Origin of the sequence: Ruminococcus champanellensis 18P13 = JCM 17042, assembly GCF_000210095.1 — a bacterium.
Classification (GTDB): Bacteria; Bacillota; Clostridia; order Oscillospirales; family Ruminococcaceae; genus Ruminococcus_F; species Ruminococcus_F champanellensis.
The window spans coordinates 834,104-879,660 of the sequence record NC_021039.1 but is presented as its reverse complement, the minus strand read 5'-3'; the positions used below and the strand labels follow the sequence as shown (position 1 = coordinate 879,660).

The window sequence follows — 45,557 nt, the reverse complement described above, 5'->3', positions numbered from 1 at the left end:
CCTCTCACTACACACGATACTTTACATAGTATAACACCGCATTTATCAGGTATGCAGGCATAACTCCCGGTTTAGCCAAGTGAGGAGTGTTCCTTTGGAAGAACTGATAAAACTGGATGCTTATCCGATCAGAGGGCTGGTAGGGCGGCTGCTGCAGGATAAGACCACGAGGAAAAATATATTGTTCGCATCGGACAGCTATGCAGGCTACGGTGCGGGATATAGAGATGATTCGCAGATGACCGAGGGTGTGCTGCTGGGCTTTGATTCCTGCGACATCCAGCCGAGAGTATACAAGGCGGCAGCGGAGCAGACGGAGCGCACCCGCAAGCGTGCCGAAGTCTTCACGCCTGCGTGGATCGTCAATCAGATGAATAACCACTGCGATGCGGAGTGGTTCGGGCGAGCCGATGTGTTCAATCATCAGGACGGACAGGAGTGGACGGTCAGCACCGAGCCGGTCACATTCCCGGAGGGAAAAGACTGGAAGCAGTATGTGGATTCCCGTTGGCTGGAGATCACCTGCGGAGAAGCCCCCTACATCGTGTCCCGCTATGATACCTCTACGGGTGAGATCATTCCAATAGAGCGGCGTATTGGAATGCTTGACCGCAAGCTGCGTATCGTGAACGAGAACGCCGCCGATGAAGCCGAGTGGTTCAAGTGGGCGTTTCGGGCATTTCAGAGCGTTTACGGCTATGAGTATCAGGGGGACAACCTGATGATCGCACGCATGAACCTGCTGTATACACTGGCGGACTACACCGAAGCAAAATGGCACAGGCAGGCAACACTAAAGGAGCTTGAAAAGTTCCTGAATGTGATCTGCTGGAACTTCTGGCAGATGGACGGCTTGAACGATACACCACCCTATGGTATCCCGAACGATGAAGTCGTGCAGTTGTCGCTGTTTGAGGACGACGAGAATACCGACGATGAGATAATATACTGTAAAATATATGACTGGCGAAAAGATATCTCAAAGCTGTTCAAAGGTCTGAAGAAAAGAGGTAAAGGCATGAAATTTGATTTTGTAATTGGCAATCCGCCGTATCAGGAAGATAGACAGGGAGAAAGTACAACCGCTCTACCGGTGTATCATTGTTTTATGGAAGCTGCATATGAAGTCGCCAATGCTGTTGAGTTGATCCATCCAGCACGATTTCTTTTCAATGCGGGTAGAACACCTAAGCAGTGGAATAAAAAAAATGTTAAGCGATAGCCACTTTAAGATTTTGATGTATGAAGGAGATGCAAGTACAATTTTCCCAAATACCGACATCAAGGGCGGTGTAGTTATATCTTATAGAAATACAATGGATGAGTTTGGTGCGATTCAGACATTTACAATTTACCCTCAATTAAACACTATACTTAAACGGATACTTCAATTTGTAGAGAATAATTCTCTGGCTGAATTGGCTTTTGTTGCTACAAAATTTAACTCAGAAAATCTCTTTAGAGATTTTTCACACTATGAAGGACACGAAAGAAGAATGTCAAGCAACGTATTAAGTTTTGATTGTTTTCATTCAGAAAAACAAAATAGAGGAGACATACAGATCTATGGAATATATGAAAAAAAGAGAAGCTTTAGATATATTTCTTATGAATATGTTGATCTTAGTGATACTAATATTCAAAAATATAAAATTATAATGCCAAAAGCAGATGGAAATGGAGCCTTTGGAAGCATCATCACAATGCCTGAAATCTTACCGCCTGCATCTGGCTTTACTCATACATTTCTTGGTTTGGGTGGATTTGAAACAAAGGATGAAGCTAAAGCAGCACTAAAGTATATTAAAACTAAATTTGCAAGAGCTTTATTAGGAGTATTAAAAGTAACACAAGACCTTAATGCGGATAAATGGAAATACGTCCCTCTCCAAGACTTCACCCCCACCAGCGACATCGACTGGAGCAAACCCATCGCTGAAATAGACAGGCAGCTCTACAAAAAATACGGCTTGACACCCGATGAGATCAAATTCATCGAAACCCATGTAAAGGAGATGAAATAAGTGGCTAATATCAACATTCAGACCACCAGAACGGCTATGCCGCGCTGTTATTGCTATACCACTCCCACGATCTCCGACCATGACGGCTGGGTGAAGATCGGCTACACCGAGTAGGACGATGTGGAAGACCGCATCCGTCAGCAGTTACAGACGGCGCATATCCCGCACCACACCGAATGGAGCGATGTTGCTGTTTTTGCCGATGGCAGGACGTATTTCCGTGACAGTGATTTCCACGCCTATCTCAAAAAGCAGGGCGTTGAGCGTATGACGCCGATGAACGGCGAAAAGAAACAGCCTGAGTGGTTCCGCATCAGCGGCGATGAATCTTTCACGCTGTACTCGAAATTCCGCCGTACCAAGGGCGTTTTGGATACGGTCGGAACGATCGCCTATGAACTCCGTGCCGAGCAGGAGCAGGCGGTCTTGCAGACATTTGACTACTTTATGAGCCACGAAAAGAGCGAATTTCTCTGGAATGCAAAGCCCCGTTTCGGCAAAACACTTGCGACCTACGACCTCTGCAAGCACTTGCAGGCGACCAAGGGCGACTATGCCTGCAATATCCTGATCGTGACGAACCGCCCCGCTATCGCAAATTCGTGGTATGAGGATTTTGTCAAATTCATCGGCACGGAATCGGGATTCCGCTTTGTGAGCGAGGTATCTGCCCTGAAAGGCAAGCCGTTTGTGACGTCCCGTGAGGAATACACCGACAGCCTGACGAAAGAACTTGCAGACTGCATCGAATTTGTCAGCCTTCAAGACCTGAAAGGCTCTCTGTATTTCGGCGGTCAGCATGACAAGCTGAAAGAGCTTGTCAATATGCAGTGGGAATTGCTGGTCATTGACGAAGCACATGAGGGCGTTGATACTTCCAAGACCGATGTGGCGTTTCATCAGATCAAGCGTAATCACACCCTGCACCTGTCGGGTACTCCGTTCAAGGCGCTGGCAAATGACAAATTCCCGTCCGATGCGATCTACAACTGGACATACGCCGACGAGCAGAAGGCAAAGTCAGGCTGGAATGATCCGGAGCGCAATAATCCCTATGAGAACTTGCCGCAGCTCAATCTGTTTACCTATCAGATGTCCGAGATCATCCGTGAGGAATTGAAGCAGGGTGTCGAGATCGAGGGCGAAACGGAGGAGTACGCCTTTGACCTGAATCTGTTTTTCTCAGTCAAGGCAAACGGAGATTTTGTGTATGAGGAGTCTGTTGACCGTTTTCTTGAAGCATTGACTTCACAAGAGAAATTCCCGTTCTCAACGCCCGAACTCCGCGCAGAGCTGAAACATACCTTCTGGCTCCTGAATCGTGTTGATAGTGCAAAGGCTCTGGCAAAAAAGCTCAAAGAGCATCCTGTTTTCGGTGAGTATGAGATCGTACTTGCAGCCGGTGACGGCAAGCTTTCTGAGGAAGAGGAAACGAAAAAGGCATACGACAAGGTGCGTGATGCCATCGACCGCAACGATAAAACGATCACGCTGTCTGTCGGACAGTTGACCACGGGTATTACCATTCCGGAATGGACGGCTGTGCTGATGCTCTCCAATATCAAGTCTCCGGCACTGTATATGCAGGCGGCTTTCCGCAGTCAGAACCCGTGGCGCTATCAGGAAAATGGCACGCTTCATGTGAAGAAAAACGCCTATGTGTTTGACTTTGATCCGGCAAGAACGCTGATCATCTTCGAGGAATTTGCGAATGACCTGTCCAGCGGCACTTCCGGCGGCAAGGGTGACAGCGACCAGCGCAAGCAGAATGTACGTGAGCTGATCAATTTCTTCCCGGTCATCGGCGAGGACGAAAACGGTGAGATGATCGAGCTTGATGCAGAGAAAGTGCTGTCCATTCCGAGAAAGATACGTTCTCTAGAAGTCGTCCGCCGTGGCTTTATGTCGAATTTCCTGTTTCAGAATATCGCCAATATCTTCAATGCGCCACCGGAGGTCATTGATATTATCCGCTCTCTGCCGAATGCGCCGGAGGGAGATCTGGTCGATGTATCGCCTGAAACGAGAGAAGACCTGTCTGTCAATGATGAGGGCGAAGTGGAGCTTTCGGACGAATTTGTTATCGGCACGGCACAGGACGTATTTGGAGATAAGATCTACAGCGATATTTCCGAAACGCTGGAACGCAAGACCGAGGAGATACTTGCTGCCCCCGAATCGTCGGAAAATCAGCAAATATCCCATTTGCAGGACGTGTTCCGCAAGGAACTTGTTGCGCCTGTGATGCAGGTCACAAATGATACCTATGGCGCTGACCTGAAAAAGCGTGATGCACAGAAGCTCCAAAAGCAACTTGAACAGAAAGCGGACAGGCTTGTGACGCAGGAATACGGCGATTATTCCATTCAGAAGAAAACACTGGAAGCACAGCGGCAAGACGCACTTTCACATCTGAGTGAAACAGGGCAGACTGCTGCCGAAGTCAATGAACAGTTCGATACACTGGTGCAGGAGGCGACCGATGCTTTCAAGGAGCGTGTCAGCAATGTGCTGGAGGAAACCGTACCAACTTTGTGTGAGGAGGTCGTAAAGACTGTCGAGACCAAGAAGCGTGAGCGTACCAAGGAGACCATCGAGGAGGCAGTCCGTGACCATCTGCGTGGCTTTGCAAGGACGATCCCGTCATTCCTAATGGCATACGGTGATGAAGAGACGACGCTTTCAACCTTTGATATGATAATCCCCGATGAAGTATTCTATAAAGTGACCAGCATCACGCTTGACCAATTTCGATTCCTGCGCGACGGCGGTTCTTATACAGATGCAGAGACGGGTGAGGAGAAGCATTATCCCGGAAAGCTGTTTGATCCAGTTGTATTTGATGACTCAATCAAGGAGTTTCTGTCACTGCGGACAAGGCTGGGCAATTACTTTGACGAGTCGCATACAGAGGATATTTTCGACTACATCCCGCCGCAGAAGACCAATCAAATATTCACACCGAAACGTATCGTGAAGCAGATGGTAGATATGCTGGAGCAGGAGAATCCTGGCTGTTTTGAAGATCCAAACAAGACATTCGCTGATCTGTATATGAAATCAGGTCTGTATATCGCAGAGATCGTTAAGCGGCTGTTCAACAGCAACGGGATGAAACAGGCGTTCCCTGATGAGACACAGCGGTTGCAGCATATCTTTGAAAATCAGGTATATGGGCTTGCTCCGACTGAGATCATTTACCAGATCGCCCTATACTTCATTCTCGGTTTTGAGGGTGGAGAGCTGATCGAGAAGCATCATCTGCGTCAGTGCGATGCACTGCCGTTGGCAAAGGATGGGACATTGGAAACGAAGCTGGATAGCATTTTCGGATGAGTTTTAATATAGTGAAAAAGACAGATACCTCACAATGAAGTATCTGTCTTTTGTTGTTATAAAACGCTGTTTGACTTCATCCTATAAATCCAGTCAGAAACATAATAAACTCATCTGCTTGAGATAGTATTTGCTCATATACATCGATTAATGACTTTTGGTCTATATTAAATAGCTTACTAACCTTATCATATTTTTTCCCTTTTCTATGTCCTGTTCCGGTAGAACGCAACTCTTGTAGATTTCTAAGGAAAGTAATATGCTTTTCATAGTCGGTTGCACCGTTTTCTGACAGCCAAGTTTGAAGTTTACTTATTCCACGAATTGTTTTTCCGTCATTATCTTCTGGAGTGGCAATAACAAGCATTTCTTCATTAAGCGAATCAATAACGCACTTAACAAGTGATAGAACAAGAGTGTCAAATTCTTCTTGACTATTTGATGAAGGAATCCTTATATTATCGAGATTGTACTTGTCCTTAGAAGTCAGCTCCTTGAAAATACACCATCTGTATTTTCCGTTCCATTTTTCCTGTAAAGCTTTATAATCTCTTTTGAATTTTAAATCAATAACATTGGGTTCGGCAGGAATGTTACACATATCCCTCATAATTGCAGTTTTACTTGGCTTTTCATCACATAGAACATTATAGCTTTTCCAATGAAGTTGTTCATCTTCAGGTAAGTCACGTCCCAAATCTCCTAAATATGCAGCAACATACGCTTTATGATCATTATCAATCTCCATACTCCACAGATACCCACAAGATAATCTTCCATCAGTAATTTTATAAAGATCAGGACGCTTTAAATACTTATCAAGTACCCCTCGCTTGAAAAAAACAGGCGTTAAGTAATGAGGAGCATCTGGATTAGCTCCAAAATAATTAGCTAACTTATCAGGATTTGAAGTATATGTCAGATCATCACCATTTTCATCGCAACCAATAATATATTCAAGATATTCTCGTTTTTTCTCATATGGGAAATAACCACATTCAGAAACAGGTTGGGGCAGTATTACTTTCTTACCGAGCAACCTACTAAAAGCGTAGCGACTAAAAGATTTCTTTTCATCTCCAAATAAATCATATATCAAAGATTCATCTGTATATTCTTCATTAAGACTCGACAGAGTGTTTTCAGCTAACCCACCTGATGTTTCATATCGTATGTCAAAAAATAAGAGTATTCCCATCTGTTTAGCTGCCGCATAGCGTTTTAGGTATTTTATGTTGACAAAGACATTCACATTGTCTTTAATGCGAACCGCTTCATCACTGTTACCACTATCTAAAACGGCGTAGAATTTATTGTCATTAGTATCATAATACATATTATTCAACAGGCGAAATTCTTCGCTTACCTCAACGTAGTTTTTCCTAACGCCATAAAACTCTCTATAAAATAACAATGGTTCAATATAATCGCAAAGAGATGAATACCTATAGTAATGTGTACTATCTCCAGAACAAATGAATCCTGGAAAGCAATCTGTATTCGATGAATCCCATTCAGGAGAAGACATTACTTCTTTTAAATGATCAACTAAAAACAAACAACACCAAAAACTTGCCTTTGCGTTATGGAGAGAGCATTCTCCAGCTACTTGTATCCACTGTTCTTTTCCATAGGAATTCTTTAAATATTCAATATTATCTCTTTGAAAGTAATCATGCATACAATCATCTCCTGATTTAAGAGTTACATGATTATTATATCATATTTTGGTTCATGATTCAAGATGGTTAATGCCAAAAACGACAGATACCTCTCACAATGGAAGTATCTGTCGTTCTTTGGTATAGCCTGCTGTATAGGTCTTTACATAATAGTTGTTGAAAAACTTCTATATGAGTACCGACCTAATACAGCCGGGCTTCTTTGATTTCTGATACAATTACTTGGTGCCGAAGATCCGGTCACCGGCGTCTCCCATACCGGGAACGATGTAAGCGTCTGCGTTCAGTCCCTGATCCTCTGCGCCGCAGTAAATGTCAACCTCCGGATATGCTGCCTGCATAGCGGCAATGCCCTCCGGAGAGGCGATGATACACATAAACTTGACGTTTGCAACGCCTGCCTGCTTGAGGATGCGGATCGCCTGGACAGCGGAATGTCCCGTTGCCAGCATGGGATCCACCACGATCACATCACGCTCTGCAATATCCTCCGGCAGCTTTACATAATACTCCACCGGCTCGTGGCTCTTGGTATCCCGGAACAGACCGATATGCCCCACCTTTGCGGCAGGCACCAGGGTCATCAGACCGTCCATCATGCCCAGTCCTGCACGGAGGATGGGCACAAACGCCAGTTTTCTGCCGGAAATAATCTTGGACTTTGCAACGCCCATAGGGGTTGCGATCTCAATCTCCTTTGTGGGCAGATCCCGTGTGGCCTCGTAACACATCAGCATTGCGGTCTCTGCAACCAGCTCCCGGAACTCCTTGGGGCCGGTCATTTTGTCCCGCATCAGCGTGATCTTATGCTGTACCAGCGGGTGGTCAATTCTCTGTACTGCCATGGTTCATTCTCCCTTCGTGTGTGCTGCTTCCAGCTGTGTGATCATATCCAGACGTCTCTGATGCCTGCCGCCCTCAAATCCGGTTTCCAGAAAAATATCTGCCAGCTCCAGTGCAAGTCCACTGCCGATGACTCTCGCCCCAAGGCACAGCACATTGGCATCGTTGTGCAGACGGGTGTAGCGGGTACTGAACCCATCGGCGCATACGGAAGCCCGGATGCCGGGGATTTTGTTGGCGGCAATGGACATGCCAATGCCCGTGCCGCAGATCAGAATGCCGCATTCACAGCTACCGCTGATGATTTTCTCACAGACTGCCTGTGCAATCCGGGGATAATCACAGGGGGTTCCGTCACACCCCAGATCCTCATAAGCGATGCCCTTTGCGTATAAATGCGCCAGCAGCTCCTGCTTCAGAGGATAACCGGCGTGGTCACAGCCAATTGCAATCATAGTATTATCCGGATTTCCGGCTAGCGGAAACCCACTCCTTTCACTTCTCCCGTTCCCCGGGAATATGCATTCTATTATAGCACAATCCGGCAAAAAAAGCAACCCGATTTTGCGCCATTGTCCTATTTCACAGAAAAGAGCCGCTTTGCGTTTTCCCCGGTCTGCCGGAGCATCTCCTCCAGGGTGCAGCCCTTTTCCTCCGCCATACGTCCGGCGGTCATGGGGATCATGGAGCTGTCGCAGCGCTTGCCCCGGTAAGGCACCGGCGCCATGTAGGGGCAGTCTGTTTCCACCAGCAGCCGATCCATGGGCACAGCCCGGACAGCCTCCAGCGCCCGTCTGGCATTTTTAAAGGTCACCACCCCGGTAAAGCCCACATACAGCCCCATAGCTACAAGCTCCCTGGCGGTTTCCGCCGACCCGGAAAAGCAATGCATGACCCCCTTGGGGCGATATTGCCGCAGGATCTCCATACAGTCACCGGTGGCATCCCGGCAGTGCATAATCACCGGCAGATCATGCTTTGCGGCAAGCTCCAGCTGACTGCAAAACAGCATCTTCTGCTGCGCCGGGTCATAGCCCGGATAGTGGTAATCCAGACCAATCTCTCCGATGGCATGCACCTTCTGGCAGGCAAGCAGCTGCTCCAGGGTTTCCAGATAATCCGCCGGCACCCTGCCGGCTTCCTCCGGATGGATGCCCACAGAGGTGTAAATATAGTCGTACTGTGCTGCAAGCTGAATCCCCGCCCGGGCACTGACAAGATCCGATGCCGCCAACATTACCCGTGCCACCCCCTGCTCCGGCAATGCCGCCAGTACCTGCTCCCGGTCCGGATCAAATGCCGGGTCGGTATAATGGGCGTGGCTGTCGAAGATCAATGGCTCGTTCATCTTACTTCACCATCTCCTGCATGTTCTTCAGGGTATTCTCCGGGATCGTCAGCAGATCCCCCGTCTGCTGCAGGGACAGGTAGTAATATCCGGTGGAGCCGGGAGCATACTCCAGCATATACTTCATGGCATGCTTCCGGTTCTTATAGTCCTGGGCAGTCACATCGGAGTCCTTTACCAGGTTGATGATGGTGGAGAAGCTCCGATCCAGCGTCTCACTGATCCGGGAGCCGTCGGTCTGGTTCAGCATTTCCGCAATGGTGGAATCCACCACCACCATACGCTGTGCCTCACCGCCCGTAAAGTCCGGATAGGTCAGATACAGCTGAATCTGGCTGCCTCCCAGATACTGCATTTTATCGCTTTCCTGCAATCCGACAATCTTTTCATCTACAATGCATTCTACACCCCCGAGAATGGAGCATAGCTTTTGAAAGGAGGTGCTGTCAAAGACCATGTACCGATCCAGAGCCATGTTCAGCGCTGCCGCCGCAGCGTCCCGGGCAGCTGTCACGCCGGACATGTGATATACATTGTCCAGCTTGGTGGATGCGCCGTTATTGTTGACTGCCAGGTTCGCCGGCAGTGCGATGCAGGTGTTCCGCTTTGCCACCGGGTTGAACCGGAAGATCATGTAGCACACAGGCTTGTCGGATTCCTCCGTATCCAATACGCAGAACAAATTGAACTGATCCTCCTCGGAGATCAGGGTGATCTCCGGCTCCAGCTGTTTGAGGGAATCCCCTCCGCCGCCAAAGCCGCCGAACAGGAAGAAAATAATGCCGCCAATGATAACGAAGCTGACCAGCAGGGTGATCAGAAAGGGAATGGCGATGCTGCCTGTGTTTTTCTTCATAGTGTATCTGTGAAAGCGGATCCCACCGCTTTCGCTCCTTTCTTTTGATTCCATGTCGCTTTCCACAGCGGATCCTGTATATTTTTGCAGGAATCCACGTATTTTCAGGGGCGTTATAAGGAATATGCAGAAAAGTCATGTGGATTATGCAGAATGTTGAAAACGCTGTGGAAAGTGTTAAATAATCTTAAATCTTGAAATTTGCCTGCAAAGGTGCTATAATAGGTTCGTCGGGTTCGGCTTTTGCCTTGTCACGCAGCTTGCCGATGTCGATGACGCAAAGCTCCAGTCCGCATTTGCGGGCATAACCGATGGTCTGACCGGTACCGCTGTTGTAGTCATCCACCACCGCAATGAGCCGCTGGGCATGATCCACCATATACCGGTTCCGGATCTGATAACACCTGCGGGTATAGTGACTGCCGGTGCAGTACATTTCATCCGCCCTTGCCAGCACACTGTCAAACAAGTACCGATCCTCTCCGCGAAAGTTTTTTCCGTGGTTTTCGGTGGGCTTGACGCAGATCAGCTGCAGGCCGGAAAAATCCCGTTTCAATTCCAGCACATATCCCGCTGCCCAAAGATCCACCCCTCTTGCAAGACCGGTGATAAACCGGGTGTAGCCCTCCTCTGCCGACCGGCGGATCTGGTAGTACAAAAGGCTTTTGACCATCATCAGCAGCTGGGCATCCTCGCTGTTGGGGCCGGGCAGCTTTTCGGGGCGGTGACCGGAAAAGCAGACTGTTTTTTCTCGCATACACATCCCCCGTTCTTTGGTTCTTCCATAGTATAGCATAAAACCGTTGATATTTCAAGCCGAAAGGAAATGTTATTTTGAAACCATATCTAAAACGTGCGTGGGCTGAAATCTCTCTGTCCGCCCTGGAAGCAAACATTCGTGCCATTTCCGCCTCCCTGCAGGGAAACACCCAGATCATGGCTGTTGTCAAGGCGGATGCATACGGACACGGCGAAGCGGAGATCCTGCAAAAACTGACCCAGATCGGCATCCGCTACTTTGCCGTCTCCAACCTGGATGAGGCGCTGCATGTGCGCCAGTACTGCCCGGACAGTGATGTATTGATCCTGGGATACACACCGCCGGAGTATGCAGACACCCTTGCCCAGAACAACATCATTCAGGGCATTGTTTCCGCCGAGTATGCCTGCACTCTGAACGCCCGTACCCGCACCCCCATCCGCTGCCATGTAAAGCTGGATACAGGCATGGGGCGCATCGGGATCACCGGCGACACCCCCGGTGACTGTGCAGACAGCATCCAGGACATGTCCTTCCTGCGAAATCTGAAGATCGAGGGCATCTACACCCACTTTGCAGTGGCGGATATGCCGGATGATCCGGAGCAGAATGCATACACCGAAGCCCAGAAGCAGTTTATCCGATCCGTTGGAACGGAGCTGATGAAGCGGGGCGTACATTTGAAGCACCTGCATTATCTCAACAGTGCCGGTGTGCTGTATCACAATGATGCAAACAGCACCCTTGCCCGGGTGGGCATCATCATGTACGGACTGGCACCCAACTATCCCCTGCCGGTGCCGCTGGATCTCAAGCCGGTGCTTTCCCTCAAGGCTGTGATCTCCCACATTAAACGGGTTCAGCCCGGCACCTCCATCAGCTACGGCCGCACCTTCCAGGCGGATCACTGCATGAAGATTGCTACTGTAACCGTGGGCTATGCGGACGGCTATTCCCGGCTGCTGTCCTCCAAGGCGGATGTGCTGGTGAAGGGCAGGCGCTGCCCCATCGTGGGACGGATCTGCATGGATCAACTGATGCTGGACGTTTCTGCCATTGACGACCTGCGCTGCGGCGAGATCGTGACCCTGATCGGTCAGGACGGTGACGAGCAGATCACCGCTGACGAGCTGGCATCCCTGTACGGCACCATCGGCTATGAGGTGGTCTGCGGCATTTCCAAACGGGTCCCCCGTATTTATGTGGACTAAAGACAAGTATATCTGCGCCTGTCGGAGCATCCGGCAGGCGTTTTTTCTTGAGGCGATACCGCACAAAGCAAGCCTGGCGCCTTGACAAATCCGGTCGATGGATGTATAATAACAAGTGTTGCGCATCTAACGATATATACAAGGAGATGAAGGCATGCCGCCAAGCGTCAAATTTACAAAAGAAGAGATCGTGAATGCTGCATTACAGGTCGTCCGGGAAAAGGGCACCGCTGCCCTGACCACCCGTCAGATCGCCGCCGTTCTGGGGGTATCCACCCGTCCCATCTTCACCTATTTTCAGAACATGCAGCAGGTACAGGAGGCAGTCCGGCAGGCAGCGCAGGCTCTGTATCACAGCTACATCAAAAAAGGATTGGAGCAGGTGCATCCCTTTATCGGGCTGGGCGAGCAGTATATCCGCTTTGCCACCCAGGAGCCGGAGCTATACCGACTGCTGTTTTTACCGCTTGCCCCAGGCAGCGAGAGCAAAGCCATGGAAGAAATGGAGCGCACCCAGAACCTGGTGTTGGAGTTCCTGCAACAGATCTATCAGCTGGACGAAGCCGCCGCAAAGCAATTTTTCCGGGATGTGTGGCTGGTTGCGCACAGCCTTGCCGCACTGATCGTCACCAATTGCTGCCCCTATTCCCCGGAGGAGATCCGGCAGATTCTCACCTCTGTCAGTCTCAGCGTCTGCAAAGCCTGCAAGGAAATACCGGAATTCGTCACAAACCATCTGGACAGGGATACCCTGTTCCGGAGCATAATCGAAAAGGAGTAACCTATGCTGCAAATTTCACACCTATCCAAAAGCTTCGGGGACAAGAAGGCAGTGGACGATCTGTCCCTGCACATTGCCCCGGGAGAGATCTACGGCTTTATCGGCCACAACGGCGCCGGAAAGACCACAACCCTCAAGTCCATTGTAGGCATTCAGCAATTTGACGCCGGCAAGATCACCATCGGGGGACATTCCATCCAGGAGGATCCCCTGGGCTGCAAGCAGATGCTGGCGTATATTCCGGACAATCCGGACATTTACGAGTACATGACCGGTATCAAGTATCTGAACTTCATCGGGGATATTTTCCGGCTCCCTGCCGCAGACCGGAAGGCACGGATCCAGAAATACGGAGATCTGTTTGAGCTGACCGGGGATCTGGCACAGCCGGTGGCGTCCTACTCCCACGGCATGCGGCAGAAGCTCGCCATTATCTCCGCCTGGATCCACCAGCCCAAGCTGGTACTCATGGATGAGCCCTTTGTGGGACTGGATCCCACGGCATCCCACCTGCTCAAGGGCATGATGCGGGAGCTTTGCGACCAGGGCGGCGCCATTTTCTTCTCCACCCATGTACTGGAGGTGGCGGAAAAGCTCTGTGATAAGATCGCCATCATCAAGGGCGGCAAGCTGATCCGCTCCGGCACTCTGGAGGAGGTCAAAGGCGACGACAGTCTGGAGGAGGTATTCCTGGAACTGGAGGGAGAAACATGCTGAAGCTACTGGTGAAAAAGCAGCTGATGGAGATCTTCCGCAACTACTTTTACAATCCAAAAACCAATAAAAAACGTTCCACCGGTGCTGTGATCGGGTTTGTCGTCCTGTTCGCCATTATCATGATCGGCATGCTGGGCACCATGTTCACCGCCCTGTCCGTGAGCTTGTGCAAAGCCTTTATTCCCCTGCAGATGAGCTGGATGGTCTTTGGCATCATGGGGCTGCTGGGCATTTTTCTGGGCGCATTCGGTAGTGTATTCAACACCTTTTCCGGCTTGTATCTGGCAAAGGACAACGAGCTGCTCCTGTCCCAGCCCATTCCAGTACGTTCCATCATCCTGTCCCGACTGCTGAGCGTGTATCTGATGGGACTCATGTATTCCGCTGTCGTCACCATTCCCGCCGCCATCGTTTACTGCGTCTATACCACCGTCACCCCGGCAGTGATCCTGGGCTGCACTCTGATGGTGCTCATCATTTCCATGATCGTACTGGTGCTGTCCTGCCTGCTGGGCTGGATGGTAGCAAGGATCAGTCTGAAGCTGAAAAACAAAAGCTTCATCCGCGTGCTCACATCCCTGCTGTTCATTGGTGCCTATTACTTCTTCTATTATAAAGCGCAGGGTACTCTCCGGAATCTGATCGCAAACGCCGTGACATATGGGCAGGAAATCCAGGGCAGTGCCTACCCGGTGTACCTGTTTGCAAGAGTTGGCGAAGGGGATTGGAAGGCTATGGGACTGGTGACCCTGGCAACCGTCCTGGCGCTGCTGCTGACCTGGAGAATCCTGTCCCGCAGCTTCCTGCACATTGCCACTGCCACCGGGAAAACCAAAAAGGCTGCCTTCAGAGCCGATGCCATTCGTACCCGGAGCATTTCCGGTGCTTTGCTAAGCAGAGAATTCGGCAGATATGCCTCCAGTCCCGTTTACATTCTCAACTGCACCATGGGCACTCTGTTCCTGCTGGTGATCGTCGTGGCGGTACTGATCAAAAGCGGCACTGTCCTTCCCACACTGGGAAAGATCTGCTCTGAGTATTCAGGATTCATTCCGGTGCTGGCCTGTGCCATTGTCTGCATGGTCGCCTCCATGAACGATAGCGCAACCCCCTCCGTATCCTTAGAAGGCAAGAACCTGTGGCTGATCCAGTCCCTGCCGGTGCGTCCCTGGGATGCACTGAAAGCAAAGCTCCAGGTACAGTTGCTGCTGACTGCGCCTCCGGCATTTTTGTGCAGCGTCTGTCTGGCAATCATCCTGCCGGGCACCCTGGCGGAACAGCTGCTGATGGTTGTCACAAGCCTGCTGTTTGTGGCATTCTCCGCCCTGTCCGATCTGATGCTTGGAATAAAATCCCCCAATCTGACCTGGACCAACGAAATGGTACCCATCAAGCAAAACTTCAGCGTTTTTGTAGCTATGATGGGCGGCTGGATCTACTCCGTTGCCCTGGGGGGACTGTTCTTCCTGTGTGATCGAATCATGAGCGCATCCGTATATCTTGGCATCGTATGCCTGCTGACCGCCGGGCTTTCCCTGTTGCTGTACCGCTGGCTGAAAACCAAGGGTGCCAATATCTTTGCATCCCTGTGACCCCATCCGAAAATAAAAACGCCTCCGTCGTAAAACAGAGGCGTTTTTGTATGCATCCGGTTCAGCTGGCTGTCTCCAGGATCTTACCATCGGAAATTTCGATCAGCCGGTCACACTGCTTCGCCACCCCCATGTCGTGGGTGACGATCACCACTGTCTTGCCCTGGTGATTCAGCTCCTTGAACACATGCATAATCTCCTCCGCCGTCTTGCTGTCCAGAGCGCCGGTGGGCTCATCCGCCAGCACCATGCTGGGCTGGTTCACAATGGCTCTGGCAATGGCAACACGCTGCTTCTGCCCGCCGGACAGCTTATTCACCGGCTTTTTCGCCATACTGTCCATGCTCACCGACTTCAGCGCTGCCAGTGCCAGCTCCTTCCGGTTGGATTTTTTGTGCTTTGCAAAATCCAAAGGCAGCAGCACATTCTCCAGGCAGGTGAAATCATCCACCAAGGCAAAATCCTGCATCACCATACCGATCTTCTCGTTCCGGATCTGGGCATACTGCTTTTCCGACAGGTTCTTTACCAGAGTATCATCAATTTTATACTCGCCGGATTCATAGCTGTCAATGCAAGCGAGTATATGCAGCAGGGTGGACTTCCCGGCACCGGATTTGCCGATGATCGCCACCATCTCCCCATCCTCAATGGTCAGAGAGACTCCCTTCAGGGCTTCAAACTCGTTGGCTTTCTTGGGGTTGTAGATCTTATGTACATTTTCCAGTGTAATCATGCGGAATCCTCCTTCGTTGGTTTGCAGAATCTGAATCAATCCTGTTTCAGTACATTTTTTATGATATCGATTCCATGCATCCCCTGTTGTTCCAGTATATCATTTTATTTATTTGCAAGTCAAGTATTTTCAGTCCGTGTGACACTTTTCTGAAGCTTTTTGTACGAATTCATAAAGGATGCCGTTTCCATTTGTGAAATTCTAACAAAGCAAACCAGCTTGCACAGGATTCCCGACCATGCTATAATAAAGACAAATCACAAAAGGAGGCAGGCATATGGAACTGACAAACCGGAACATTGACGGAGGCAACGGCTTTGACTGGGGCAGAACCTCCGGGGACTACGCCAGGTACCGGGATATCTATCCACAGACGTTTTATGACCGGATCCTTGCACGGGGACTGTGCACCGCCGGACAAGCTGCCCTGGATCTGGGCACGGGCACCGGCGTACTGCCCAGAAGCCTGTACCCATACGGGGCGCAGTGGACGGGCACGGACATCTCCCCACAGCAGATCAGTCAGGCTAAGCAGTTGTCCGCCGGTATGCAGATTACCTATCGGGTATGCTCCGCAGAACAGCTGGACTTTCCCACCGACAGCTTCGACGTAATCACTGCCTGTCAGTGCTACTGGTATTTTGACCACGGGAAGGTAGCTCCGCTCCTTGCCCGGATGCTCCGACCCGGCGGACGGGTGCTGTTTCTGTGCATGGAATGGCTGCCCTTTGAGGATCCGGTTGCCAACGCCAGTGAGCAGCTGGTACTGAAATACAACCCCAGCTGGACCGGTGCAGGCGAAACCATGCACCCCATCAGCATCCCCGACTGCTATGGGGCGTATTTTACCCTGACCCACCGAGAGGAATATCTGCTGGACGTACCCTTTACCCGGGAAAGCTGGAATGGACGCATGCGGGCATGCCGGGGTGTGGGCGCCTCCCTGCCGCCGGAGCAGATTGCAGCCTGGGAACAGGAGCATATGCAGATGCTGGAGCATATGGCACCGGAAGCCTTCACCGTCCGGCACTATGCCGCTATGGCGGAACTGACACTCCACTCTACGGAGCGTTGATTGCAAACTGCCCCGGAATCCGGTACAATGAAATACGGGAGGTGACACTATGGATCAGATCAGAACAGGCAGCCTGATCCGCCGTCTGCGACTGGAGCAGGGCATGACTCAACTGGCGCTGGCGGAACGGCTGGGGGTCAGCGATAAGGCTGTTTCCAAGTGGGAACGGGGCTGCGGTGCACCGGATCTTTCCATCCTTCCCCTATTATCTCAAGCCCTGGAGGTGGACACGGACACCCTGCTCCGGGGGGATCTGGAGGCGAATGACTTGACCAATGGCAATCTGAAGCGCATGCGGTTTTATCTCTGTCCGGAATGCGGCAATCTGTTGATCTCACAGGAGAATGCGGACATCAGCTGCTGCGGACGGCGGTTGTCCCCGCTGGAGCCGCAAAAAACTGACCCGGCACACATGCTGCATGCAGAGCGGAACGATGGAGAATGGTATATCACCACAGAGCACAGCATGCACCGGGAGCATTATATTTCCTTTGTGGCACTGCTCAGCGGAGATACCCTCATCCTCAAAAAGCGGTACCCGGAATGGACGTTGGAAACCCGGCTGCCCTATCTGCCCCAAAGCACATTGCTTTGGTACTGCACACAGCACGGCTTGTTCAGCCAGCGGCTGTAAAACTGCATGAAAAAAGAGCAGCTCCGGCTGCTCTTTTTTCGTATTGCCCAGCGGGTATAACCACCCGCCCCATCAGCAGCTTCTCAGCATTCCTTTCCGAATGCAGTATCAGTCCAGGGACGTTCTGACCCAGCGATCCAGAAACGCCATTTGCTCCGCCGTATGAAACCAGTGCTCGCCGCCTTGCATCACCGTCAGAACTGCGCCGGTTCGCTCCGCAAATGCGGACATAACCCCGGGAGCAGTCAGATTATCCCTGTCCCCGTAGAGAATGCAGGTAGGCACGTCCCACCGGATGGGATGCCGCCGCACATAGCAAAGATATTCCCAGGACAGAGTCTCGCCAAAGCTGGTGGGGATCTCTCCCCGGGCGGAAAGCTCCTCCTCAGTCACATTTGCCCAGGTCATCATGCTGCGAATCAGCTTTTCCATATCCACCACAGGAGAAATCAACAGTGCTTGCTCCACCTGCCTGCCGGAAAGGGCATGCATGGAAAAGAAAGCGCCGATGCTGTTGGCGATTAAGAGAATGGTGTCATACGCTTTTCGCTGCTCCTCGAAAAAGACAGGAAATTCTGCTTGCGCCTCCCATGGATTCTGTGCGTGATAATCAAAGCCCGTCACATCCCACCCGGCAAGCAGCGGCTTGTAATGCTCCGCTTCCTTGGAATCGCCCCCCTTCCCGTGTACATAAACGGCAAGACGCCTTGCAGATTGTGGATTTACTTGTATGCTGTTCATATGATACCTCCCGGATACGAATAACTTTCACATGTGCTCCTTTTGCTGCTCTGAAGCAGGAGACCCGGCAGGCTTCATGCAGAACAGATGCACACCAAGCGCAGCATCAAAGCCAGTAGCAGCAAACACACTGAACCGCTCCACAACGCCGAAATATGCAGCAGGCACCAGCTTCATACCCAGTGCTCCTACCAGCATCATGCCAAGGGCGATCCCGGCGCAGATCCCGTAGGAACGGCAATCCCGATGCCGGATCCCGGCAATGAGGATCAGCGTCAGAGACAGTATGGACAGCAGCACCACCAGAACAGTCACGAGGATGTGCATCCGATCCTGTAGAGTGCCCCCATAGCCGCTGTCACTGAGGGGAAACATCCGGTACCCCACCGCCGAGATCCATTCCATAGCCGCAAACAGGTAGATGCCGCTCCGCAGCAACCGATTCTTTCTGCCCTGAATGCCCAGGCATACCACTGTAACACAAAGCACCTCGCAGGTGTTATACAGGGCACTAAGCTGATTCCACAGGGCAAGGGACGGGGCGTTTGCTGCGCTCAGATCGCTGACCGCCTGTGCCATCCAGTTGTAGCCAGGATAGACAAGCGGGGCAAATATCACTGCCGCCCCATAGGACAGCAGGCTCAGGATCCCCAGCAGCCCCAGCCGCTGAATCAATGGTTTTTTCATGATGCTCAACCCTTTCAATCGTGTGGTGTTGCCTCAATCGCCGACTCCATCACGCGTTTATGCTAACTAACGTTCGTTAGTATAAGAATAGAATATGCTTAACCTCTTGTCAAGTCCACTGCAAAAATAGTGCAGTCTGCTTGCAAATCTGCTGCGACTGTGCTATACTAGGGGCAAACCAACTGCAATTCCCACACCATGCAAAGGAGGCGGAAGCTATGAAAGCGGAATGGATTCTGAATCTCAAGCCCGGAGAGGATCCGGAACAAAAAGCACAGGAATGGATCCGGGAGTATGACGCATTTGCCGAGGATTTCCCGGACAGCAGGGCGCTGGCAGACCAACTGAGTCAGCGTGTCCGGAATGCCGCAGCCCTTCTGAAAGGAACACATGCAGCCGATAACCTGAATTTGAACGGAGTTCCGCTGGGCGATCCGGCAGATATGGCTTTCGCCGGATCCTGGTTCTCCTTGCCGGAGCTTGTGGATATACAAATGGGCTGGGCAGTCCTGGCGGACGGGCGGAACGATGCCCAGGGAGATCCCCACGCTTCGGTGCGACAAGGATTCCTGCGGGAATTGGAGGGCAAGTGGCAGGACGCTCTCCGCTGTTATCAGCAAGGACCGGAGGATCCGGAGATTCGGAGAAGAATGCAGTACTGCCGGGAACGGACGACAGCAGAGGGTGCATTGTGCTATGCAAAGGCACAGGAGCTGTTGCTGAAGCTGCGGCAGTCGGAGGCGCTGAAGCTGCTGAATCGGGCTGCCCACCTGGGAAATATAGATGCCGCAGAACAGCTTGCCCTTTCTCCGGCATCAAAGGATCGGGAAAAGGCACTGGGATTGCTACGACATGCGGCAGGGCAGAACGACCCGGACGCATGCTTTGCCCTGTATCGGCTGTATGACCAGGGAATCTATCCCGTACAGGCAACGGAAGCGGAACGGATGCTGCACCAGGCGGCTGATCTGGGGCATGCCCAGGCACAAACCCTGACAGCGGAGGGCATAGGTCTGCGCCCTGTCCGAACCATTTTGCTGGAGGAGATCCATGCAGGCAGCAAGGATGCCCTATGGTGGATGGTACAGGAATGCGAGAAGCAAGGGGATATGGAACAGGCTGTGGAATGGCTGGACAAAGCCATTGAGGCAAACCAGCTGGATGCACTGCTTGCGACAGCCCAGGCGTATGCAGAACCGGGAACAGAGGCGTACAGCCGGGCGGATGCTATGGATTACTACCGGCGTGCCGCAAGGGCAGGCTCTCTGGAGGCTCTGACTGCTCTGGGGGACTTGGAGCTGACGGATACCCATATTTCCTTTTACGATATGGCCTTACTGCTGCACAGCCCGGATGCGCCCCGGAAAAAGCCGGACAAGCACATGGTAGAGCAGCACAAAAAGCAGCTGGCATGGTATACCTTGGCTGCAAACGCAGGGGCAGTGGGACCGATGCTGGTGCTGAGTGATGCCTATGCGCAGGGATACCCGGTGGAGCAGGACGCAGCACAGGCATTCTTCTGGGCAAATCAAGGTGCCGGAGCCGGGGATCCCCTTTGTATGTACAAAGCCGCACGCATGCTGGAACAGGGAAATGGGGTACAACAGAATCTGCCGGAGGCGGTCAGACTCTACGAGCAAGCCGCTCTAAAGGGGATGGCACAAGCAGCGGAACGGCTGTGGCAGATTTATGCCACAGGGCTTGGAGCCATTCATCCCAATCGGCGAAAAGCTGCATTTTATCACCGCCGAACAAACCGGAGGTAACCGGTTTCCAAACACAACACAGCGCCATGTATAATACATGACGCTGTTTTTTGGATGCAATCACTTGATGCTGCCTTCTCCACACCCATCAACTTCATGGGCTGTAACCCTTGCTGCTATTGGCTAATCCGGGAAAACGCCATCACGGCAATGCCCAACACCACCAGGATCACGCCTGTGGCACGGTTCAGAGTCTTTGGAGTTGCCTTATTCGCCAGCACCGCAGCAACCTCCGCCCAGATTAAGGTAAACATCACGCACAAGCCCCACACCAGCCAGTCCGGAGTACCGCCGATCACGAAATGGGACACGGCACCGGTCAGGGCGGTAAAGGTCATGATGAACACGCTGGTACCAACGGCGGTTTTCAGCTCATACCCCAGCACGGAGGTCAGAATCAGAAGCATCATCATGCCGCCGCCTGCACCTACAAAGCCGCAGATAAAACCAATCAGCATACCGCATACCAGGGATTGTATGGCACGCTTTTGGGCGGATACCCCCTGCATGGCCTCCTTGGTGGTCATCACCGGCCGGAGGATAAACTTGATGCCCAGCAAAAAAGTCATGAACACAGAAAAGTTTCCCATGGTGGTGGAGGGTACCAGACTTGCCACAAAGCTGCCCACCACAGTAAAGGCAAGCACAGCCCCCATCATAATCAGTCCGTTGCGGATATCCAGATTCTTATTTTTTCCATAGGTATAGGCAGAAGCGGCGCTTGCCAGCACGTCAGAGGACAGGGCAATGCCCACCGCCATGTAGGGATCCATATGCAAAAAAGTGATCAGCATGGGACTGATGACTGCCGCCGCACTCATTCCGGCAAAGCCAGTGCCCAGTCCGGCGCCCATACCAGCAAAGAACGTAACAAGCAACGTGATCAACAAATGCAAATCTGATTTCCCCTTTCTGAAGATATCCAATGTAGCCCAGTATAACACATCCAGTGAAAAGTGTCAAGGCGCAAAAGAGTACCCTTTTTCGGCTACATGTCCAAAAAAATACACTGTATTTTAGAACTTTGTATAAAACGTCGAAATTAACACGAATTATGTTTACTTTTTGTGCATCTTGTGTTATAATTGCAGTAACAAGACAGAAGTGGGAGAGGTATGCTTCCACAGCATGACAAAAATAAAATTTAAAAATTTAAACGGAACCGGACATTTCTAAAATAAGAAACGGAGGGATTAGAATGTCAAACCTGAACAACCAAACTGCACCGGACATACAGATGATTTGGCAATGCTATGGACAGAACCCCCAACCTTTTTTGCTGCTTCGCAGTGAAACGAACGAAAACGGTACGCAAAAGCTACAGGCAGTTTATGGGAATCAGGCATTCTATGCTCTGACCAAATCGGATCCCACCACCCTGGAGGGCACTCCATACCAGGTGCTGTTCCAGGACAATATACTCCAACATACAGAACAACTGCTGGCAATTGCTACGGAGGGCGGCTCAACACAGATCCAGCTGTCAAATCAATCCATCGACAATCTGACCATCCGGGCATTTCAGTTGATGCCCGGATTCTGTGGCTGTCTGCTGTCGCAGGATAGCCAACCGGATATTTACACAGAGATTGAGAAGCTGGATGAAAACCTCAGTGGCGGTCTGCTGGTGATTGAACATGCATCTCCCTACCGACTGCTGTATATCAACCAGTTTCTCTACCTGCTGCTGGGTTATGGAACCATGGCAGAACTACAAGAGGAGTCGGAAAGTGCCTCCATACACAGCTTTATCCATCCGGAGGATCTGGAAAAGGCAAAAGAAGCCCTGCACAGCATGACGGATATAGGATTCGCCCACTGCGTTCTCCGGGTGCAGAAGAAAAACGCCGGTTATCTTTGGCTCTCTCTGCGGGGCAAGTGCAGAATGCTTGCCGGCGTACCTGTCCTCATTCTCACCGCCCACGAAATCGGAAACGAGATCGAAACCATACAACTGGAAGGAAATATCAGCCACCAGGTGAATCTGAACCTGGCAGCCCAGTATTATGCGTTGTATTACCTGGAGGCTGCATCCGGTCATTATCGGCTGGTGTTCCACGATTCCAGACTGGAACAGCCCCATATTCCCACAGACGGAGATCATATTCTGGCAACCAGAAAATATCTGGAGGAACTGGTGCATCCGGATGACCGGGAAAAGCTACTGCGCCTGACCAATGTGCGGGAACTGATCCGCTGCTCCCGGCAGTGCGGAAATTGCCGGGTCTTGAACGTGCAGTTTCGGCGCAAATGTGGCGGAGTGTATGAATGGGTGGAGATGTATTTATCCATCAACGCTGCCGACCGACCGGAACAGCGGCTGGTGACCCTGGCATTCCGGAATATCCATGAAGAAAAGCTGGCAGAGCTTGCCCACCGGTATCTGGACGTGATTGCCTATGCCATTGCGGACACCTACGATGCGGTACTGGAATATGACACCCGGTGCAACTCCTTGTTTGAACTGCAAATGACGGACGATGGGCTTCGCCGTTCCCAGCGGTGCAGAGCATCCTCTGAGGTGGTGACCCAGATGGCAAAGGAATGCATCCACCCGGATGATATGAATGCCTTCCTGGAGGAATTTCACCCGGATCGCTTCAAGAAGCTGAGCAAGGGGCAAGCCATTACCCGGGAATACCGCAGGCATTGCCCGGACGGCAGATATCACTGGTGTTCCTACAGCATGCGCTGCTTTATGCAGAACGGAAGAAAATTATACATTCTCTTTGTCAAGGACATCCACGAGACTAAGATGCGAGTGCTACAGCAACAGGCAGAGTTGCGTCAGGCAATCGTAGAAGCAGAACAACGAGCGCTTGAGAAAACCCAACAGTTGTTCACCTATTACGGCAAAACCATTGAATTGATGAGTTCCGTGGTGGAGTACCGTTCCCTGGAGTCGGGAGAGCATGTAAAGCGGATCAAGAATTATACCAAGGAACTGCTCCAGGCGGCAATTGACCTGTATCCGGAACAGCATCTGACAGCGGAAAAGATCCAGAGCATTACGGAAGCCTCCGCCCTGCATGACGTGGGGAAGATCGGCGTACCGGACGGAATCCTGCTGAAGCCTGGCAGGCTCACCAAGGATGAGTTTGAGGTCATGAAGCGGCATACCCTGATCGGGTCGGACATCGCAAAGGAGATCCCCTTTGTGGCGGAACGGAAGGCTGAATACAACTACGGGTATAACATTGCCCGGTATCACCACGAACGTTTTGACGGCAAAGGCTATCCGGAGGGACTCCAGGGAGATCAGATTCCCTTCTGCGCCCAGATCGTTGCCATTGCGGATGTGTTCGATGCTCTGACCACCAAGCGAGTGTATAAGGACGCCTATTCCAAGGAAAAGGCATACGAGATGATTATGAACGGGGAATGCGGCACCTTCGCTCCCAAAATGCTGGAATGCTTTGCCCGGGTGCGGGAGCGCTTCAACAAGCTGGTACAGACGGATCACTGATCCGCCCTGTGCGCATACAACGAAAAGCCTTCCGAATCAATCGGAAGGCTTTTTTGGTGGGGTGGGTAGTGGGATTCGAACCCACGGTCTTCGGGACCACAATCCGACGCTTTAACCAACTAAGCTATACCCACCATCGGATTATATAACAGGGACTTGCACCCTTATTATCAATTGGCGCGCCTTATTGGACTCGAACCAATGGCTTACTGCTTAGAAGGCAGTTACTCTATCCAGCTGAGTTAAAGGCGCATGTGGAGCGGGTGATGGGAATCGAACCCACGTAACCAGCTTGGAAGGCTGGCATTCTACCATTGAACTACACCCGCAGCGAATGCAATCAACCAACGAATACTATTTTATCACAAAGTGCGCCGTTTGTCAAGCACTTTTTGAAAAAAATACGCAGACCCGGGAGAAAGCCGCCAGCATTGCCTATGCTTCCTCCTCCAATAGCATCAATTCCTCAAATTTCTCCTCCATCTGTCCCTTGACCTGTTCGATCTGGTTGCAAAGCTGCTGCATGCGCTTGTAGTCCGCACAGACCTCCTCTGTGCCAATCTGCTCCTGAAGCTGCTGTTGCTGCTGCTCCAGCGCATCGATCTCCTGCTCCAGAGTTCGGATCCGGTTCCGGCGCTGCGCCTCCCGGCTCCGCTGCTCCTTGGTGCGGTAAACCTTGGTGCCCCGCTCCTTGGCCTCCTCCGCTGCACGGCGCTGCTTCTGGGCATCCGCCTCCTGCTGTGCAAGCAGCTCCCGCTGCTGATGCACCGCCAGATAGCTGTCGAAATTGCCGGGGAACAGCTCCGCCTGATGGGGGGTAATCTCCAGGATCTTGTCGGAGATCCGGTTCAGAAGGTATCGGTCATGGGACACGAACAGGATGGTGCCGGTGTATGCCGCCAGCGCCTCCTCCAGCACTTCTTTTGTGGTCAGATCCAGATGGTTGGTTGGCTCGTCCAGGATCAACACATTGCCATGCTCCAGCATCATCAGGGCAAAGCACACCTTAGCACGCTCGCCGCCGCTGATGACCCCGATCTGCTTGAACACATTCTCCCCGGTCATGCGCACCTGCCCCAGCAGACTCCGGATCTCCAGATCCGTCATGGTGGGATACCGGTCGTGCAGTTCATCGATCACCGTGTTGTTGGGATTCAGTTGAGTGCTTTCCTGCTCAAAATAGGACAGCCTTACGTTGCTGGTCCAGTGTACATTCCCACGATGGGGCAGCTTTCCCAGCAACACCTTCAACAGGGTGGATTTTCCAATGCCATTCTCCCCGATGATGCCGATCTTCTCCCCTCGCTTCACCTCAAAGGACAGAGAATCTACCAGGGTGCGCTTCTGTTCTCCGATGCCTACGGTTACGTCAATATTCTGCACTTGCAGCAGATCAAAGGGCGGCTCGGTTTCATAGGTAAACCGGAGCTTTGCCGCCTTCTGGGGCATCACCGGCTTTTCGATCCGCTCCATCCGTTCCAATGCCTTCACCCGGCTCTGGGCGCTTTTTGCAGTGGTAGCACGGACAATATTCCGGGCAACATAATCCTCCAGCTTGGCGATTTCCTTCTGCTGGGCTTCGTATTCCTTCAACTGCCGGGCGACTGCCTCCGCCTTGAGCCGGGTAAAGGTGGTGTAATTTCCCTTGTACCGGGTCAGATGCCCCCGCTCGATCTCACAGATGGAGGTACACAGCTTGTCCAGGAAATACCGGTCGTGGGATACGATCAGCAGTGATCCCTTGTAATCCTTCAGGTACTCCTCCAGCCACAGCACCGTCTGGAAATCCAGATGGTTGGTAGGCTCATCCAGAATCAGCAGATTCGGCTCCTCCAGCAGCAGCTTGGCAATGGCAAGCCGGGTCTTTTCTCCGCCGCTGAAGCTGGAAATGACCCGGTCATAGGTATCCTCCCCGAAGCCCATGCCGTTGAGGACGGTCTTGATCTTCACGTCGATCAGATACCCATCCCGGCTTTCAAAAAAGGCAGTAAGCCGGCTGTATTCTTCGGACACTACATCCAGAGCGCCGTGCATCTGCGCCTCCAGCTCCCGCATCCGGTCTGCCGCCTGCAATACATCCGCAAAGACGCTGCGCATTTCCGCATACACCGTACTGCTGCGCTCCAGTCCCCCCATCTGCTCCAGGTAACCCACCGTGGTTTTGGAGGCACGGGAGATCACCCCATCGTCCTCAACAAAGCGATCCGGCTCCTCCTTTCCGGTGAGGATCCGCAGAAAGGTGGTCTTGCCGCAGCCGTTGGCGCCCACCAGACCGATACGCTCCCCTTCGTTGATGGTCAGGTTCACGCCGTGCAGGATCTCCCTGCCGTTGTAGTATTTATGAATATTCGATAAGCTAACCAGCATGCTTTTCTCTCCATTGCCGTAATCTCTTTTTAGGCAACACCGCAAAAAATGTGCGGCATTGCCTTTATTATACCACAGCCCGGGCTGTTTGACAAGCAAAAACCGGCACCCAGAACGGATGCCGGAAGGAATCACCCCTTGGAGCGGCTGAATTTTTTCTTCGCACCAAAGTTGATGGACATGGTAAAAATCCGGTCGGAGGTAAACAGCCGCAGGGCGATGGTGATGCAGATCAGGAACACTGCTAACTGATAGCCTGCCCCGATCCAGTACAGGGCCATATTTCCGAACATGACGTTGCTCATAGCCGAAAAGGTATGGGTAAAGGGAATGGCGTACAGCAGCGTCCGGACAACCGGGGACAGGGACTGGATATCCGTCATCATGGAAATCAGATAGGGAATCATGGCAAGCACCATAATGGGCATCAGCACGGACTGGGCGGACTTGGCATCGTTCACCAGTGCCCCCAGAATGATGGACACGGACAGGGTCACCAGAATGGTCAGGAACATTTGCAGCCCTACCAGCAGGTAGCTGCCTGCGGTCATATTGACCCCAAGCTGGGTCATGATATCGTCCATGGTCTGCGCCTGCCCCACCACTTCCCCCAGGGAGGTATCCCCGATGGATTGGGACAGCATGGAGGACAGGTACCCGGTAAAGCCCAGCATGTACACCACCGCATTCAGCAGTGCTACAATGGCTGCCGCCAGCATTTTCGCCAGAATCACCGACAAACGGGATACGGGTGCAGACAGCAGAGTTTCCAGGGTTTTGTCAATTTTCTCGGTGGAAATGGCACCAATGATCATCTGGGAGGTGTACATTACCAGCATGAACACCACAATGGGAATCAGCATGTTCTGCATGGACAAAAAACCCACCAGGGTGGAACTGTTGATCTGGGCGCTTTTATCACGCACCACCGTGATTTCCTTCGTTCCAAAGGGCTGCATGGCTTTGGCAGCCTGTTCCTGGGTCATACCGGACTGCTCCATCAAGACCTGGGTGAGAATGGTGCGAATGGACTGAAGCCCCCCGGCAAGCGGATCCCCGGCACTGCTGACCATGGAGGCATTCTTCAGCACGCTGACGGTTTCCACCTGTGCCGGATCGGTTCCATGAAGCAACGCATCCGTAAAGCCCTCCGGCAGAATAATCAGGGAGGAAAGCTCCAGCCGGGACATGGCGGCTGCCCGATCCTCCCCGGTGATCTCCACCGTATCCACCTCATAGCCCAGGGCTTTCAACTGTTGGATGAGACTCCGGGTCAGCTCCGTGTCGTCCTGGTCGCAGATATGCAGGGAGCCGCTTTCCTTGGCAGCATCCTGCACCACGTTGCTGAGAATCTGCCCGATCATAAACATCATACCGGCGGTGACCACCAGCACGACCACAAGCTGAGCGGTGAGCAATTCCCGCAGCTCTTTTTTCAACAGACTAATGAACTTCATGCTGCAGCACCACCCTTTCAAATACTTCCTCCAGATTTGACGCCCCATACCGGGTCTTCAGCTCCTCCGGCTTTCCGGTGACCATCAGATGTCCGCCGGAAATAATGCCCACCCGGTCGGACACATACTCGATCTCCAGCATATTGTGAGAGGACAGCAGAAAGCTCATGCCCTCGTCCCGGGCAAGCTGCAGGATCATCTTCCGGATCTCCAGAGCGTTGATTACATCCAGACCGCTGGTTGGCTCGTCCAGGATTGCCAGCTTGGGACGGGTCATCACCGCCCGGGACAGCAGCAGCTTCCGGATCATACCCCGGGAGTAGGTACCGATCTTTTCGTTGAGCCGATCCCCCAGACCGCACATTGCCATGGCACGCTGTACGCAGGCATCCGCCTGTTTCCGGTCGGTGGTGAAAATGCTTGCCATGAATTTCAGATACGCCTTGCCGGTCATGGTTTTGTATGCCCCAGCCTCATCCGGCAGATAGGTGATGCATTCCCGCACCTTTGCCGGCTCCCTGCACACGCTATGCCCGGCAACAACAGCGTCACCGCCGGTGGGCTGCAGCAGAGTGGCGATCATGCGGATGGTGGTGGTCTTGCCGGCGCCGTTGGGGCCGATCAGGGCAAAGATCTCCCCCTCCCCGATCTGAAACGACACCTGGTCGGCTGCCAGCACCTTGGAATACTGCTTGGACAGTCCCTGTACGTCCAGTACCATATGTTCTCCTCCTTACAAAAAACAGGCTATGGAACACTCCATAGCCTGTGATTCGTTTCTTATGCCTCAGGCGTCGGATTCTCGTTGGTCGGATCAAAAGTTGTTTCCGGCTTATCCTCCTCCGGCGCATCCGGCGGTGTGACCAGCTCGCCATGCATCAGCTTTTCAAAGTCATCCCCGTCGATCTTCTCATACTTGAGCAGATACTGCGCCAGGCATTCCAGCTGATCCCGGTGGTCGGTCAGAATCTTTTCACACTTAGCGTAAGCATCCTCCATGATCCGGCGTACTTCCTCGTCGATTTCCGCCGCCACAGTCTCGCTGTAGGTATGGGTATGACCGTAGTCCCTGCCCAGGAATACCTCATCCTGTTCGGAGGCATAGCCCACCGGCCCCAGCTTTTCGGAGAATCCGTACTTGGTCACCATATCCCGTGCCATTTTGGTAGCACGCTCAATGTCATTGGACGCCCCGGTGCAGATATCATCCAGCATCAGGGATTCTGCCACACGGCCTCCCAGGAACACGATCAGCTCCTCCTGCATCTTGCGGCGGGAAACGTGGCTGTCGTCGCTCTGGGGACGAGTCCAGGTAAGACCGGCTGCCATACCACGCTGAATGACGCTGACCTGGTGTACCTTATCGGTGGTTTCCAGGTTGTAGGTAGCAATGGCATGCCCAGCCTCATGGTATGCGGTGATCTTCTTGTCGCTTTCGGTCACAAGCCGGGACTTCTTTTCCGGCCCAGCCATAACCTTGAAGGAGGCCTCCTCAATATCCGATTCAATGATGGCTTTTCTGTTGGCACGGGCTGCCAGCAATGCTGCCTCATTCAACAGATTCTCCAGATCCGCACCGGTAAAGCCCTGGGTGGTTCTGGCAATGGTTTTCAGGTTCACATCCGGCCCCAGCGGCTTGTTCTTGGCATGTACCCGGAGGATCTCCTCACGACCCTTCACATCCGGATACCCTACCACGATCTGCCGGTCAAACCGACCGGGACGCAGCAGCGCCGGATCCAGAATATCCCGGCGGTTGGTAGCAGCAATGACGATCACGCTGTCATTGGCGGTAAAGCCGTCCATCTCCACCAGCAGCTGGTTCAGGGTCTGCTCCCGCTCATCATGACCGCCGCCCAGACCGGCACCTCTGTGCCTGCCCACTGCGTCGATCTCATCGATGAAAATGATGGAGGGAGAATGCTTCTTTGCCTGTTCAAACAGATCACGGACACGGGATGCACCCACGCCCACGAACATTTCCACGAAATCCGAGCCGGAAATCGGGAAGAAGGGACAGCCCGCCTCCCCGGCAACTGCCCGGGCAAGCAAAGTCTTACCGGTACCGGGAGGACCAAGCAGCAACACGCCCTTGGGAATCCGGGCACCGATCTCGGTGTATTTCTTGGGATTTTTCAGGAAGTCCACCACTTCCTCCAGCTCGTGCTTTTCCTCGTCCGCACCGGCAACGTCCTTAAAGGTTGCCTTCTTGCCGTGCTGGGACTGCGCTTTGATATTTGCCTTTCCAAAGGCAGAATACCTGCCGCCTCCGTTCTGCCGGAACATAAACACGATCAGGAAAATACCCATGCCAAGCATCACAACAGTGGGGATCACTGTCAACAACCAGGAGCTGTCCTTGATCTTGTAGTAATCCTGCTCCAGGGGCGCATCCGGGTTCTGCTTGTTGTATTCCTGCCGGTAGTTGTCCGTATCATCCAGAAACAGGCTCACGTTGGGCACAGTGTACTTCTTCTTGTCCTTGGAATCCTTTACGGTAAATTCCAGTTCCCCTGTGCCAAGATCCAATGTATAGCTAGTGACCTGATAATCGTCAAAGTATGCAATGATCTCGGAATATTTCGTGCTCTTGCCGGACTTGGACAGCATGGGCATAATCACGAATACAGAAACCACCAGCATCACTGCGATCAGGATATACGCCAGGGCGCCTCTATTTCTTCCAGGTGTCAATCCATTCACTCCTTGTCGGACCTAAGGTCCAGTAAAATTCAGCCATCGGATACGGTCAGCGTCAGCAGCTGCTGTGTGCCGGCATCCGGCTGTACACGGGCTGAAATTCCGATCCCCTCAATCCAGATCAGCCCCGCATCATCCTGAAGATAATGCAGCTTGGACCGCTGCTGCACCGGCACCTTCTCCTGAAGCAGTTTTTTTACCGACTTGGTAAAATCCCTGCCTGCAAGGCGGATGGAATCCCCCTGCTTTCTGCCGCGCAGTACAGCCGTCCCTTTTATTTTATCATAATCCAAAGTGGCATTTGTGAATTTACTGTGAACATTGCAATTACTTGTCACTTGATTTATCTTTTCCAGTCGAGCCATGCAGATCCGTCCGGGCATCAGCCGGTTTTCCCCGATTTGTAAAACCATCTCTCCCACAGCGGGTGACGGCGCTTGTGCATGCTCCCATTTCAGCATACCCTGATCTGCGGTCAGATAAACCCCGGCAGCAATATTTTGCTTGCCGCCGGTTTGCAGCAGCTGCTCCACCCGGGCGATCCGCACTGCGGAAACCTCCACGCCGCACCGCTGCAAAAACAGTGCCAGCACCCGGCGCTCCATGGCAGGATGCAGATTTTGCAGGCCGGACAGGCTGTTCTGCGCCGGGTCAAAGCATCGGTCAAAGGCATCCTGCGCCTGCTGCTCCAGATACTGCTGCTCATCCGACAGAATCCGGGTCATGACGCCCACCGTCCGATCCACTGCTGGATTCTGCTGCCGCAGCACCGGCAGCACATGATGCCGCAGCCGGTTCCGGAAAAATGCGTCCTGGGCATTGGTACTGTCCGTCACATAGCTTTGATGCTGCTGTGCCAAAAATCCCAGGATCTGTGGTCGGGTGACATACAGCAACGGTCGGATGATCCTGCCCCGGACGGGAGGAATGCCGCACAGCCCTGCAAGCCCGGTACCCCGGGTGAGCCGCTCCAGTACCGTTTCCGTATTGTCAGAAGCGGTGTGGGCAGTGGCGATTTTGGAGCCGGGAGGGCATAGCGCTTCCAGCTGGGCATACCGCAGCTCCCGTGCCGCCATTTCGCAGGAGGTATGCTTCCGCTGTGCCGCATAGGTCGCCACATCGCATGTGCCAAGGAAAAAGGGCACCTGCCGTTCCTCACAAAGCTGTGCACAGAAGGCAGCATCCCGGTCGCTTTCCGCCCCACGCAGATGGTGATTCACATGCACTGCCCGAAGACTGATGCCAAGCTGTTCCCGCAACGCAAGCAATCCCAGCAGCAGCGCCGTACTGTCTGCCCCGCCGGACAGCGCCACCGTTACCGTATCCCCCGGCTGCACCATAGCATACCGATGGATGGTTTCCATCATGCAGTGCAGCATGTCAGCGCTCCGGGTTGGAGAACCGGGTGTACTGACCATCCCAGATCAGTTCCACCGTGCCGGTTTCTCCGTGACGGTTCTTCGCCACGATGCATTCGCTGATGTTGGGGCGCTCACTTTCCTTATTATAATAAGCGTCCCGGTACAGAAACATGACAATGTCCGCATCCTGCTCGATGGAACCGGATTCACGCAGGTCGGACAGCATAGGGCGCTTGTCCGGCCGGCTCTCCACCCCTCGGTTCAGCTGGGACAGCAGCAGCACCGGAATGTCCAGTTCCTTTGCCATAATTTTCAACTGCCGGGTGATTTCAGAGATCACAAGCACACGGTTGTCGGATTTGGTGGCGGAATCCATCAGCTGCAAATAGTCGATGACCACCAGTCCCACGTTTTTCATCCGCCGCAGCTTTGCCTTGATCTGAGGCACGGTGACACCGGAGCATTCATCCAGGTAAATGCCCATGCCGCTCAGATAATTGGCACTGGACGCAAGCCGCACCCAGTCGTCGGAGCTGATCTTGCCGCTGCGCAGCTTGTTGGAATCCACCAATGCCTCCGTAGAAAGCATACGGGTGGCAAGCTGCTCCATGGACATTTCCAAAGAGAAGATGGCGACCTCCTTGTCGGAATGCCGTGCCACGTTGGTGGCGATATTCAGCGCAAAGGCGGTTTTACCCATGGCAGGACGGGCTGCGATCAGAATCAGGTCGGATTTGTTCAGACCGGAGGTAATGGCGTCCAGCATGGAAAAACCGGTACGGGCGCCAATGTACTTTTCCCGATCCGGCCCTGCCATTTTGCCGATGGTGTCGTATGCCTCCACGATAACCTCGCTGATGGGGATCAGACCCCGTACATCCTTGCCCTGTCGGATATCGAAGATCTTCTGCTCCGACCAGTCCAGCAGGGTCTGGGCATCATCGCCGCCATCCGCCACCCGATCCAGCACCTCCCGTGCCACATAGGCGAGAGAACGGATGTAATACTTTTCCGCAACGATTTTGCAGTAGCTTGCCACATTGGACACGGATGGCATCTGATCCACCAGAGCGGCAAGATATTTTCTGCCCTCCTGGGCGTTTTCAAAGATCCGTGCCTGCAGCGCCTCGTTGAGCACCACCACAATGTCAGCCTGGGAGCCGCTGGTGAACAGCCGCAGCATGATGCCGTACAGCTGCCGGTGTTGCTCATTGTAAAAGCATTCCGGGCTGATAAGATCCACCACCGTAGGCAGCACATCGCTGTTGACCAGAATGGCACCCAGAATGGACTGCTCCGCTTCAATGCTGTAGGGCAGCTCTTTCTCCGAAAAGCCTCCCTGCTCAAGCTGATTCATGACAATCCCCTGCTTTCAATGTCAGTTTGCTTCTACCACAGAAACGGTCACCTTTGCGCCGATGCCGGTGTAGAGCCGGATCTCCGCCTCGTATTCACCGTAGTTCTTGATGTCGCTCTTGAGGCTGATCCGCTTCTTGTCCACAGTGCAGCCATACTGGGCAGCAATCTGCTCTGCGATCTGGGCTGCGGTTACTGCGCCAAACAGCTTGCCGTTTGCCCCTGCCTTGGCATGGACAGTAACGGTTTTGCCGTTGATCTTTTCCGCAATCTCCCGGGCGTTCTGCTTTTCCACGTCGATCTTATGCTGCTGGCTTGCCTTCTTCCCGGCAAGATCACTCAGGTTCTTGGCAGTTGCCTCCAGGGCAAGTCCTTTGCCGATCAGAAAGTTTCTTGCAAAGCCGTCTGCCACTTCCTTTACGTCCCCGGCCTTGCCGGTTCCCTTTACATCCTTTGTTAAAATAACCTTCATCTGAATCTTCCTTTCTACTTGCTTTGCTCCGGCTGGGCAAATTCCTCAGCAAGCACTTGCAGCAGCTGCTGCTTCGCCTCAGCAACGGTAATATCGGGAATCTGGGTGGCAGCCATAGTCTGGTGCCCGCCGCCCCCCAGCTTTTCCATCACAACCTGTACATTCATGCTGCCCATGAAACGGGCGGAAATGTTCACCTCTCCGTTCAGGCTGTACAGCACAAAGGACGCTGCCACGGAGCGAATCCCCAGCAGCTCGTCCGCCGCCTGGGGTGCCACCAGCTTGATGTCGTTGAAAACCTCATCCGCCACTGCAATGGCACAGTGGTGGTACAGTTCCGCCTGGGACACCAGGTGTGCCCGGTGCTGATAGGTTTCGATGGAACTGGAGAAAAACTGTCTGACGGCAATGGTGTCTGCACCCATTTTTCGCAGATACGCAGCCGCTTCAAAGGTACGTACCCCGGTGCGCATGACGAAATTCTTGGTGTCCAGCATGATCCCCGCCAGCAGCACATCCGCATAGGCAGGGTTCAGATGCTCCGTATTCCGGAAATGCTGCAACAGCTCCGTCACCAGCTCCGCCGCCGAGGAAGCATAAGGCTCGTGGTAGAAGATCACCGCATTGTCGATAAAGTTCACGATCTTCCGGTGATGGTCAATGACCACCACCTGCCGGGCATTCTGGTACAGATCCACGCTTTCCACAAAATCCTTGCTGTGGGTATCCACCACGATCAGCAGGGTCTGCTCGGTCATCTGGGTCAGCGCTGTGGGCACGTCAATGGTCAGGTGGATATCCTCCGCCTCCATCCGGTCGATCAGCACCCCGGCTAAGGTGGTCTGCCGATCCACCACCACATGAGCAGGCTTGCCGCTCTGCAGGATGGCACCAGCCAGACCAATGGCAGAGCCGATGGAATCCAGATCCCCGTACCGGTGTCCCATGATCATGACCCGGTCGCAGGTATGTATCAGCTCCTGCATGGCGTTGGCAATGATCCGGGTCTTTGCCCGGGATTTTTTCTCCACGCCCTTGGACACGCCCCCGAAGAATTTATAGCCGTTCTCAGTTTTCAGGGCAACCTGGTCGCCCCCTCTGCCCAGCGCCATATCCAGCGCCTGCTTGGCAAATGCCTCGCTTTCCTCCAGGGTGGACGCCCCATGCCCCACGCCGATGGACAGGGTAATGGCGTACCGCTCCCCTACCGTAATGGTGCGGGCATCGTCCAGAATCCGGAACTTGCCCCGGATCATCTGCTGCAAATGCTGTTCCTCCACCACTGCCACAAACCGGTCGCTGGACAGCTTCCGGAGTACACCGGTGGTAGGCGCCATAAACCGCTCCAGCATCTGCTCGATGGCAACGAACACGGTGGCTTTTTCGCTTTCCTTTGCGTTTTGCAGCACGTCCTCGTAATTATCGATCACCAGCAGCATGACGGTGGGACGGGTATTGAGGAAGGTGTCCTGCAGTGCGGCATAGTCCGTCACATCCGTAAAGCACAACAGATGCAGATTCCGGTCATTCCGGGTACAGGTGGTCACACTGATTTCGTACTGCTTGTCGCAGTAATGGACGCTGCCGCTGCCGGTTTCCAGCAGGGTGGGCAGATCCAGATCCAGCACCTCCCCGATCCGCAGACCGAACACATCGTCATTCTCCAGAATATCCCTGCCGAACAGCAGGTTGTACCAGAGAATCAGACCGCTGTCGTCCAGGATGACGGTGGGCACCGGCAGAGAATACATAGTTTCATGCTCCGCAGCGGCAAGCTCATCGTTCAGTGTGGCAATAAAGCGGATATTCCGCTTGGAAAACAGGAAAAAAGAAATCAGGAACAAAACAGCCGAAACAAACAGCAGCACAACGGACAGCCAGAACCGTTCCGTATCATAGCCATGCAGCCCATAGGCGGCATAGCCAGCCGAACACAACAGCAGACCCACCGTTATACAGAACCATACCGGTCGCTTTTCCCGCATTTCTCACGCCTCCTTTGCTGCATGCCGGATCATGCCCGGATGCATCAGTGAATCTCTGAAATGATCGGCAGGATCATCGGACTGCGCTTGGTCTTGGAGAAAATAAAGTCGGACAGCGCATCCCGCAGCTTGGTCTTCATGGAGTTCCACTCCCGGAAATCCTGGGGCGTGCAGCTTGCCAGGGTGTGACTCAACAGGTTCCGTGCCTCATCCATCAGCTGTTCGGACTCCCGCACATACACAAAGCCCCGGGAGATCATATCCGGCCCTGCCACCACTTCTCCGATGGACTTGTCGATGACCACTGTTACAATGATCAGACCATCCTCTGCCAGATGCTTTCTGTCACGCAGCACGATGGAGCCAACGTCCCCCACGCCAAGACCGTCCACCATGACTCTGCCCGCAGGCACCTGGGACACGATCTTCATATCCACGCCATCGGTCTCGATCACGTTACCGATGTCCCCGATGATGATATTTTCCTTGGGAATGCCCATATCCATCGCCAGCTGCTTCTGCTTCTTGAAGTGCTTGTATTCCCCGTGCACCGGCATATAGAACTTAGGTTTGGTCAGCGCCAGGATCAGCTTGGTTTCCTCCTGGCAGGCGTGTCCGGACACATGCACCTCGTACATGCGCTCGTAGACCACTTCAGCCCCACATTTCATCAGCTCATTGACCACCTTGGTCACGGTCTTTTCATTGCCGGGAATGGGGGTGGCGGAAATGATGATGAAGTCCTGGGGGGTGATGGTCACCTTCTTGTGATCGTTCATGGCCATCCGGGTCAGGGCGGACATGGGTTCCCCCTGGCTGCCGGTGGTGATGAGCACGATCCGCTCGCTTTCGTACCGGTTCATCATATCGATGTCGATGATGATACCCTTGGGCACGGTCAGATACCCCAGCTCAATGGCAACGGTCATAACGTTCACCATACTTCTGCCAAAGATGGCAACCTTTCTGCCGTACCGGGCGGCGCAGTCGATGATCTGCTGCACCCGGTGAATGTTGGAGGAGAAGGTGGCGATGATGATCCGCTTGCCCTCTGCCTTGGCAAAGAGCTTTTCAAAGGATTCACCCACCGTCCGCTCCGAAGGGGTAAAGCCCGGCCGCTCTGCATTGGTGGAATCGGACAGCAGCGCCAGTACGCCCTTGCTGCCCAGCTCCGCAAACCGTGCCAGGTCAATGATCTCTCCGTTGATGGGGGTATAGTCCACCTTGAAGTCGCCGGTGTGTACGATCACGCCGGCAGGGGTATGGATCGCCATGCCCACTGCGTCCGGGATGCTGTGGTTCACCCGGATGAACTCCACTGCCATGCAGCCGAATTTCACAGTCTGCCGGGGCTTTACCACGTTCAGCTTCACCTTGCCCAGGAGCCGGTGCTCCCGGAGCTTTCCCTCCACCAGCGCCAGGGTCAGCTGGGTGCCGTATACGGGAATGTTGATCTTCTTGAGCAGGTATGCAAGTCCGCCGATGTGATCCTCATGACCATGGGTCAGCACCACGCCCCGGAGCTTGTCAACATTCCGCTCCAGGTAGGTAAAGTCCGGGATGACGATATCCACGCCCAGCATATCCGAATCCGGGAACGCAAGGCCGCAGTCGATCAGGAACATGTCGTTGGCGCACTCCACCACGGTCAGGTTCTTGCCGATCTCGTTCAGACCGCCCAGAGGAATGATCCGTACAGGGGTCTTCCGCAGTTCCTTCGGCTTTTTCTGGTTCTTTGACTTGTGGGCAGCCTGCTGCACCGGCAGCAGCTGCTCCTGCTGGGGCTTATTTGCCTTCGGGGGCTTTACGCCCAGCTTCTGGGGGTTCCGGCCTGCCGGCTTTCTGCCTCCCTGCTTCTGCCCGTTCTGTCCCTGCTGAGGCACTGCTCCGCTTTCACGCTTCGGACGTACAAAGCGCTTCTGATTTTCATTGTTCACATTTAACCTCTCTTTCCGGCTGCACCGCACAGTTCCTATGCAGTACTGCCTTCCTGTTGTTCCCGGCACAACACGCAGAAAGATGGTACAAGGGAACATCTCCGCACAAAACGGGGCGGCGCTGTCCGGCAGAGCAGCCCTCCATGGCTCCGGCAGGGCGGTCTGCATGTATTACTCCTTCGATTTCGTTGAATCAGCCGCAATCGTCAAAACATCAAAGCGACGGGAGTTCCACATCCTCCCGCCGCTGCATAGTCAATGCTGCGTCATTGTCCGGGTATGTATGTATGAACCTGCCAGAAACAGACAGGTTCTTGATAGGCGTTCTCGCCTTTGATTCCAGAATGCATCGCCGGGCATCCTGCCCAAGCGTATAATTAGACAGGCTAATTATACGCCAAATCGCACAAAATGTCAAGGGCATTTTTTCAGACAATGCACAAAGATCTGTGGGTTTTCGGGAGATTCAGCAGTATCCCCTCAGAAACGCCTCTGCCTGTCCGCATAGCTCCTGTGCAGTTTCCATGTCAGAGGATGCCGCATACAACAGCAGACTCTCCCGCCCTTCCGGCAGCACCCGGACTGCCCCCTGGGCGTTCTCCTGCAGCACGCCGCCCCGGGGATCCCCACAGACACGCTGCAGCAGCTGACGAGCGCTGTCCCCTGCCTCCATCAGCCGCCGGGTAGTATACAGGGGCGGCAGCTGTGCCAGCAGGGCGGACAGGCTCTCCCCGGTTTCCGCCAGAAGCTCCGTCAGTTCCATGCCAAGCTCCAGTCCATCCAGGGAAAACCGCTGTGCCAGTGCCAACGCCCGTGCCCGGGAATCCTCCTCCCTGCCGTAACGAAGAATCCGCCTGCCGTAAGTTTCCATCAGCCTGTCCCCTGCCGCCGGGAACCAATCCGGCAGGGCTGCGTCCTCCCCCTTCCGCCCCCGGAGCATGCAGCACAGCAGGAGCAGCTGCTCATAATGCACAAAGCCGGTATCCTCCCCGTACACTGTCAGCCGCCGCCCTCCATCGGACAGCTGGAACACCAGGGGCGCACCGGTGCCTCCGAACAATGTCTCCGCCAGCCTGCCCAGTCCCGGCGCACCGGCACTGATCTCAATGCGCCTGCCGCAGTCGGATCTGCTCCGCAGAGCCAGCTGCCGGGTATACAGGGCGGCAAAGCCGCTTCCCTCCGCAATCATACCGCTGCGGTGCTTCCGGAATCCCAACCCGGATGGCATCGACAGCGCCCCTCCGATCTGCTGCTCCTGCTGCCGGGTCAGAGGCAGTCCCCCTTTGCCGTAAAGAGTCAGACAGTCCTTGGCTCCGGCGTCCGCATACAACAGCAGGTCACAGTCGCCCATCACAGATGCCGCCTGCAATTGGGGCAGGGTACAATCCTCCAGCCGCAGACAGCCGCCCCCTGCCAATGCGATCCCCGCACACAGGGTATGCAGCAGCACCCGGCTGTCCGGATCCTCTGCACAGCCCACAGCCGTATCTCCGCAGGCAGCAAGTCCCTCCCCCAGCCGCAGCATGCCCAGAGCCGTCTGCTCTCCGCACAGGCAGCCGCTGTCCAGCTCCAGGGGCACCGGCAGACTGCTTCGCACATCCTCTGCCGCATCCGTCCGGGGCGGCACCCGCTTATCGGTGTACACCTGCACGCCCTGCCGCAGGACGGACGCCTCCCCAAGCCGGGAATTCTCCCCCAATGCACTGCCGGGTTCCATACAGCTGCCCTGCATCAGCATGGCGCCGGCGCCGATCCACGCCTCCCGGCACACCACATTGTCCCCGATGTATGCACCGTCCCCCACCACGCAGTCCGTCAGCTCCACGCCGCTGCCAATGGACACCTGCCTGCCCAGGATACAGCTCCGGATCCGACTGTCCCCTCCGATTTTCAGTCCGGCACCGGTGCAGCAGGGCTGCTCCAGCCGGTTGTCCGGCTGTCCGTCCGGGGTAATGCAGCCCTGTGACGTCCGGATGCCGGCTGTTTTGAGTCCGCTGCGGAGTACGGCACGCTGGGCACGAAGGTATTCCCGGACGCTGCCGATCCGATGCCATGTGCCTGCGTCCGGATACAGCTGTGCCTGTTCCTGCCGTGCCAGGACATACAGATCCTGGCGCAGGGGCATCCCGGCAGAAAGGATGCAGCAGCCGGTAAACGCCTGGCCGTTTTCCAGCATAGGGTACAACTCCGGCTCGGTCACAGCAATGCACAGGGCGGTCATGCCCCCATGGTTCTGATGCACGGACAGGGCGGCACACAGATCAAAATCCGCCAGCACCGGCTCCGGGATCACCAGGGTATCCGTACCGGTATGATCCGGCGCTTCATGGGCATAGGCAAGGGGCATGCCCCGGTACAGGCTCCCGAACTGGCAGGAAAGCTCCCTGCCATCCTCCACAAGAAGGGTCTGTTCCACACAGCCGCTGTCCGCCAGCAGATCCAGCAGATACGCAAGCAGGGGTCTGCCGCACAGAGGCAGCAATGCCTTGGGCAGTCGGCTCAGAGGTGCCAGCCAGCCGCAGCCCCCGTCACAAAAAATCACAGCGTTCATGTTCCATACTCCCTTTCCATTGGTCAGTCAAGGAAAGTATGTACCACCCCACCCGGGCTTATGCAGGCGGATGCACATGCCGCCGCAGCCCGATCAGTCCGATCAGATTCGGAAACGCCATCAGCCCGTTGAACAGATCCGACAGCTGCCACACCAGGGTCAGATCCTGCACCGCCCCGATCATACAGGCAAACAGGAAACAGATCCGGTACACACAGCTGCCCCATCGGGGGGACAGATACCGGGCGGCGGATTCCCCGCATACACTCCAGCCAATGAGGGTGGCAAAGGCAAACAGCATCACAGACAGGGTAATGAAGATCCTGCCGAATGCGCCGAACCTGGCGGAAAATGCAGCCATCACCAGAGCAGCCCCCTCCAGAGTCGGATCCGTCACGCCGCTGCACAGGATCACCAGGGCGGTCATGGTGCAGCACAGGATGGTATCCGCAAACACCTCAAAGATGCCGCACATACCCTGGACGCAGGGATCCTCCGCTTCCCCTGCCGCATGCAGCAGGGAGGCGCTTCCCAAACCGGCTTCATTGGAAAATACCCCCCGGCGCAGACCAATGTTGATGCACCGGCGCACAGCGGCTCCGCTGATGCCGCTCCCCACTGCGGTCAGCCCGAAGGCACCCCGGAAAATGCTGCTGAAGGCCTCCCCCAGTGCATCCCGGCGCAGGATCAGAAAGACCACGCCACAAAGCAGATACAGCCCGGACAGGGGCAGGATCAGGCTCTGGGCTGCTTTGCCGATGCGGTCAACGCCACCCAGAATTATGATCCCCGCCAAAGCGGCAGTTACCAGACCACATACCACCGGCGGCACTCCGAACCCATCCCAGGCAGCACAGGCAAGGGAGTTGACCTGTGCCAGATTGCCCATACCCAGGGACGCCAGCACACAGCATCCGGCAAAGGCAAGGGCAAGGGGACGGCTGCGCATGCCCCGCTCCAGATAGGCAAGGGCACCGCCGCACCAACTGCCGTCCTCACACCGGTACCGGAACAATGCTCCCAGCATATTTTCCGCATACACCAGCAGCATGCCCAGAATGGCGGAGATCCACATCCAGAAAATCGCCCCTGGTCCCCCCAGAGTGAGCGCCGTTGCCACTCCCACAATGTTTCCGGTACCCATGGTGGCGGCAAGGGCAGCGGACATGGTTTGCAGCTGAGAAATCCTGCCGCTGCCTGCCGTCCGGCTCCGGCAGCCGGAAAAGGTACAGCGCAGTACCCTTCCCATGCCCCGGAGCTGAAAGCCGCGCATACGGACTGTGTAATACAGCCCGGTGCCCAGCAGCAGGCTCAGCAGCAGATTGCCCCAGATGAATGCATTGACGGTTTCCAGCATAGTACCCTCCACAGCAGCGTCTCGGCTCTTGAATTTCGACAGAAGAATGTGCTATAATGATAATAGAGAAGTCTGCGCAGAAAGCATATGCGGCGCAGAGAGGAAACAGAACGAAGGGAGGGGTATGCATGCGGCGGTACTTTGCGGACAAAACCTGTATCAATCTGATCCGGCTGGTGCTGCTGCTGGTCACCGCCCTGCTGGATGCACTGGCGTATTATTTCATTCCGGTTGCCCCCTACCTGTCCGCCCTGCCGATTGTGCTGTGGGTGGTGATCGTCACCGTAACGGTAGCCGGACTGTTTGCTGCCATGGTCTACCTGCCCCTGTACTTCCGGCATACCTGCTACTACGTTTCCCCGGAACAGGTGGTCAAGCACAGCGGCTGCTTCTTTGTGCGGACACAGACCCTGCGCCGCAGTGCGATCCAGTATACCACCTCCATTTCCACACCCTTTTCCAAGATCACCGGGCTGAATTTCATTCTGCTGAGCGCATTCGGCGGCTCCATGCTGCTGCTCTTTCTGAGCAAGCGGGATTATGAGCAGCTGCGTACGGCGTTGCAGCCCCCAAGGGGGTGACGGCTTGTACCGGGAGCATCCGATCAATATCCTCAAATACGCCGGCAAGAATATCTGGCTGCTGGTGTTCCCCCTGCTGCGCGGCATCCGCTCCATCCAGCTGGATGTGTACGCCTTTTACCACTGGCTCCAGGGCGCCTGGTTCGACCTGCTGGTGGTGCTGGTGATCCTGGGCATCGGCTATCTGCGATGGCACTTTATCCAATTCCGGGCAGAACGGAACTGCTTTGTGTATTCCAGCGGCATACTGATCCGCCGGGAGGTGGTGATCCCCTATGACAATCTGTCGGTAATTACCGCAGAGCACCCATGGTGGCTGCGGCCGCTGTTTGCTGTCCGGGTGCAGCTGGACACCCGTGCCGGCGCACTGAAAACCATGGATATTTCCATTCTGGTACGGCGCTCCGATTACCGGCGCATCAAGCAGCGGCTTCCCATCCGGCTCCGCAGCAGCAAAACACGGATCTATCGCCCCCACTGGCTGTCCATCGTATTTTTCTCCTTTATTTTCTCCAGTAGCCTGTCCGGGGCGCTGTATCTGTCCACCTTCTTCTTTCAATTCGGCAAAATGGTGGATACCATGCTCCAGGAAAGCCTGACCCGGCGATTGACGGAAATGGCAGGAGAAATGGCAGAGGAGATCACCGCCCACATGGCACAGATCTCCCGGATCGCCAGCAAGATCCCCCCCATTGCGGTGGGTGCCGCCATTGTGCTGCTGTCAGCCTGGCTGCTGTCGTTCCTGGTCAATATGCTGCGGTACATCGGCTTTCGCTATGAACAGGACGAACACCAGCTGCGGATCCGCTCCGGTCTGCTGACCCGACGCCGGTATATTATCCAGAGCGACCGGATCAATTACATCGATCTGCGGCAGAATCTGTTTATGAAGGTGTGCCGGATGACCAGCGTGCAGCTGAACTGCTCCGGCTACGGCAACGCCCGGCGGGAGCTGCCGGTCATGGTGCCCATGATTCCTCGTCAGAAGATCCAGGAGGCAGTCAGCTCCTTTTACCCCCAGGCGTTCCCGAAAAAGAATCAGTTTCGTGCCCCGAACAACGGCATGATGACCTATCTGTACGCCCCGGGCATTGCCGCCGCAGTGATTCCCATCGTCTCCCGGCTGCTGCAAAACCTGCTGCCCCAGTTTTCGGATTTCATTTCCTTCGGCATGCTCATGCTGGAGATCCCCATGCTGTGGATGCTGGTGGTCAAAACCGTAGCCTGGCGCACCACCGGCATCACCGTACAGGGCAATCTGCTCTGCGTCCGTTACTGCCGGGGATTCCGGTTCCACACCCTGCTGGCAGACCGGGGCGCCCTTGCCAAGATCCAGATCCGGGTATCCCCTTTCCAGCGCTGGTACCGCAAATGCGACCTGCACCTGTATTTTTACGGCAGCATCCCCCACGGACATCCCCTGCTGGGATTCCGGATACAGGATGTGGAACAGCTGTATGCCCAGCTAGGACTGATCCTGCCGGATGAGCTGCCGGAATGCGGCATACACAGACAAACAGAAAACACCGCTCCGGAAGCATGATCCGAAGCGGTGCTTTTCGTATTATGTAGCGGCGTATTCTGCATCCAGCCAGGCGATCAGCCCGTCGTAGCCCTCCTCCGTCAGAGGAAATTCCGCCCTGCCCTCCATTTCCGAAAGCTCAAAGCACAGGGGCGTGCGCCAGCAGGCAACGTGAATCTGGCCGTCCACATCGATGCGGAACCGCAGCTTCCCCTTGCTGCCGGTATAGGTATTGCCTGCCTGGAAATAATAGATCCCGGGCAAATCAAACTGATTCCGTTTCCGTTCCATACTCCTCCTCCCTTCCGGTATCATCATAGCACACTTTTTCTGACCCGTCAATGCTGCCGTAATACCGCACCCTTCCCGTGCATATATATCAAACGGATGCTGACGCAAAGCGGGCGTGAGCCATCAGACCATAGCACGATGGGAGTGAGGTCATGAAGGGACAGCCGAACGACCGGGCAATTATCCTGGGCGAGTACATCCTGGAACACAAGGCCACTGTGCGGGCCGCTGCAAAGCAATTCGGAATTTCAAAATCAACTGTTCATAAAGATGTCAGCGAGCGTCTTCCGAAAATTCAGCCCCAGCTTTACCCGCTTGTGAAAGAAGTACTGGAGCTTAACAAACAGGAACGACACATCCGGGGCGGATTGGCAACAAAAGAGAAATATGCAAAGCTGGAACAGCAAAAACATAAGTATTAAGACAGGCTTGTATAGTGCTGTCAAAGCAAATGCGCACATGACAGCAAGATCATGTGCGCATTTTGTGGTTCCCCGGGTAACCTCTATCTCAAGCGGCATTCCGGCAGACAGCCAACGAAAACAGCATCCCGAGAGCAGCCTGCCGGACAAGCCGCCACTGTCTTTTGCTGAAAGGGTCCGCCGCTGTTGATAGTGTATGCAAAAACCCGGAGAATGCTACACGGAAGTTATTGGACGGCAGCCTCAAAACTCATTTTCCCTTCCAGATCAGCACCGGGATGGGAGGACAGTTGCTCCGGTTGGCAAATTCACAGATCATAACGGTGTACTGTTTGCTGTCAATGGTGCGCAGATACGCCAGCAGAGCGTCCCGCTCTGCGAAGCCGGTCTCCCTGCCGTAATAGATGCAAAGGCTCATGATCCCGTCCTCCCGCAGCAGCTCCAGTCCCTGCCCGATGGCGGCGATGCTGGTATCTGCATGGGTAAAAATGTTGTGATCCCCACCCGGCAGCCAGCCAAAATTAAAGGTGATGCAGGAAATGGTTCCGGGCTGGGCATACTCCCCCATGGTGCTATGACTCCCCTGGATCACCGTGGCACGGTCTGTGTACCCCAGCTCCGCCAGCCGGGCATTGGTACTGGCGATGGCGTCCGACTGAATGTCAAAGGCGGTCACATGCCCCGTCTCCCCCACCAAGCCGCACAGCAGGGCGGTGTCATGTCCCCTGCCGGCGGTGGCGTCAATACACAGATCCCCGGGCTTCACATGCTCCCGGATAAATTTATGCGCCCACTCCAGTGCGCTGAAGGATTTCAAGTCCATTACAGTTCGTTCCTCTCTTTTTTTCCAGGCGTGCTCTGTGCGGTGTTGTCTCTATTGTATCCCCATCCGGCGAATCTGTCAAGGAAAGCGTTGACAGTCGGTGCGCCGGATGCTATACTG

37 protein-coding genes and 3 tRNA genes are annotated in these 45,557 nt (G+C 54.1%); 14 read left to right on the top strand and 26 right to left on the bottom strand.

The genetic code is table 11. The features are described from left to right. The first annotated feature begins 94 nt into the window (after positions 1-94). From RUM_RS13050 to RUM_RS03885, 3 genes are all read left to right on the top strand, one after another. Positions 95-1,222, top strand: coding sequence for an Eco57I restriction-modification methylase domain-containing protein (locus RUM_RS13050; protein WP_081459972.1), 1,128 nt, complete (start codon positions 95-97; stop codon positions 1,220-1,222). After that, entirely contained in the window at positions 1,209-2,024 is an 816-nt protein-coding gene (locus tag RUM_RS12940) for a class I SAM-dependent methyltransferase (protein ID WP_015557899.1), read from the top strand. Before RUM_RS13050 ends, RUM_RS12940 begins: the two co-directional genes overlap by 14 nt. 120 nt (positions 2,025-2,144) lie before the next feature. After that, the gene (locus RUM_RS03885; RefSeq protein WP_242821746.1) at positions 2,145-5,360 is read left to right on the top strand and encodes a DEAD/DEAH box helicase; all 3,216 of its coding nucleotides are present in this window, start codon (positions 2,145-2,147) and stop codon (positions 5,358-5,360) included. Positions 5,361-5,436: 76 nt separating this feature from the next. Here RUM_RS03885 and RUM_RS03880 read toward each other — a convergent pair whose 3' ends face one another. From RUM_RS03880 to RUM_RS03855, 6 genes are all read right to left on the bottom strand, one after another. After that, entirely contained in the window at positions 5,437-7,041 is a 1,605-nt protein-coding gene (locus RUM_RS03880) for a hypothetical protein (protein ID WP_015557897.1), read from the bottom strand. A gap of 219 nt (positions 7,042-7,260) precedes the next feature. Continuing rightward, entirely contained in the window at positions 7,261-7,887 is a 627-nt protein-coding gene (gene upp, locus RUM_RS03875) for a uracil phosphoribosyltransferase (protein ID WP_015557896.1), read from the bottom strand. A gap of 3 nt (positions 7,888-7,890) precedes the next feature. Next, the gene (gene rpiB, locus RUM_RS03870) at positions 7,891-8,340 is read right to left on the bottom strand and encodes a ribose 5-phosphate isomerase B (RefSeq protein ID WP_015557895.1); all 450 of its coding nucleotides are present in this window, start codon (positions 8,338-8,340) and stop codon (positions 7,891-7,893) included. Positions 8,341-8,462: 122 nt separating this feature from the next. Next, a complete protein-coding gene (locus RUM_RS03865) occupies positions 8,463-9,233 on the bottom strand; it encodes a TatD family hydrolase (protein WP_015557894.1) in 771 nt (256 codons plus the stop codon). Position 9,234: 1 nt separating this feature from the next. Further along, the gene (locus RUM_RS03860) at positions 9,235-10,143 is read right to left on the bottom strand and encodes an LCP family glycopolymer transferase (protein ID WP_081459971.1); all 909 of its coding nucleotides are present in this window, start codon (positions 10,141-10,143) and stop codon (positions 9,235-9,237) included. A 133-nt stretch (positions 10,144-10,276) separates the two neighbouring features. After that, on the bottom strand, positions 10,277-10,846 hold the full coding sequence (locus tag RUM_RS03855) for an SLOG family protein (RefSeq protein WP_015557892.1): 570 nt from the start codon (positions 10,844-10,846) through the stop codon (positions 10,277-10,279). A 77-nt stretch (positions 10,847-10,923) separates the two neighbouring features. On the opposite strand from RUM_RS03855, the gene alr reads away from it, so the two are divergent. The 4 genes from alr (at position 10,924) to RUM_RS03835 (ending at position 15,150) form a co-directional block, all read left to right on the top strand. Beyond that, positions 10,924-12,060, top strand: coding sequence for an alanine racemase (gene alr / locus RUM_RS03850; protein WP_041326252.1), 1,137 nt, complete (start codon positions 10,924-10,926; stop codon positions 12,058-12,060). Positions 12,061-12,214: 154 nt separating this feature from the next. Then, a complete protein-coding gene (locus RUM_RS03845; protein ID WP_015557891.1) occupies positions 12,215-12,841 on the top strand; it encodes a TetR/AcrR family transcriptional regulator in 627 nt (208 codons plus the stop codon). Positions 12,842-12,844: 3 nt separating this feature from the next. Continuing rightward, positions 12,845-13,558, top strand: coding sequence for an ABC transporter ATP-binding protein (locus RUM_RS03840; protein ID WP_015557890.1), 714 nt, complete (start codon positions 12,845-12,847; stop codon positions 13,556-13,558). Continuing rightward, on the top strand, positions 13,552-15,150 hold the full coding sequence (locus RUM_RS03835; protein WP_015557889.1) for a hypothetical protein: 1,599 nt from the start codon (positions 13,552-13,554) through the stop codon (positions 15,148-15,150). Before RUM_RS03840 ends, RUM_RS03835 begins: the two co-directional genes overlap by 7 nt. Before the next feature lie 61 nt (positions 15,151-15,211). Here the strand turns inward: RUM_RS03835 and RUM_RS03830 are convergent, their stop codons facing one another. Then, the gene (locus tag RUM_RS03830) at positions 15,212-15,886 is read right to left on the bottom strand and encodes an ABC transporter ATP-binding protein (RefSeq protein ID WP_015557888.1); all 675 of its coding nucleotides are present in this window, start codon (positions 15,884-15,886) and stop codon (positions 15,212-15,214) included. A gap of 277 nt (positions 15,887-16,163) precedes the next feature. Here RUM_RS03830 and RUM_RS03825 point away from each other — a divergent pair, with 277 nt between their 5' ends. Beyond that, positions 16,164-16,961, top strand: a complete 798-nt coding sequence (locus RUM_RS03825; protein ID WP_015557887.1) for a class I SAM-dependent methyltransferase — start codon at positions 16,164-16,166, stop codon at positions 16,959-16,961. Between the two features lie 49 nt (positions 16,962-17,010). Next, positions 17,011-17,595 carry a helix-turn-helix domain-containing protein gene (locus RUM_RS03820; RefSeq protein ID WP_015557886.1) on the top strand — a complete coding sequence of 195 codons (585 nt, stop codon included), beginning with the start codon at positions 17,011-17,013 and terminating at the stop codon, positions 17,593-17,595. A 108-nt stretch (positions 17,596-17,703) separates the two neighbouring features. Here the strand turns inward: RUM_RS03820 and RUM_RS03815 are convergent, their stop codons facing one another. Together RUM_RS03815 and RUM_RS12320 are read right to left on the bottom strand one after the other, a co-directional pair. After that, complete coding sequence (locus RUM_RS03815) at positions 17,704-18,336, bottom strand: alpha/beta hydrolase (protein ID WP_015557885.1); 633 nt, start codon at positions 18,334-18,336, stop codon at positions 17,704-17,706. Between the two features lie 27 nt (positions 18,337-18,363). Then, the gene (locus tag RUM_RS12320) at positions 18,364-19,023 is read right to left on the bottom strand and encodes a DUF998 domain-containing protein (protein ID WP_015557884.1); all 660 of its coding nucleotides are present in this window, start codon (positions 19,021-19,023) and stop codon (positions 18,364-18,366) included. 218 nt (positions 19,024-19,241) lie between these two features. Between RUM_RS12320 and RUM_RS03800 the strand changes: the two genes are divergently transcribed. Continuing rightward, entirely contained in the window at positions 19,242-20,789 is a 1,548-nt protein-coding gene (locus tag RUM_RS03800) for a tetratricopeptide repeat protein (protein WP_015557883.1), read from the top strand. A gap of 116 nt (positions 20,790-20,905) precedes the next feature. Here the strand turns inward: RUM_RS03800 and RUM_RS03795 are convergent, their stop codons facing one another. Further along, a complete protein-coding gene (locus RUM_RS03795; RefSeq protein WP_338056977.1) occupies positions 20,906-21,643 on the bottom strand; it encodes a sulfite exporter TauE/SafE family protein in 738 nt (245 codons plus the stop codon). A 344-nt stretch (positions 21,644-21,987) separates the two neighbouring features. Here RUM_RS03795 and RUM_RS11980 point away from each other — a divergent pair, with 344 nt between their 5' ends. Next, entirely contained in the window at positions 21,988-24,255 is a 2,268-nt protein-coding gene (locus RUM_RS11980) for an HD domain-containing phosphohydrolase (protein ID WP_015557882.1), read from the top strand. A 57-nt stretch (positions 24,256-24,312) separates the two neighbouring features. On the opposite strand, the gene RUM_RS03785 is transcribed toward RUM_RS11980, so the two are convergent. The 14 genes from RUM_RS03785 to RUM_RS03720 form a co-directional block, all read right to left on the bottom strand. Beyond that, positions 24,313-24,389, bottom strand: a tRNA-His gene (locus RUM_RS03785). Between the two features lie 41 nt (positions 24,390-24,430). Further along, positions 24,431-24,507, bottom strand: a tRNA-Arg gene (locus RUM_RS03780). Positions 24,508-24,510: 3 nt separating this feature from the next. Then, positions 24,511-24,584, bottom strand: a tRNA-Gly gene (locus RUM_RS03775). A gap of 106 nt (positions 24,585-24,690) precedes the next feature. Further along, a complete protein-coding gene (locus RUM_RS03770; RefSeq protein WP_015557881.1) occupies positions 24,691-26,622 on the bottom strand; it encodes an ABC transporter ATP-binding protein in 1,932 nt (643 codons plus the stop codon). Positions 26,623-26,753: 131 nt separating this feature from the next. Beyond that, on the bottom strand, positions 26,754-28,079 hold the full coding sequence (locus RUM_RS03765) for an ABC transporter permease (RefSeq protein ID WP_015557880.1): 1,326 nt from the start codon (positions 28,077-28,079) through the stop codon (positions 26,754-26,756). Further along, on the bottom strand, positions 28,066-28,800 hold the full coding sequence (locus RUM_RS03760; protein ID WP_015557879.1) for an ABC transporter ATP-binding protein: 735 nt from the start codon (positions 28,798-28,800) through the stop codon (positions 28,066-28,068). Before RUM_RS03760 ends, RUM_RS03765 begins: the two co-directional genes overlap by 14 nt. 59 nt (positions 28,801-28,859) lie before the next feature. Further along, positions 28,860-30,773 (bottom strand): ATP-dependent zinc metalloprotease FtsH, encoded by a 1,914-nt coding sequence (ftsH, locus tag RUM_RS03755; protein WP_329972829.1) that lies wholly within the window; start codon positions 30,771-30,773, stop codon positions 28,860-28,862. A gap of 38 nt (positions 30,774-30,811) precedes the next feature. Then, positions 30,812-32,158 carry a tRNA lysidine(34) synthetase TilS gene (gene tilS / locus RUM_RS11975; protein ID WP_015557878.1) on the bottom strand — a complete coding sequence of 449 codons (1,347 nt, stop codon included), beginning with the start codon at positions 32,156-32,158 and terminating at the stop codon, positions 30,812-30,814. A gap of 1 nt (position 32,159) precedes the next feature. Next, the gene (dnaB, locus tag RUM_RS03745) at positions 32,160-33,497 is read right to left on the bottom strand and encodes a replicative DNA helicase (RefSeq protein WP_015557877.1); all 1,338 of its coding nucleotides are present in this window, start codon (positions 33,495-33,497) and stop codon (positions 32,160-32,162) included. A gap of 21 nt (positions 33,498-33,518) precedes the next feature. Further along, positions 33,519-33,968 carry a 50S ribosomal protein L9 gene (gene rplI / locus RUM_RS03740; protein ID WP_015557876.1) on the bottom strand — a complete coding sequence of 150 codons (450 nt, stop codon included), beginning with the start codon at positions 33,966-33,968 and terminating at the stop codon, positions 33,519-33,521. A gap of 14 nt (positions 33,969-33,982) precedes the next feature. Beyond that, positions 33,983-35,953: a DHH family phosphoesterase gene (locus RUM_RS03735; RefSeq protein WP_015557875.1), complete on the bottom strand. Its 1,971-nt coding sequence runs from the start codon at positions 35,951-35,953 to the stop codon at positions 33,983-33,985. A 44-nt stretch (positions 35,954-35,997) separates the two neighbouring features. Beyond that, on the bottom strand, positions 35,998-38,058 hold the full coding sequence (locus RUM_RS03730) for a ribonuclease J (protein ID WP_015557873.1): 2,061 nt from the start codon (positions 38,056-38,058) through the stop codon (positions 35,998-36,000). A 298-nt stretch (positions 38,059-38,356) separates the two neighbouring features. Further along, a complete protein-coding gene (locus RUM_RS03725; protein WP_015557872.1) occupies positions 38,357-40,441 on the bottom strand; it encodes a nucleoside-diphosphate-sugar pyrophosphorylase in 2,085 nt (694 codons plus the stop codon). 58 nt (positions 40,442-40,499) lie between these two features. Beyond that, positions 40,500-41,798, bottom strand: a complete 1,299-nt coding sequence (locus RUM_RS03720) for an alanine/glycine:cation symporter family protein (protein WP_015557871.1) — start codon at positions 41,796-41,798, stop codon at positions 40,500-40,502. A 128-nt stretch (positions 41,799-41,926) separates the two neighbouring features. Here RUM_RS03720 and RUM_RS03715 point away from each other — a divergent pair, with 128 nt between their 5' ends. Next, positions 41,927-42,379, top strand: coding sequence for a YdbT family protein (locus RUM_RS03715; RefSeq protein WP_015557870.1), 453 nt, complete (start codon positions 41,927-41,929; stop codon positions 42,377-42,379). After that, the gene (locus RUM_RS03710) at positions 42,339-43,922 is read left to right on the top strand and encodes a PH domain-containing protein (protein ID WP_081459966.1); all 1,584 of its coding nucleotides are present in this window, start codon (positions 42,339-42,341) and stop codon (positions 43,920-43,922) included. The genes RUM_RS03715 and RUM_RS03710 overlap by 41 nt, the downstream gene beginning before the upstream one ends. Before the next feature lie 21 nt (positions 43,923-43,943). On the opposite strand, the gene RUM_RS03705 is transcribed toward RUM_RS03710, so the two are convergent. After that, entirely contained in the window at positions 43,944-44,192 is a 249-nt protein-coding gene (locus tag RUM_RS03705) for a hypothetical protein (protein WP_015557869.1), read from the bottom strand. A gap of 152 nt (positions 44,193-44,344) precedes the next feature. Between RUM_RS03705 and spoIIID the strand changes: the two genes are divergently transcribed. Continuing rightward, positions 44,345-44,614: a sporulation transcriptional regulator SpoIIID gene (gene spoIIID, locus RUM_RS03700; protein WP_015557868.1), complete on the top strand. Its 270-nt coding sequence runs from the start codon at positions 44,345-44,347 to the stop codon at positions 44,612-44,614. A 250-nt stretch (positions 44,615-44,864) separates the two neighbouring features. Here spoIIID and mnmM read toward each other — a convergent pair whose 3' ends face one another. Beyond that, entirely contained in the window at positions 44,865-45,437 is a 573-nt protein-coding gene (gene mnmM, locus RUM_RS03695; RefSeq protein WP_015557867.1) for a tRNA 5-(aminomethyl)-2-thiouridylate-methyltransferase MnmM, read from the bottom strand. Between the last annotated feature and the right edge of the window lie 120 nt (positions 45,438-45,557).

Excerpts from the sequence above, each read along its gene's own strand:
- RUM_RS03770 (WP_015557881.1), bottom strand. The coding sequence starts at position 26,622 with ATGCTGGTTAGCTTATCGAATATTCATAAATACTACAACGGCAGGGAG.
- RUM_RS03735 (WP_015557875.1), bottom strand. The coding sequence starts at position 35,953 with ATGCGGGAAAAGCGACCGGTATGGTTCTGTATAACGGTGGGTCTGCTG.
- RUM_RS11980 (WP_015557882.1), top strand. The coding sequence starts at position 21,988 with ATGTCAAACCTGAACAACCAAACTGCACCGGACATACAGATGATTTGG.
- mnmM (WP_015557867.1), bottom strand. The coding sequence starts at position 45,437 with ATGGACTTGAAATCCTTCAGCGCACTGGAGTGGGCGCATAAATTTATC.
- RUM_RS03840 (WP_015557890.1), top strand. The coding sequence starts at position 12,845 with ATGCTGCAAATTTCACACCTATCCAAAAGCTTCGGGGACAAGAAGGCA.
- RUM_RS03720 (WP_015557871.1), bottom strand. The coding sequence starts at position 41,798 with ATGCTGGAAACCGTCAATGCATTCATCTGGGGCAATCTGCTGCTGAGC.
- RUM_RS03845 (WP_015557891.1), top strand. The coding sequence starts at position 12,215 with ATGCCGCCAAGCGTCAAATTTACAAAAGAAGAGATCGTGAATGCTGCA.
- rpiB (WP_015557895.1), bottom strand. The coding sequence starts at position 8,340 with ATGATTGCAATTGGCTGTGACCACGCCGGTTATCCTCTGAAGCAGGAG.
- upp (WP_015557896.1), bottom strand. The coding sequence starts at position 7,887 with ATGGCAGTACAGAGAATTGACCACCCGCTGGTACAGCATAAGATCACG.
- RUM_RS03765 (WP_015557880.1), bottom strand. The coding sequence starts at position 28,079 with ATGAAGTTCATTAGTCTGTTGAAAAAAGAGCTGCGGGAATTGCTCACC.
- RUM_RS03760 (WP_015557879.1), bottom strand. The coding sequence starts at position 28,800 with ATGGTACTGGACGTACAGGGACTGTCCAAGCAGTATTCCAAGGTGCTG.
- RUM_RS03880 (WP_015557897.1), bottom strand. The coding sequence starts at position 7,041 with ATGCATGATTACTTTCAAAGAGATAATATTGAATATTTAAAGAATTCC.
- RUM_RS03800 (WP_015557883.1), top strand. The coding sequence starts at position 19,242 with ATGAAAGCGGAATGGATTCTGAATCTCAAGCCCGGAGAGGATCCGGAA.
- RUM_RS03855 (WP_015557892.1), bottom strand. The coding sequence starts at position 10,846 with ATGCGAGAAAAAACAGTCTGCTTTTCCGGTCACCGCCCCGAAAAGCTG.
- tilS (WP_015557878.1), bottom strand. The coding sequence starts at position 32,158 with ATGCTGCACTGCATGATGGAAACCATCCATCGGTATGCTATGGTGCAG.
- RUM_RS03795 (WP_338056977.1), bottom strand. The coding sequence starts at position 21,643 with ATGGGCGCCGGACTGGGCACTGGCTTTGCCGGAATGAGTGCGGCGGCA.
- RUM_RS03830 (WP_015557888.1), bottom strand. The coding sequence starts at position 15,886 with ATGATTACACTGGAAAATGTACATAAGATCTACAACCCCAAGAAAGCC.
- rplI (WP_015557876.1), bottom strand. The coding sequence starts at position 33,968 with ATGAAGGTTATTTTAACAAAGGATGTAAAGGGAACCGGCAAGGCCGGG.
- RUM_RS03865 (WP_015557894.1), bottom strand. The coding sequence starts at position 9,233 with ATGAACGAGCCATTGATCTTCGACAGCCACGCCCATTATACCGACCCG.
- spoIIID (WP_015557868.1), top strand. The coding sequence starts at position 44,345 with ATGAAGGGACAGCCGAACGACCGGGCAATTATCCTGGGCGAGTACATC.
- RUM_RS03715 (WP_015557870.1), top strand. The coding sequence starts at position 41,927 with ATGCGGCGGTACTTTGCGGACAAAACCTGTATCAATCTGATCCGGCTG.
- RUM_RS03705 (WP_015557869.1), bottom strand. The coding sequence starts at position 44,192 with ATGGAACGGAAACGGAATCAGTTTGATTTGCCCGGGATCTATTATTTC.
- RUM_RS03730 (WP_015557873.1), bottom strand. The coding sequence starts at position 38,058 with ATGCAGACCGCCCTGCCGGAGCCATGGAGGGCTGCTCTGCCGGACAGC.
- RUM_RS03860 (WP_081459971.1), bottom strand. The coding sequence starts at position 10,143 with ATGGAATCAAAAGAAAGGAGCGAAAGCGGTGGGATCCGCTTTCACAGA.
- RUM_RS03710 (WP_081459966.1), top strand. The coding sequence starts at position 42,339 with ATGAGCAGCTGCGTACGGCGTTGCAGCCCCCAAGGGGGTGACGGCTTG.
- RUM_RS03820 (WP_015557886.1), top strand. The coding sequence starts at position 17,011 with ATGGATCAGATCAGAACAGGCAGCCTGATCCGCCGTCTGCGACTGGAG.
- RUM_RS12320 (WP_015557884.1), bottom strand. The coding sequence starts at position 19,023 with ATGAAAAAACCATTGATTCAGCGGCTGGGGCTGCTGGGGATCCTGAGC.
- RUM_RS03825 (WP_015557887.1), top strand. The coding sequence starts at position 16,164 with ATGGAACTGACAAACCGGAACATTGACGGAGGCAACGGCTTTGACTGG.
- RUM_RS03725 (WP_015557872.1), bottom strand. The coding sequence starts at position 40,441 with ATGAACGCTGTGATTTTTTGTGACGGGGGCTGCGGCTGGCTGGCACCT.
- RUM_RS12940 (WP_015557899.1), top strand. The coding sequence starts at position 1,209 with ATGTTAAGCGATAGCCACTTTAAGATTTTGATGTATGAAGGAGATGCA.
- RUM_RS03835 (WP_015557889.1), top strand. The coding sequence starts at position 13,552 with ATGCTGAAGCTACTGGTGAAAAAGCAGCTGATGGAGATCTTCCGCAAC.
- RUM_RS03815 (WP_015557885.1), bottom strand. The coding sequence starts at position 18,336 with ATGAACAGCATACAAGTAAATCCACAATCTGCAAGGCGTCTTGCCGTT.
- dnaB (WP_015557877.1), bottom strand. The coding sequence starts at position 33,497 with ATGAATCAGCTTGAGCAGGGAGGCTTTTCGGAGAAAGAGCTGCCCTAC.